This window comes from Haloechinothrix sp. LS1_15 (genome assembly GCF_033042135.1).
Classification (GTDB): domain Bacteria; phylum Actinomycetota; class Actinomycetes; order Mycobacteriales; family Pseudonocardiaceae; genus Haloechinothrix.
Map to the genome: position 1 here is coordinate 230,002 of NZ_WBXM01000006.1, position 57,671 is coordinate 287,672.

Sequence of the window (57,671 nt, forward strand, 5' to 3'; positions counted from 1 at the left end):
CGGCCGCGATCTCGTTCTCCAGCGTAGGCAGGTCGTTGTGCCGCAGCTCGGTGTTCACGCTGGTGATCACGTAGGCGGCGAAGTAGATGATCTTCTCGAGATCCTTGGGAGCGAGGTCGAGCAGGTAGCCGAGCCGCGACGGCACGCCCTTGAAGTACCAGATGTGGGTCACCGGTGCAGCGAGCTCGATGTGGCCCATCCGCTCGCGGCGCACCTTGGCACGGGTCACCTCGACACCGCACCGCTCGCAGATGATGCCTTTGAAGCGCACCCGCTTGTACTTACCGCAGTAGCACTCCCAGTCCCTGGTCGGGCCGAAGATCTTCTCGCAGAACAGCCCGTCCTTCTCCGGCTTGAGCGTACGGTAGTTGATCGTCTCCGGCTTCTTCACCTCGCCAAAGGACCACTGGCGGATGTCGTCAGCTGTGGCCAGGCCGATGCGGAGCTCATCGAAGAAATTGACGTCCAGCACGTCGGTTCTTCTCCCCTTGTAGGTCGTTCGGCTAAGTGGTGGGGCCGATCGGCTCGCTCGGACGGGCCCGGCGACGGCTGACGCGGTCGCACGGCCCGTCCGAGCGGGCGAGGTCAGTGCACGACGTCGTCCACGGAGGGCGACTCGTTGCGGGACAGGTTGATGCCGAGGTTGGCCGCAGCACGTTCCAGGTCCTCGTCATCCGAATCACGCATCTCGATCGCGGCGCCGTCGGTCGACAGCACCTCGACGTTGAGGCAGAGCGACTGCAGCTCTTTGAGCAGCACCTTGAACGACTCGGGGATCCCGGGTTCCGGGATGTTGTCCCCCTTGACGACGGCCTCGTACACCTTGACGCGGCCAACGACGTCGTCCGACTTGATCGTGAGCAGTTCCTGCAGCGTGTAGGCGGCGCCGTAGGCCTGCATCGCCCAGCACTCCATCTCGCCGAACCGCTGACCACCGAACTGTGCCTTACCGCCGAGCGGCTGCTGGGTGATCATGGAGTACGGCCCGGTGGACCGAGCGTGGATCTTGTCATCGATCATGTGGTGCAGCTTGAGGGTGTACATGTACCCCACAGCCACCGGGTACGGGAACGGCTCACCGGAGCGACCGTCGAACAGCGTGGCCTTGCCGTCGGGGCCGACCATCCGGTCCCCGTCCCGGTTGGGCTTGGCGCTCTCCAGTAGCCCGGTGAGCTCGTGCTCCTTGGCACCGTCGAACACCGGCGTCGCGGTATTGGTGCCCGGCTCCACGTCGTAGAGCTCCTCGGGCAAGTCCTTGGCCCATTCCGGATTGCCCTCGATCTGCCATCCCTGCGAGGCCAGCCAGCCGAGATGGAGTTCGAGGATCTGGCCGATGTTCATACGCCGCGGCACACCGTGCGTGTTGAGGACGACGTCGACCGGCGTGCCGTCCGCCATGAACGGCATGTCCTCCTCCGGCAGGATCTTGCCGATCACGCCCTTGTTGCCGTGACGCCCGGCGAGCTTGTCCCCGTCCTGGATCTTGCTCTTCTTCGCCACGTAGACCCGGACCAGCTCGTTCACGCCTGCGGGGAGCTCGTCGTCCTCGTCACGGGAGAACATCCGAATGCCGATGACCTTGCCGGTCTCGCCGTGCGGCACCTTCAGCGAGGTGTCACGCACCTCCCTGGCCTTCTCCCCGAAGATGGCCCGGAGCAACCGCTCCTCCGGGGTCAGCTCCGTCTCGCCCTTCGGCGTGACCTTCCCGACCAGGATGTCCCCGTCGCGGACCTCCGCTCCGATGCGCACGATGCCGCGCTCGTCGAGATCGGCCAGCACGTCCTCGGAGACGTTGGGGATGTCGCGGGTGATCTCCTCGGCGCCGAGCTTGGTGTCCCGCGCGTCGACCTCGTGTTCCTCGATGTGGATCGAGGTGAGCACGTCGTCCTGCACCAACCGCTGGGAGATGACGATCGCGTCCTCGTAGTTGTGACCCTCCCACGGCATGACCGCGCAGAGCAGGTTCTTTCCGAGGGCCATCTCGCCGTTCTCCGTGGCGGAACCATCGGCGATGACCTGCCCGACCTCGACCCGGTCGCCCTCGCGCACGATCGGCTTGTGGTTGATGCAGGTTCCCTGGTTCGACCGGCGGAACTTGTACAGCCCGTACGACTTGCGGCTGCCGTCGTCGTGCATCACCGTGATCAGGTCGGCGGAGACCTCCTCCACCACACCCGCGTGCTCGGCGAGCAGCACGTCACCGGCATCGACCGCGGCCCGCAGCTCGACCCCGGTTCCGACCAGCGGTGAGGTGTTGCGCAGCAGCGGCACCGCCTGGCGCTGCATGTTGGCACCCATCAGCGCGCGGTTGGCGTCGTCGTGCTCGAGGAACGGAATCATGCCGGTAGCCACCGACACCATCTGGCGCGGTGAGACGTCCATGTAGTCGACCGCCGAGGGGTCGACCAGCTCGACCTCGCCGCCCTTCTTCCTGACGAGCACGGAGTCGTCGGTGAAGTAACCGTCGTCGTCGATGGGCGTGTTGGCCTGCGCCTTGACGAAGCGGTCCTCCTCGTCGGCGGTGAGGTAGTCCACGTCGTCGGTGACCCGCCCGTCGACCACCTTCCGGTACGGGGTCTCGATGAACCCGAACGGATTGACCCGACCGTAAGAGCACAGCGAGCCGATCAGGCCGATGTTCGGGCCTTCCGGTGTCTCGATCGGGCACATCCGACCGTAGTGCGAGGGGTGGACATCGCGGACCTCCATGCCAGCCCGCTCACGGGACAGGCCGCCGGGGCCGAGCGCGGACAGCCGCCGCTTGTGGGTCAGCCCCGCGATGGGGTTGCCTTGGTCCATGAACTGCGACAGCTGCGAGGTGCCGAAGAACTCCTTGATCGCGGCGACGACCGGGCGGATGTTGATCAGCGTCTGCGGCGTGATCGCCTCGACGTCCTGCGTGGTCATCCGCTCGCGGACCACGCGCTCCATCCGGGAGAGCCCGACGCGGATCTGGTTCTGGATCAGCTCACCGACGGTACGCAGCCGCCGGTTGCCGAAGTGGTCGATGTCGTCGACATCGACGGGGACGGTCGCGCCCTCCTTGCCGCCGGTGACACCGCCCGCAGGCATCTCGTCCTCGCCAGCATGCAGCCGGACCAGGTACTCCACGGTGGCGACGATGTCGTCCTCGGTGAGTGTGCCGCCGGTGTACGGCAGGTTCAGGCCGAGCTTCTTGTTCAGCTTGTAGCGACCGACGCGTGCGAGATCGTAGCGCTTGTTCTTGAAGAACAGGTTCTCCAGCAGCGTCTGCGCGCTCTCCTTGGTCGGCGGCTCACCGGGACGCAGCTTGCGGTAGATGTCAAGCAGCGCCTCGTCGGTACCGGCGATGTGATCCTTCTCGAGGGTGGTCAGCACGGCTTCGGAGAAGGAGAACCGCTCGCGGATCGCCTCCGCGCTCCAGCCGAGGGCCTTGAGCAGCACGGTGACCGGCTGACGACGCTTGCGGTCGATACGTACACCGACGGTGTCACGCTTGTCGACGTCGAACTCCAGCCACGCCCCCCGGCTCGGAATGATTTTGACGCTGTGGACGTCCTTGTCCGACGCCTTGTCGATGGCCCGGTCGAAGTACACACCGGGGGAACGCACGAGCTGCGATACCACGACGCGCTCGGTGCCGTTGATGATGAACGACCCCTTGTCGGTCATCATCGGGAAGTCGCCCATAAAGACCGTCTGGGACTTGATCTCCCCGGTGTTGTTGTTGACGAACTCGGCGGTCACGAACAGCGGCGCCGAGTAGGTCATGTCCTTGTCCTTACACTCCTCGACGGAGGCTTTGACCTCGTCGAAGCGCGGATCGGCGAAGGACAGCGACATGGATCCGGAGAAGTCCTCGATCGGGGAGATCTCGCCGAGGACCTCCTCGAGACCGCCAACCGGGTCCTCCTCGCCCTCGTTGACGGCGCGCTCGTACCACGCCTCGTCGCCGGTGAACCACTCGAACGACCTCAGCTGCACGTCGAGTAGGTCAGGCGTGGCCAGCGGCTCACGAATCTTTGCGAAGGAGACCCGTCGGGGCGCTCCCGGGATTCCCGATGAAGTGACAGCAGATGTACTCGCAGTTGTAGCCTGGTTCGCGGGAGAGACTGCCAAGATGCGTCCTTCCGGGGACTGATGAGCGGTTGAACAGGCACGTCAGAGTGCCGCAGTCGGGAAGCAGTCGGCGCTGCGCCAGCACCGGCTGGCGGTTGACCTGCACCGGCCAGCCATGCCCAGCACCGACTACTGCCATTGACTGATGGCAACTCGTAACGCAATCTGTCACAGGGTGCGGTGATACCCGCTATCGTAACGCGTGCGTCAGCGCAGCATGAAAGCGGGCAGCGCAACAGGTCAGTCTAGCCGTCTACGCAGCGGCTGTCGAGGGGACGCGCCCGAGCCACCCAGCCCGGTGTCTCACATCTCGCGCCGCGCACGTCGCCTTCCGGCTGCCCCTTCCACTCTGGTCAACGCGACCGACGGCTCCGTTCGACCTTGCACCACCCAGCGTGACGCGCACACGCGCCAGAGTCAAGACGCATCTCGCCACACCGGCAGGCCGCCGCCATGCCCCTGGCCGGACGCCCTCGGGAGGACTACTCGCCGCCCTCCTCGGCGCCGCCGGTGCCGTCGTCACCGCCTTCACCACCGTCACCGCCGTCGCCGTCCGGCAGCGGCTGGCCGCCGTCCTCGGCCGGCTCCTCCGCGGGCGCCCCCGCTTCGTCGTCATCGGTGTAGGTGTCCAGGTCGGCGATCTTCCACCCCTCATCGTGGCGCTCGGCGACGATGGTGAGCTGGCTGCCCCCCACGTTGCTGTCCTCCTGGCCCTCCCTGGTCGCGGCCTGATCCACGAACACCAACAACCGGGCGTGGTCGTCGTCGAGCTCCATCACCCCGAGGCGGCTGACCCTGGTGGTCAGCACCATCTGTTGCTCGGGAGCGATGCGTTTCACCTCGCTGTACAGCTCGTTATAGTCCTGCCGCACCTCGTCGTTGACCAGCAGGTCCTCCGCGGCCTGCTCGGTTTCCTCGATGGCGTTGTAGTCGTAGGAGAGCACGCGCTCGACGGCCGCGCTGATGTCCTCCTTGACCTCCGCGGTCGCCGGGCCGTCCACCAACGCCTTGTTGTCCAGCGCGCCGCTGACCTGGCTGTACTGGTAGCCGAAGAAGCCGGCCGCGCCGGCCAGCAGTACCGCACCCGCCGCGAGACCGCTCGTGAGCATCACGGCCGACCGACCAGCGGGACGCTCCGACCGCTGCTCGCCGACGGGCTCCGGCTCGGCGTCACTCCCGGCGGCTGTCGCGTCGCTACCGGCCTGTCCAGCCGCGGGCTCTGCCTGGTCCGTAGCAGCCGAAACGCCCGCTGCCGCCGGTGCGGACTCGGCCTGCCCATCCGGGCGGGTGGCGACTTCGTGCTCCTCGAGCCGCTCGCCGGTTCCGGACTCCCTGGACTCCCCGGACTCCACAGGCTCACCGCTCGCTACGGCATCAGGTGCACCGGCTTCGTCGCTGCTCGCGCCCTCTGTGTCGCCTGTGCTAGCTGCATCCTCTGCGCCGTCTGTGCTTGTTGTGCCCGCTGTGTCTGCCGCGGCGTCGCCGGCCTCGCCTGCTCCCTCGCCGTGCTCGCCGACCTCGCCTGCGGTCTCCTCGGCTGGTTCATCCGCTGCGCCGCCTCCGGCCTGCTGCTCCTGCGGCTCGGGGCGCTCGTTGTCCCCGTCGCGGGCCGTCGGACTGGGGCGAGGGCGGGGCGAGGGCCGCGGCTTGGACTGGCCGTGCTGTTCCTCCGAGCCAGGGCGCGGGTGCCCGGCCACGCGCCTGCGGCGTCCCGACTGCCCGGAGGAACCCGGGCGGCGGTTAGATCGTGCCACGCCAACTCCGATCCATCACGACGACATCGTCACGTTCGCTGTCCTCCGGCATCACTCGCCCTCCCCCGGCGGGACCACCGGAACCTGGTCGATACCCGCCAGCTTCCATTCCTCCGCACCGTCCTCGGCGACACGCTCCATGTGCATCTGCACCCGGATGCGGCGCTCGGTGCTCTCCTCGCCGTGAGTGACGGTCACCCCGAGGGCGGCGAGCACTCCCGCGTTGCCGTCATGCGCGTCGAGCTCGTCGACCGCGATGTCGTAGACCGTGGTGCTCGCCGACTGCTCGCTTTCGGCGAGCACCTCCTGGAGCCCCTCCCAGCTGAGCTCGATCTGCTCCTGCATCTCCGCGGTAGACACGGCCATCTGGTTGTCCCGGAAGGCCTCCGGGTCCTCGTGGTCGAACTCCGTGTACGCGCGCACCGCCTGGTCGGCGGCTTCGGTCACGTCATCACGGGCGTGCGCGACGGCGGCATCCTCGCTGGCCGAGGCGTTCCACCACAGCACGCCGAAGACCACGGCGGCGATGAACGCGGCCGCGAAGAACCCGAGCGCGGCGAACAGGGCGTTGCGGGCCGTGAAAAGGCTCGTCTTATCAGTCATCGGTGGGGTTACTCACTCCTGTCGGTGCACTCCAGCGTACGAGCCCGATGTGATGTCTCCGTCAACGACTCCCCACTCAGTCCCCGAGCCCCAGCAGCTCGGCAAGGCTGTTCCGCTCGGAACCCTGCGCGCCTGCCAGTCCTGGGGCCGAGCCCGATTCGGCTTGCCTCCGTCGCTCCTCGGACATGGATTCCAGGCCACGCCCGCTGTGCGCGGCCACGTCGTCGTCGCTCGGCGGACGCGGTTCGCCCTCGAACGGCGAGTTCTGCGCGCCACGGACCGTGATGGGGCTGCCCGGCGGCTCGGCGCAGTAGGCATCGCGGTTGGGCTCGGCGGGTGAGTCGTCGGTGCCGGGCCTGCGCTCGGTGCCCTCGTAGCCTCGGGTACACGGCGGTGGGTTGAACAGGTTCAGCACCAGTCCCAACCGGGTCTTGCCCTCCTCGGTCAACACCGCGTCGGCGCCCACGGCGAGAATCGGGTAGCTCACCAGCACCTGCTCCAACCCGTCGATCCGGGGTTGCTGGATCTCGGCGACCGTGAGCAGGTTGGCCATGAGCGAGCTCAAGCCCGGCCCCGTCTCGTGGATCACCTCGCTGAGCTGCTGCGCCGCAGGGGGCGTCGCGTCGATGAGGTTCCGGATGTCGTCGTCGGACTCGACCAGCTGCTCGGAGAGCAGGTTGAGGTCCCGAGAGAAGGACTTGAAGTTGTCCGCCTGCTCGTTCTGCGTTTCCAGCACCGTGTTGCCGGAACGCAGCAACTGCACCGTGTGCGGCAGGTTCTCGCTGGAGGCCTCGACGAACTCCCGCGTGGTATCCATCAGACGTTGCAGGTCGTCCCCGGCCCCGGAGAACGCCAGGTAGGACTCGTCGACCAGGGTGCGCAGCTCATCGTGCGGCACCGAGCGGGCGAACCTGTCCAGGTCGGTGATCACAGTCTCCACGCCGAGCGGGGTGGAGGTGCGTTCGATCGGGATCACTTCACCGCCTTCGAGGTGCGGCGGTTCGTCGACGCGTGGGCGCAGATCGACGTACTGCTCCCCGATCGCCGAGCGGTTGCCCACGATCGCGTCGAGGTCGCTCGGGATCTCCGGGGCATCGTGCTCGATGTGCAGGTCGACCTCGACGCCCTCCTCGATGATCCGGAGGTCGCCGACCCTGCCGATGTTGAGACCGCGGTAGGTCACCTCGGCGTGGCTGAAGATCCCGCCGGATTCCTCCAGCTGCGCGGTGACGGTATAGCCCTCCTGGCCGAAGTACTGGCCCATGTCAGTGAACCGCACCAGCGCGTAGGCGACCGTGACCGAGGCCACGACCGCGAAGGCCAGCAGTTTGATGCGGATGGAGCGGCTCAGCATCAGAGATCACCCCCGGACAGCAGGTCCCCGATCAGGCCGTTGCCTTCGGCAGGCACCTCGGCCGGATCCGATCCGGTTTCACCGGAGTCCGGCGACGGTCCCGGCGAAGGACCTGCCGAGTCCGGCAGCGGCAGCACCAGGCTCGGGTCGAGGAGCTCGTCCTCCCCGATGGGAAGCTGCTCGAGGATCGGCAACCCGTCGAACGGATTACCCCGGTGCCTGCCGAAGGCCTCCAGGATGTCCGGAACGTCGATCTTGTAGGTCTTGTACAGGTTGGCGTAGTCCCCGAACATCCCGTCGGTGGCGCTGTCGGAGAACGGGAACGTCAGCAGGATCTCCAACGCCTTGGGCAGCTCCGCCCCGGTCTCGGCCAGATTGTGCAGGATGGGTTCCAGCGACTCGAGGTTGGCGACGAGGTCGTCCTGGCTGCGTTCCATGGTGTCGACCGCCACCTCGGACAGCTCGTCCAGCGCCACCAGCATGTCCACAAGGTCACCTCGCTGCTGCTCGAGCGATTCCAGCCCGGGCCCGAGGTCACCCAGCGCGCCGGTGATCAGGTCCTTCTGATCGTCCAGCTCGGCGGAGAGCCGGTTGATTCCGTCGAGCGCGTCGCTGATCTCGTTCGTCTGCGCGTCGAGGCCAGCCGCGAGACTTTCCGCGTTCCGCAGGAACGCCTTGATCTCGGCCTCGTTGCCGTAGGCCATCTCGTTGAGCTCCCGGGTGATGGTGTTGATCTGTTCCACACCACCGCCGTTGAGCAGCATCGACAGCGCGCCGAGCAGCTCCTCGACCTCAACGTTGCGCGTGGTTCGTGCCAGCGGGACGTGCGCCCCGTCGTCGAGGGAACCGTTGGCCTGGCCATCGGGCGGGTGTGCCAGCTCGACGTACTTCTCCCCGAACAAGCTGGTCTGCTTGATGTTGGCATCAGGATTGGCAGGCAGGTCGACATCCCGGTTGACCAGGATGGTGACCTCGGCATGCCAGCCGTCGTCGGCGAGATCGACGCTTTGCACCCTGCCGACGTCCACCTCATTGACCTTGACCGTGGCCTGCGGCACGAGATCGAGCACATCGGTGAACTCGACCGTCATCTCGATCGGGTCGGCACCGACATCGGCACCACCCGGCAGCGGCAGGTCGTAGATCCCGGAGAACTCCCCGCAAGCCGTCAGCGCCATCGCGGTGGCCGAGAGCATGGCAGCCAGAACCGTACGCGGCGACCGGTGCGTGCGCTGCCTGGTCATCACCGCTCACCCCCCTGCTGCAGGGCTCCCGAGAGCTCGTCCACGGTGGGTAGCGGCAAGTCGCCTTGCTGCAGCAGGCTGATCACCTCGCCGGGCGAGGGAATCTCACCCTGCATCGGTTCGGTGATCGCGTTGCAGACCTCGCCCAGCTCGCCGAGCGGGCTCGGCCCCGCCTCGCCCAGGTAGCAGAGCAGGGTGAGCGGCGACATCGTGAGCTCGTTGAAGTTCGGCCTGCTATCGAGCGTGCCCGCTGTCGCGTTGTAGGAGTTGATGACGTTGTTCAGCGCGGTGGGCGCGACGTCCATGAACTCGGCCAGCGCGGCCCGCTGATCCACCAGCACCCTGGTGATGTCGGCCAGCTTGTCGACGTTGCCCCGGATGTCCTCGTGGTTCTCCTCGAGGAACCGGTGCACCATGTCCAGCGCCACGCCGAGCTGCTGCACCATCGCGCCGAGGTTCTCGCGCTCGTCGGCGAGGAACTCGCTGACCTCGGCCAGCTGCCCCTGGAACTGCCGGACCTCGTCGTCGCTCTCGGCCAGTGTGGTGGTGAACTCCGACAGGTTGCGCACCGTGGAGAACAGCTCATCGGAACTGCCCGACATGGTCTCGGAGAACTGTCCGAGCTTGGTGATGGTCTCGTTCAGGTTCTCACCCTGCCCGTCCATGTTCTGGGCCAACGTGGTGATCAGATTCGACAGAGCCCCGTCCTCGTTCGCACCGTCGTCCGGCCCAAGGGCCTCGCTGATCCTGTTCATGCTCTCGTACAGCTCGTCTACTTCGAGGGGGACCGCGGTGCGTTCCTGCGGGATCACCGCGCCGTCCGGCAACGTCTCACCCTCGGTATGGGCGGGGGTGAACTGCACGTACCTGTCCGCGACAAGGGAGGGCGCCACGATGACCGCCTGGGCGTCGGCGGGCACCCGCACGTCGGCGTCATAGGTCATGGTCACCTTGACGCGGTCGCCCTCCGGCTCCACTCCGGTCACGTGGCCGATGTCGACACCGAGCACCCGCACCGTGTTGCCCTCGTACAAGCCGATGGTGGTCGGGAAGAACGCGGTCGCGGTCTTGTCGCCGTTCTCGTGCATCCACCACCAGGCTCCCCCGGCGATCACCAGGCCGAGCACGCAGGCGATCGCGACCCAGCGGGTGACACCGTGGGCGAGGTAGCTCCCGACCGACTTCAAGCTCATCGCGGATCACACCCCTGCTCGTTGTAGGGCCCCGCCTTCGGCGGGATCATTCCGCAGATGTAGTTGTCGAACCAGCGACCGCTACCGACCACGTTGGCGAACTTGCGGATGAAGGGTGCGTACTCCTCGATGCCGTCGCTGAGTGCCTGCTGGTTGCGATGCAGCATCGAGGTGAGCTGGTCCAGCTCCTGCAACACCGGGTTGAGCTGCTCCTGGTTGTCCTCCACGAGCCCTTGGAGTTGCACGGCCAGATCCTCAGTGCCCCGCAGCATGGCGCTGATCGCGTCCCTACGGTGGCGCAGTTCCTCGAGCAGCAAGTTGCCGTCCTCCATGAGCGTGACCAGCTCGGCGTCCCGGTCGCTGAGTGTCTGGCTCAGCTGCTCGGTGTTGCTCAGCAGCTCCTTGAGCTCGGCGTCGCGCTGCGAGATCGTGTCCGACAGGCGGGACAACCCGGTCAGCGCGCCTTCCACGTGTTCGGGAGTGTCCTCGAAGGTCTCGGACATCACCTCGAAGCTCTGCGCGAGCTGGTCGGTGTCGATCTCGTTCGTGGTCTCCGACAGGTCGCGGAACGCTTCCAGCACGTCGTACGGTGAGCTGGTGCGTTCCAGCGGGATGGGCTCGCCCGGATCCATCAGTTCCTCGCCCCCGGGGTCCAGCGACATGTACTTCTGGCCGAGGAGGTTCTTCAGCTCGATACCCGCACTGGTGCCCTCGCCCATCCAGGTGTCGCGGACGCGGAAGTCGACCACCACCCGGTCGCCGTTGAGGCTGACGTCGTCGACCTCACCCACCTTGATGCCCGCGACCCGGACCTCGTTGCCGCTTTCCAGGCCTGCCGCTTCGGCGAACTCCGCGGAGTACAGCGTGCCTGCTCCGATGATCGGGAGCTTCTCGGAGTTCATCGCTGCCACCATCCCGAGCACCAGTGCCACGATGCCGACCAGTGCGATCGGGATGGGGTTGTACTGCTGGAACGACTTCATGACAGGCCGCACCTTTCGGCTTCGGACTCACCGAGCGGCACCGTGAACGGCTCGGAGCCCTCTGTCAGCTTCACCTCGGCCTCGGTCAGGCAGTCGAAGAAGTTGAACCACGATCCGTAACTGCCGGTGCGGCTGATCTGTTGGAGTTTCTCCGGCATGAACTGGACGAACTCCTCCACAGTGCCCTCGTGCTCGTTGAGTAGCTCGGACAGAGCCCCGAGCTCCTCGATGTCCTTGCGCAGTGGCTCCCTGACCTCACCGAGGAATCCCGCCGTGGTCTCGGACAGGTCGCCGATGGCCGTCACCGCCTCGCCGATGTGTTCGCGGTCCTCCGCGAGCCCGGACACGAGCTGCTGCATCCGGATGATCGTCTCGTTCAGCTCCGGGGTGTGCTCGTTCATCGCGGCCAGCACCTCGGTGAGGTTGTCGATCACCTCGCCGATCACCTCGTCCTTGTCCGCGATCGACTCGGTCAGCGAGGCCGTGTGGGCGAGCAGGCTCTCCACCGTGCCCGCCTCGCCCTGCATCACCTGGATGATCTGGTAGGAGAGCTTGTTCACGTCGTCGGGGGACAGCGCCTGGAACAGCGGCCGGAACCCGTTGAACAGCTCGGTGAGGTTCAGCGCGGGTCGGGTACGTTCCAGCGGGATGTTGCCGCCAGCGGGCAACAGCTCGCCCGGGTTGCCCGCAGCCGGGTCCAGCGAGATGTAGCGCTGTCCCGCGATGTTGCGGTACTTGATGGTGGCCGTGGTCTCGGCGGGCAGCTCGAGCGAGGAATCCACGGCGAACTCCACCTCGGCCTGCCGCCGGTCCACCACCCGCAGGTCCTCGACCTGCCCCACGCGCACGCCCGCGACCCGCACGTCGTCGTTCTCCAGCAGCAGCGTCGCATCGGAGAACCGCGCGGTGTAGGTTTCGGTGCTGGTCAGGTTCACGTTGGCGATGCTGATACCGAGCACGGCCGTGGTCAGCACGGTGATCACGATGAAGATGATCAGCTTGACCAGCGAGGAGGTCATGGCGAGTGCGTTGCTCACTCGATCGTCACCTCCGCCCCGCGATACAGCGGCCCAACCAGCAGGCCGGTCCAACCTGGCACGTCGGCGGTTTCCATGCCGGTCTGCATGCCGATCAGTTCGGAGAGCACCGCATGCTCGGCCCGCGTATTGGCTGGCGAGCTAGCAGGGTCACTCCCGGAGGCGGCACCACCGCCACCCCGTTCCTCTGGGCGGGTTCCCGGCGCGCACTCCAGCCCGTCGGGAATCGGGTGACCGAAGGTCTCGATGGCATCACAGGGGAATGGCCTGCCGTCCAGCTCGGACCGTGCCGGTGGCGGGTGCTCGCTGCCGTCGTCCAGCGCGAACGGCGGGTACGGGTACGGCAACGGTTCAGGCAGCCTCTCCGGGTTGATGCAGTACGGCCCGCGGTAGCCGAGTTCCTCGGACCACTGGTTGTACTCCGGCTCGTCCCTGCCTGCCTCGTACTTCCCGCGGTTCGGTGTGATGACGACCTCCGCCTGCAGGCCAGGGGTTTCGGTGCCCTTGCCGAAGGTCTCGTCGATCCGGTCGAGATTGTCGGCCATCTGACCGATCACACACGGGAACGACGGCGAGTACAGCGCCACGGTCTCCAGCGCCTCCCTCGAGGTTTCGTTCAACGCGATGATGTTGTCCCGGTTGGCTTCCAGGAACGCATCCATGTCCATCGAGGACGCGGTCACGCTGCGATACAGGTCGAACAGCCCCTCCTGCTTCTCCACGACGGTGCGCGCGTTGGCCGCGAAGTTGTCCAGCATCTCCGCGACATCCGGGGTGGCATCGGCGAAGTGGTGGGAGAACTCGGCCAGGTTCGCGAAGTTCTCCTGCAGCTCCGGCAAGTGCGGCTCCAGCTCGGCGAAGTGCTCGCTCATCTGCATCATCGTGTCGCCCAGCTCGCCACCCCGACCTTCCAGGGCGTTGGCCATCACGGTGAGCGTGGCGTTGAGCTTCTGCGGCTGCACCGCCTGCAGCGTCGGTAGCAGGTTCTCGAAGGACTCGTACAGCTCCATCGCAGTGCGGGTGCGGTCCTGCTCGATGACGTCCCCGTCGGCCAGCCGCGGCTCGGTGCCGGTGCCCTCGAACTGCAACGACACGAACCGTTCCCCGAACAGCGTCTTCTGCGTCAGCAAGGCCGAGGCGTCGGCGGGAACCAGGTCGATCTTGTCCGGGTCCAGCGCCAGTTCGAGCGTGGCCCCTTCCTCGGTGGGTGTGATCTCATCGACGTGCCCGATGATCACGCCACGCGCCTTGACGTCGGAACGCTCGGCGAGCTGGTTGCCGACCTCGTCCGTCTTCAGCTGCACCGTGGCCACCGGGGTGAAGGCATCGTTGAAGTTCGCCACGCTGAACGCCACGCCCGCGAAGACGATGCCGATGAAGGCCACCCCGAGCAGCCTGCGCCGCAACGTCGACACTGCACCCCGCGCACTCATCCTGCGATCCTCACCGTCGTCTCCAGGCCCCAGATGGCAAAGCCGATGAAGAAGTTCACGATCGCCACCACCACGATGGTCAGCCGCACCGAACGTCCGACCGCGACACCGACCCCTGCCGGGCCACCTGAAGCGGTGTAGCCGTAGTAGCAGTGCGACATAATGATGATCACCGCGAAAACGAGCACCTTGAAGAACGAGATGAACACGTCCTCCGGCGGCAGGAACAACTCGAAATAGTGGTCATACGTCCCAGGGGACTGACCGTAGAAGTACACCACGATCGCCCGGGACCCCGCGTACGAGGCGAGCAACCCGATGATGTACAGCGGGATGATCGCGATGAAGCCGGCGATCACCCTGGTGGTGACCAGGAACGGCAGGCTGGGCACCCCCATGACCTCGACCGCGTCGATCTCCTCCGAGATCCGCATGGCGCCCAGCTGTGCCGTGAACCCGGCGCCGACGGTCGCGGTCAACGCCAGCCCGGCCACCAGCGGTGCGACCTCTCGGGTGTTGACGTATGCCGAGGCGAATCCCGACAGCGCCGCGGTACCGAGCTGGTCGAGCCCGGCGTAGGCCTGTAGCCCGACCACGGTGCCGACGAACAATGTCATGCCGAGCATCACGCCGACGGTGCCTGCGATCATCGCCAGCGCGCCGCTGCCGAAGCTGACCTCGGCCAGGATGCGCAGGACCTCCTTGGTGTACCGGCGCAGCGTCCGCGGCACCCACGCCAGTGCCCTGACGTAGAAGGAGAGCTGGTCACCGAGGTCGTCGAGGACCGACAGCGGCTTGTCGACGGTGTTGCGGGCCGTCTTGCTCAGGGTGTTGCGCATCGTCATCGGCGATCAACTCCCCGGCGGCGGGACGACCTGCAGGTACACGGCGGTCAGGATGAAGTTCATGAAGAACAGCAGCAGGAAGGTGATGACCACCGACTGGTTGACCGCATCCCCCACACCCTTGGGGCCGCCGGAGGGGTTCAGCCCACGGTAGGAGGCGACCACCCCGGCGATGAAGCCGAAGATGAGCGCCTTGATCGTGCTGATCCACAGGTCGGGCAGCTGCGCGAGCAGCGTGAAGCTCGCCAGGTAAGCACCCGGCGTGCCGCCGCCGAGGATCACGTTGAAGAAGTACCCCCCGAGCACACCCACCACGCTGACCACGCCGTTGAGCAGCACGGCCACGAGCATGCACGCCAGCACCCTCGGCACGATCAGCCGCTGCACGGCCGAGACGCCGAGGACCTCCATCGCGTCGATCTCCTCCCGGATGGTCCGGGAGCCGATATCGGCGCAGACCGCGGAACCACCGGCGCCCGCGACGATCAGCGCCGTCACCACCGGAGCCGCCTGCTGTACGACGGCGAGCACGCTCACCGCACCGGTGAACGACTCGGCGCCGAGCTGTCTGGTCAGCGTGCCGAGATGCAGCGCGATCACAGCGCCGAACGGCACCGAGACCAGGATCGTCGGCAGGATGCTGACGTTGGCGATGAACCAGGATTGCTGGATAAACTCCCGTAGCTGGAAGGGTCGCCGGAAGAACCCGCGCGCGACGTCCAGCCCGAGAGCGAAGAGCTTCCCGGTCTCGCGCAACATCCCCAGTCCGGGGACTTTGCGAGCAGGTGCTGCAGCGGTCACTACTGGTTACTCCACCTACGCGCGTCATCGGGCTGCTCGCCATAGCCGCCTGCCTGTCCCCTGCCTGGGAGGTTCGCGACGTCGTCCGGCGGCAACTCTCCATGGTGTTCGGTCGGGAGCGGCATGGTGGCCCCGCCACTACCCACACCCTGTGCGGCGCCGACCAGCCGGTGCGGCCGGACGCCGTAGCGTTGCTGGTCTTCCGGCGATAGCGACTCGATGATCCCCTCCTGCGCCGCGGGCGGCAGCGTGTGCAGCATCCGCATGACACGGTCGAGCCTGCGCCTGGCGCCCTGCCGCTCCGGCAACCCCGGGGTGGGTTGGATCTGCGGCACCACGCCACGCACGTCTTCGGTGCCGCCGTCGTGATGGCCGGCCTCCGCGTCCGCCTGCTCGGCGGCCATGGTCGCGCTGTCCTTCTCCTCGCTCATCCCGATCGGGCCGAGCCGCCTGCCGTTGAGGAACTGCTCCACCACCGGCTCGTCGCTGGTCAGCAGCACCTCCCGCGGGCCGAACATCACCAGCTCCTTGCGGAACAGCATGCCGAGGTTGTCCGGCACGGTACGGGCCACGTTGATGTTGTGCGTCACGATCAGGATCGTCGCGTCGATCTGCGCATTCAGGTCGATCAGCAGCTGCGACAGGTAGGCGGTTCGCACCGGATCCAGACCCGAATCGGGCTCGTCGCACAGGATGATCTCGGGGTCCAGCACCAGCGCCCGCGCCAGCCCAGCACGTTTACGCATCCCGCCGGAAATCTCGCCGGGTAGCTTGTCCTCCGCGCCGGACAGCCCGGTCATCGTCAGCTTCTCCAGCACGATGCGCTTGATCTCGGACTCGCTCTTCTTGGTGTGTTCCCGCAGCGGGAAGGCCACATTGTCGTAGAGGTTCATCGAGCCGAACAACGCACCGTCCTGGAACAGCACGCCGAACAGCTTGCGGGTCTCGTACAGCTTGTGCTCCGAGCACCGCACGATGTCCGTTCCGTTGACCACACACTTGCCGGTGTCGGGCTTGAGCAACCCGATCATCGACTTCAAAAAGACCGACTTGCCGGTGCCCGAGGGGCCCAGCATCACCGAGACCTCACCGGGCGGCAGCGTCAACGACACGTCCCGCCAGATGGGTTGACTGCCGAACGACTTCGACAACCCCTCGATCTCGACCTCGGCACCCATCGGACCTCCTGAAACTCATCCGCCGACAGCCCTACAGGCAAGCACCACTCGCGCGCCCTACCTCGACCTCGCGCACGCGGATGAACGACACAGTTCCCCGTCCATCTCGTTCAACGAGTGCTTGTAGCGTAGGTTACTCGTCGGTCATAACTTTCCGGTACCCGTGTTCGCACTCACACCATCAGAGTAAGGCGCGACGGTACCGTGATTGTGCCCCAGGTCATAATCGCCGTTATTATCTCGTGCCCGTAGATACACGTCAGGGGTGGGCATCCGATCGGATGCCCACCCCTGACGTTCGCGCGAAAACGTTACTTGATGGTGATGCTCGCGCCTGCTTCCTCGAGCTTGGCCTTAGCGGCCTCGGCGGCCTCCTTGTCGACCTTCTCCAGGATGGGCTTCGGAGTCTCCTCCACCAGCTCCTTGGCCTCCTTGAGGCCGAGACCGGAGATCACCTCTCGGATGACCTTGATGACCTGGATCTTCTTGTCGCCTGCGCCCTCAAGGACGACGTCGAACTCGTCCTGCTCCTCGACTTCCTCGGCCGGGGCGGCGCCCGCGGCGGGCGCGGCGGCCGCGGCCACCGGAGCAGCGGCGGTAACGTCAAAGGTCTCCTCGAACTGCTTGACGAAGTCAGACAGCTCGAGCAGCGTCATCTCCTTGAAGACCTCGAGGAGTTCCTCGGTGCTCATCTTGGCCATGGTGGCCCTTCCTCTCTATCTCAGCAGGTTGTTGACGGGGAACGATGGTCAGCTCTTGGCTTCAGGCTGCCGCCGAGTCCTCACCGGAGGACGAACGCTTGCCCTCCAGCGCACCGGCGAGGCGGGCAACCTGCGAAGCAGGCTCGGCGAACAAGGTCGCGGCCTGCGACAACTTGGCCTTGAAGGCACCGGCCGCCTTGCTGAGCAGCACATCACGGCTCTCGAGCTCAGCGAGCTGGTCGATCTCCTTCACGGTGAGCGGGCGACCGTCCATGTAGCCGCCCTTGATCACCAGGGCCTTGTTGTCCTTGGCGAAGTTCTTCAGCGCCTTGGCGGCCTCGACCGGCTCGTCATCCACGAAGGCAATCGCCGTCGGTCCGACGAACAGGTCGTCGAGCCCCTCGACGCCCGCCTCGCGCACGGCGCGCTTGACGAGGGTGTTCTTCGCGATTCGGTACTTGGCGCCAGAGCCGAGAGCGCGACGCAGCTCGTTGAGCTGGGCCACGGAAAGGCCTGTGTACTCGGTGACGACAGCAGCCGAGCTCGTACGGAAACGATCCGCGATCTCGGCGACGGCCTCCACCTTGTCAGGCGTCGCCATGGTCGCCTCCTCTCTTGGCGATAACTGATCCGCGGTGTCGGCGAACAACAAGCGGACAGTCAGCGAAGAATCCGGCGACAGCACGGGCGGCGCAGCACACGAAAAACGCCCCGGCGCAGGAAGGCGCGGGGCGTCGACATCACAGGCGAGATCGCCAATCAGCCTCGTTCCTCCTGCGCTGGCCGTCCACGTATCCGCGGATCCTTCGTTGACGTACGCCGGAGCGCACCTCACGACCAACGGTCTTCGGTAGAACCAGAAGTCAGCATACGGTACGGCACCGCGTCGCTGGTAAGCGGGGTATCCACCAGCGGGCAGCCTGGCCGATGCACCACGCACCGTCGCGTGTCGGGCATGATGGGTGACGTGGTACAGCAACCGCCAGGAGACCACCCGCACGAGCCCGAGCGCTTCCCCGAACCGCTCGACGGCGGCCACGGCACAGGTGGCCACGACAAGGGCGAGGACGCCCCCGCCCAGCCAGGCGAGCTCGCGCACCCGACCGAGGCGAGTACCGGTTCGCCGCCGACGGTGGCCGGGCAACCCGCGATCGATCCCGAGCAACTGCGGCAGTTCCAGCAGTTCCAGCAATTCCAACAGTTCCAGCAGCTGCAGCGCCAACACGGGATCGACCCGTCCCAGGCCGGCATACCGCCGGGATTCGCCCCACGGCCGCCGTTGTGGCGGCGGCTGCTGAACAAGTTCGTGCGCCGCCTGGCCTACGTCGCTGTCACATTGATCGCGCTCGCGATGGCCTACAACTACGTCTTCGGCACCGGCGACGGCGACCGCCCCGCCGAGGAGACCGGTGGCGGGACCTACGTGACCAACCAGATCCTGTCTTCTTCCCCGAGTGAGGCGGTCCGCAGGGTGTATCAGAACATCGGCGAAGGGCGAGCCGACCTGGCCTGCGGCAGGTTCGCCGAGGATGTCCAGCAGCGCTTCGCGCGCAACATGGGTGCGGCCGACTGCGCCGAGGCCGTCGAGGCGTTACACCAGGACGTGACCAGCAAGAGCAGCTACGCGGAGCCGAGCTTCCCCAGGGACGTCCATGTCACAGGGGACGTCGAGACCCTCCGGATCAGTTCCTGCGAGATGGGGGTCAGCGAAGGACCGCGGCTCGGCGCGTTCACGCTGAGCATGGTGGAGCACGGACAGTGGCTGATCACCGACCACGAGCGGGAGCCGCAACCGTGCCCGGAGCAGGCTGAAGGCGACGGCAACTGACGGTCGCGCCGGCGCCGTCCCCGGCGCCGCAGTGCCGGCCCCGTCCCGACGCGCGGTCCCGACGCGCGTGAGGGGAGGCCCCGCCCCGGGGCCTCCCCTCACGCGAGCTTCGAGCGTTCCGGTGACGCGCCTCAGGCAGCTTCCTCGCTGAGCAGGTTCCGGGTGCGGGTGTGATCGACCGGGATGCCGGGCCCCATCGTGGTGCTGATGGTGACCTTCTTCAGGTACCGGCCCTTGGCCGCGGCGGGCTTGGCGCGTAGGACCTCGTCCAGCGCGGCGGCATAGTTCTCCACCAGCTGCTCCGGGGTGAAGGACGTCTTGCCGATCATCATGTGCAGGTTCGCCTGCTTGTCGACGCGGAAGCTGACCTTACCGCCCTTGATGTCGGCGATGGCCTTGCTCACCTCGGGCGTCACGGTTCCGGTCTTCGGGTTGGGCATCAGACCCCGTGGGCCGAGCACCCGGGCGATCTTGCCGACCTTGGCCATCTGGTCAGGGGTCGCGATCGCGGCGTCGAAGTCGAGCCAGCCACCCTGGATTCGCTCGATCAACTCGTCGGATCCGACCACATCGGCACCCGCGGCTTCGGCTTCCGCCGCCTTGTCCCCGGTGGCGAACACCACCACGCGTGCCGTCTTCCCCGTGCCGTGCGGCAGGATCACGGTGCCGCGGACCATCTGGTCGGCCTTGCGGGGATCCACGCCGAGTCGCATCGCGACCTCGACCGTGGCGTCCATCTTGGTTGGCGATGTCTGCTTGGCGAGCTTGACCGCCGAAAGCGGCGAGTACAGCCGGTCCCGGTCGATCTGCTCCGCTGCCTGGCGATACGCCTTGCTGCGCTTGGGCATGGTGTCGTCCCTTGCTGTCCTGTGTTGTCGTGGATCAGTTGTGGTACGGGCCAGCGCCGGGCCCTGCCACGGGCACCCGCGTGATACGAGCAGCGGGTACGTGTGGGCTCACTCGATCGTCAGCCCCATGGAGCGCGCGGTGCCCGCGACGATCTTCGCGGCCTGCTCCGTGTCTTCGACGTTGAGGTCGGGCTTCTTCGTCTCCGCGATCTCCCGCACCTGGTCCCAGGTCACCTTGGCGACCTTGTTGCGGTGTGGCTCGCTGCTGCCCTTGTCCACACCCGCGGCCTTCAGCAGCAGCTTCGCCGCTGGCGGGGTCTTGAGCTTGAAGTCGAACGAGCGATCCTCGTACACGGAGATCTCGACCGGCACCACGTTGCCGCGTTGTGATTCGGTGGCGGCGTTGTAGGCCTTGCAGAACTCCATGATGTTCACGCCGTGCTGACCAAGCGCGGGGCCGACCGGCGGCGCCGGGTTGGCCGCCCCGGCCTCGATCTGCAGCTTGATAATCGCTGCGAGCTTCTTTTTCTTCTTGGGTGGCATTGTTGTGCTTCCTGTTTCGCTCCGTCGTGCTCGCGCGACGCCGGGACGGCGCCGCACATGATCCCGACCCGATCGAAGCTGCGTATCGGGGGGAAGCCTGGGCTGTGGTGCCGGGGCGAGGTGTGCTATCAGATCTTGGAGACCTGGTTGAACGACAGCTCAACCGGGGTCTCCCGACCGAAGATCGACACCAGCACCTTGAGCTTCTGCGCGCCCGCGTCGACCTCGGAGATGGTAGCGGGCAGCGTGGCGAACGGCCCGTCCATGACCGTCACCGACTCGCCGACCTCGAAGTCGACCTCGACGACCTCCCCGCTCGGCTGCTCCGCCGCTGCCTCGGCACCCTTGCTCTCCTTGGCAGCCGGGGCCTGCTCCTTCTGTGGGAGCAGGAACTTCATCACCTCGTCCAGGCTCAACGGCGAGGGGTGCGAGGTTGCGCCGACGAACCCGGTGACCCCCGGGGTATTGCGCACCGCGCTCCACGACGCGTCGTTGAGTTCCATCCGGACCAGGATGTAACCGGGAAGCACCTTACGCTTGACCTGCTTACGCTGGCCGTTCTTGATCTCGGTGACTTCCTCGGTCGGAACCTCGACCTGGAAGATGTAGTCCTCCACGTCGAGTGTCTGGCGGCGGGTCTCGAGGTTGGTCTTCACCTTGTTCTCGTAGCCCGCGTAGGAATGCACCACATACCAGCGACCGGGCGCGCTGCGGAGCTCGGCACGCAGCTTGGCGGCCTCGTCGGGCTCGGCGGCCTCTTCAGGCTCGGCGGGCGCTGCCGTCTCGGGCGTCGCCGCATCGCTATCGGTCACGCCGTCGCTGTCGGTGTCCTCGGCGGTCTGCCCGTCCGGTGTTGCCGCAGCCCGCTGGTCCTCGGTGGCCTCCGTCGCGGCGTCGGCGACACCGGCCGTGACCTCGGCCTCGCCGGCCTCGTCCTCTCCCGAGGCTGCCGCCGTGGCCTGCGCGTCTGGCTGCTCGCTCTCGGCAGTGGTCGAGGCATCGGCAGTAGCCGTCTCCACGTGCTCCTCGGCTGCTGCCGTGCCGTTGTCGGACGTCACTGTGATGTCCCTTCTCTGTCTCGTGTGCAAGGCATCCGGCGGCACCTGCTCGCGCGCACTCAGCCGAATATCGTGAACACGACCTCGGCGAACAGCAGGTCGAGCGCCCAGACGAGCGCGATCATGAATGCCATGAAAGCCAACACCACGATGGTGTAGGTGCTCATCTGCTTCCGTGTCGGCCAAACCACCTTGCGGAGTTCGCCCAGCACCTCGCGGCTGAACCGCGCGACCCGCTGGTGGATCGGTGGCTGCTCCTCGATGGTGCCCGGTTTCGCCGAGGAGTCCTCCCGGTTCCCCGAGGAGCCCGCGCCGGACGAGCTGCGGCGGGAGTTCGCCCGGCCGCGATCACCCGACCCAGCGGAGGCACGGCGCTCCCGCCGCGCCGCGGCGTTATCCGGACGGGAAGGGCGCTTCTCGCCACCCTCCTTGTCCTTATCGCCGTCGTCGCTCACGAGCCTCTCCTCCGCTGCGCCTCGTCGTTCACCGTGCAGGGGTGACAGGACTTGAACCCGCAACCTGCGGTTTTGGAGACCGCTGCTCTGCCAGTTGAGCTACACCCCTTCGTCCGGACAGCTCTGGACACCGCCGTGCCAGGCCGCCGCACTGCTGGACCAGCGTCACATCACCGTCCCGGCCGCCGTGTCGGACTCCCGCGAAGGTGATGTCAACGTTCCAATTCTGGCAGTGTACGGCAACGCGCTTCGCGCACGACAACCGCGTCCCCATGCGCGCCCGCCGCGTGCCAATCCGGGCTCCTGCCCGGACATCTACTATGAGGGTACGCGATCACATCTGGCGACGCGATTTCTCGGTAGGTCTACCAGCGTGGAACGATGGTGTCCATGGTCTCATCGGACGCTGCACGTACCACCGGCCCGACGCCGAGCCCTTCCCCGACCCGGCGTGTCTCCACCCGTATCGGCGCCATCACGCCGTCCGCGACGCTCGCGGTCGACGCGAAGGCCGCCGAACTCAAGGCGCAGGGACGCCCCGTGATCGGTTTCGGCTCCGGCCAGCCGGACTTCCCGACTCCCGACTACATCCTGACCGCCGCGGCCGACGCCGTGCACCAGCGCGTCAACCACGGATATACCGCTGCCGCGGGCCTGCCGGAGCTGCGCAGCGCGATCGCCGACAAGACCAGGCGTGATTCCGGTATCACCATCGATGCCTCCCAGGTCCTGGTCACCAACGGTGGCAAGCAGGCGGTGTACTCGGCGATGGCCACGCTGTGCGATCCCGGCGACGAGGTGCTGCTCCCGGCTCCTTACTGGACCACGTACCCCGAATCGATCAAGCTCGCTGGCGGGGTGCCGGTACCGGTGACCGCCGACGAATCCACCGGCTACCGCGTCACCGTGGCGCAACTGGAGCAAGCGCGGACCGACCGCACCAAAGCGCTGCTGTTCAACTCGCCGTCGAACCCGACCGGCACCGTCTACCCGCGCGACGAGGTCGAAGCCATCGGCAGGTGGGCACTCGAGCACGGCATCTGGGTCATCACCGACGAGATCTACGAACACCTCGTCTACGACGGCGCGCGCGCCGAACCCATCTCGGCGGTGGTCCCCGAGCTCGCGGACACCACGCTCATCCTCAACGGGGTGGCCAAGACCTACTCGATGACCGGGTGGCGGGTCGGTTGGATGGCCGGACCGCAGGACGTCATCAAGGCCGCCGTCTCGTACCAGTCGCACCTGTGCGGCAATGTCGCCAACGTGTCGCAGCGCGCTGCGCTGGCGGCCGTCGCGGGCCCGCTCGACGCGGTCGCCGAGATGCGCGACGCCTTCGACGCCCGGCGGCGTCGGATCGTCGAGCTACTCAACGCCATTCCCGGAGTGGAGTGCCCCACACCGCAAGGGGCCTTCTACGCCTATCCCTCGGTCAAGGCGCTGCTCGGCAAGCCCCTCCGCGGCGCGACGCCGACCGACACGGTGGAGCTGGCCGACCTCATCCTCGAACACGCCGAGGTCGCTGTGGTTCCCGGTGAAGCATTCGGCACGCCGGGGTACTTCCGGTTCTCCTACGCGCTGTCCACCGATGCCCTCACCGAAGGAGTGCGGCGCGTCGGGGAGCTGCTTTCCGAGATCAACTGATCGGGATGTGGGGCCGAACGTGACATTCAGCGCCCGCCGCGCAACCGATCCCACGTTCGGCCCCACCACCCCGGCGATCAGGCGATCAGTCGACGCGGACGGTGGCTCTCGCCTTGCCGAGTACCGGCTTGCCTTCGCACTTCGCGGTGATGGACACGGTCGCCACACCATCGTCCACGGCGGTGACCGTGCCGGAGAACTCGATCACGGCGCCGTGATCGTCGTCGGGGACGACCACGGGCCGGGTGAACCGGCTGGTGCAGGACAGCACCCTGCCCGCGTCACCGATCCACTCGGACACCACGCGACCGGCAAGGCCCATCGTGAGCATCCCGTGTGCGATCACCCCGGGCAGTCCGACCTCGGTGGCGATGCGATCGCTGTAGTGGATGGGGTTGAAATCCAGTGAAGCACCCGCATAGCGCACCAGGTCGGCGCGTGTCACCCGCGCCCGCAGCGGCGGTAGCTCATCGCCGGTTGCGACCTCGCTCACGCTTCCCCCCGGATCACCAGCTGTGCGGTACCGGTACACACCAGCTCGCCTCCTTCTGCGTGGATCTCGGCTCGCAACGTCAGGAAGTCGTTACCCGCGCGGGAGGAGATGTCGTCCACGTGTGTGGTGACGCGGAGCCGATCGCCAGCATGCACGGGACGCCGGTGTGTGAAGCTCTGGTCGCCATGCACCATCCTGCTGTAGTCCAACCCCAGCTCAGGGTCGGCGGCAAGTGCGTCGATCGCGCCGAGGTTGACGATGGTCAAAAAGGTCGGCGGTGCGATGACATCGGGGTACCCCGCTTCGCGGGCGGCCTCCGGATCCCGCGACAGCGGGCTGACGTCGCCGAGGGCATCGGCGAACTCGACGATCTTGGCTCGGCTGACCTCGTAGACCGCGGACGGTGGGTACGAGCGCCCAATGAGTGACTGGTCCAATCCCACGCGGCCAGCCTATCGATCCTCAACCGCCCGACGGTGCGCCGGGCGGGAGGCGTGGCTCAGCGCGTCTCCTTGTGCACCCGGTGCGTACCGCAGTTGGTGCAGAACTTCTTGATCTCAAGCCGGTCGGGATCGTTGCGCCGGTTCTTCTTCGTGATGTAGTTGCGGTGCTTGCACTCCTCGCACGCCAGGGTGATCTTGGGTCGCACCTCGGTTGTCGCCACGGCAGGCACCTTTCTTTGGTCACTCAGCGGCGCACCCGAACGGCACGGTGGAGCGAGGCCCCACCGTGCGGGCACGCTTCACGGGGTCGGGCTAGTAGCGGGAGCGGGACTCGAACCCGCGACACCACGATTATGAGCCGTGTGCTCTAACCACCTGAGCTATCCCGCCATACGTTTTCGCGGCACTACCAGCATACCGTCGGTGCGGCCCGCCGCCTTCCCACGCTCCGGCGCACCGTGAACCACGGCACATCCGGAGGGTCCCGAACGGCACGTTCAACCGAGCCCCAATACGGATTCGAACCGTAGACCTTCTCCTTACCATGGAGATGCTCTGCCACTGAGCTATTGGGGCAGCAGCGCCCTATCACCGAGCGCGTGAAAAACTGTACACAGTGCCCGAGCGGGCCGTGCAACCGGGGGGCGTCGCGGGACCGTATGCGGCCCCACCCCCTGCGACGGAATCTAGCTCAACAGCGTCAACACCGTCGTCTGCCGGTCGACGGCCCGTGTGGTGCGGGCATGCAACCACGCCTCCAGCCGCCGTTCCGACAGCGGGCGCGAGATCAGGTAACCCTGCGCCACATCGCACCCCATCGCTTCGAGCTGGTCCCGTGCCACGTCCTCCTCGACTCCCTCGGCGACCACGGCCAACCCGAGCGAGTGCCCGAGCTCGACGATCGACCGGACCACCGCGAGATCGCCGAGGTCGGTTCCCATGCCGAGCACGAAGCTCTTGTCTATCTTGACCTCGTCCACCGGGAGCTGCCGCAGGTACGCCAGCGAGGAGTAGCCGGTACCGAAGTCGTCCATCGCCAGCACGATGCCGAGCGCGTGCAGGTCCCGCAGCACCGGAAGGGCGCGCTGCGGGTTCGACATCACGGCTGACTCGGTCAGCTCCAGTGTGAGCAACTCCGGCGGGACGTCGAACCGTTCCAGCGCGTCAGCGACCTGCTCGGGGAACTCCGCGTCCAGCAGTATCCGGACCGACAAGTTGACCGCCGCGGAGATCCGCAGACCCTCGTCGAGCCACTTGCGCACCCTGGCCAACGCCTCGTCGAGCACGAACGAAGTCAGCGCCCCGATCAGCCCAGCGGCCTCGATGGCGGGCACGAACTCGTCCGGATGGAGCTTGCCGAACTCGGGGTGCTCCCAGCGCACCAGCGCCTCTACGCCACGTACCTGCCTGCTCGGCAACGCGACCTTGGGCTGGTAGTGCACCGACACCTGGCCGCTTTCCAGCGCGTGCCGCAGCTGCGTCACCAGCTGGAACCGGCGCATGAAGATCTGCCCCATGCTCGGCACGTAGCCGCGGACTTCCTCACCGCCACGAGTCGCCCGCACCGCCACGTCGGCACGTTGCAGCAACCCGTTGATGTCGACCTGGGCGGGCGCCTCCTCCACGTCGATGCTGGCGTAACCGATCGCGGCGTTGGCCTCCACGGTCAGCTTGTCGACGGCGTACGGCGCGGACAGCTCGGTGTGCAACCGCTCGGCGATCTCCCGCGCCCTCGGCTGCGCGCATTCGGTCAGCAGCGCGGCAAACGACGCCCCCTCCAGCCGCGCGACCGGCACGTCGGCGCCGAGCACGTCCCGCATCCGCCTACCGGCGACCACCAGCATCCTGTCGGCCCACGCGTAGCCGAGAGCATCCGACACGGTGGAGAAGACATCAAGATCGACCCGGACGACGACCGTTCCCGCCCGCTCCTCGAGGGTGCCGCGTGCGGCCTGACAGAAGCCCGGCCGGTTCAGCAGCCCGGTGAGCGGGTCGTGGTACGCGTCGTGCCGCAACGTAGCCATGAGCCTGCGGTTATCGAGCGCGGTCGACAGGTGCGCGGCCATGGTGCCGATGAGCTGGACGTCCGAGGAACCGAAGCCGCGCCACCTGGAAAGGCGATCGTGCGCCTCGAGCACCCCGAGCAGCTGGTTGGCGCTGCGCAATGGCACCACCAACACCTCGTCCGCGCCGCGGGCGCGTAGCGCTGCTCTGACATCCGCAGTCCCTTCCGCGGCACGGAACAGCCTCGCGTGCGTGCCAGGCAGTCGCGCGATGCCGTCCTCGAGGTGCTCGGCAGCGCCCGGCGGCACCGGGTCCCCGGCGATCACCGTGTGGGTGCCGCGCGAACCGTCCAGCCGTAGCCGGAGCACCACTCGGCGCGCAGCGAGCTGATCCTTGATCCGCTCCGCGAGGGTCGACCACTCGGTCGCGGCGTACTCGTGCGCGAGATCGTCGTGCTCACCCGCGGGTTTGGCGGCCGCCTGGCGCCCTGACCGGGCGACCATCAGACTGACGTCGGTAAGCGCCTCCAGGTCGCGCTGCTCGCGCAACAGGTCGGAGTAGGCCCAGTAGAGGGCGGTCAGGCCGAGGATGACCGCGATCACCAGCGGCCACGCGTGCTGCACATCGGTCACAATGAGGTACCCGCTCAACCCGACGGCCGCGTTGACGAAGCCCATCACCAGGATCCGCGCCATCAGCCGTAGCCCGGTGCTCGCCCGCATCCGCCTGCGTAGCACCCACACCGCGCACAGCGCGAGCAGCGTGCTGGCCACCGGCGCGCTGACGGTACCGGCGAACGCGGCGAGCCAGGGCACGCCGCCGGGCCGGACCAGCGCGTTCACCAGGCCTGCCACCGCGAACGCCACCGTGATCTCGATGGTCATCACGCCCGCGTTGTAGAGCACCCGGCCGGTGACCTTGCGGGCCAGCAGGGTGCCCACCCCTGCGGCGAGGTGCGCTGCCAGCACCACTTCGAACGGTCCGACGACCAAGCCGATGACAAGCGGGATCTCGGTGAACGAGACGGTCCAGGAGATCCCGCTGCGCACGTCGACGTTGATAGCCAGCTGCTCAGCGACGAAGAAACCCGCGGCCAGCGCGAGACCGATCCAGAGCAGCTCCGGCGAGTACTCGAACGGCAACCACAACGACACCGCGATCGCGCCGATGACTGCCAGTGTGACCACGACCAGCGTGAAACGCCGGAACCGGCGCTCGTCGACAGGTCGTCCACCGTCGCTGTCACGGCGCTGTTCCACCGAAGGATCGGAGCTCAGGCCGCCGCGGTCCGTATCGTCGCCCGCGTCGTCCGCCATACACCCTCCTCCCGGCCACCCGCTGCGGCCGAGTACATCGATCGATCGATAGGGCAGTCGATCGTGATGGCCCGGCGTTAGTAGCGTGCCTTGCCCGGCCCCATTACGCCAAGACACATTTGGGCAGACACTCTACCTCGAACAGGGGAACATCACCCGACTTACGGGTTGCTCCCCGGTCTGACAACGGTCACTGTCTGATGACAGTTGTACCGGTGAACAGCTGTTTCGGGGGTTCCGCACGCTTGATCATCCGGGAGGCCTTACCTCGGCGACACCTCGGCAACGCCTCGCCCGACGCGCCCAGACGAGAGCACCGTCACGTCGGCGAGCAGGCCGCCCGCGACAAGTTCACGCACGCTCTCCAAGCCTGGTGAGCTGTGAGCACACATTGGGCACACACCCCCGGCTATAGCCGCACCGAACCGCCACGGCCGGACATAGCAAAGCGCCCCGCTGCCTGCTTACTCGCAGGTCAGCGGGGCGCGTGTGCTGGTGGCGGGTGAGGGATTCGAACCCCCGAAGGCTTACGCCAGCTGATTTACAGTCAGATCCCTTTGGCCGCTTGGGTAACCCGCCATCGGGCCGGATCAGCCCGGCGAGAACCAGGGTACAGACCGGCTCGCGGCCGACCGTGACGGGGTGACGATCTCCGGCGGAAGGCCTCGACCTGCCCTGTGTGACCCGCGGTCCCGGTCGAACGCGCTACAGTGCGGGACTGACCCCAGACCGGATGCCGACATCCGGCCCGCGAGCATCCTGATGTTGTGGAGAACCCGTGGCTGATCCTTCCTTCGACATTGTCAGCAAGGTCGACAAGCAAGAAGTCGACAATGCCGTGAACCAGGCGAGCAAGGAGCTGTCGACCCGGTTCGACTTCCGTGGCACCGGTGCCTCGGTGAGCTGGGCTGGAGAGGACGCCATCGCGATCGAGGCCGAGACCGAGGAGCGTGCCAAGGCCGCGCTGGAGGTCTTCAAGGAGAAGCTCGTCAAGCGGGGGGTGTCGCTCAAGTCCTTCGATCCGGGCGAGCCGGTCTCCTCCGGAAAGCGGTACAAGATCTCCGGGGCGATCGTGCAAGGTATCTCCTCGGAGAAAGCCAAGCAGATCGCCAAAGTGATCCGTGATGAGGGCCCCAAGGGGGTGCAGGCACAGATCCAGGGCGACCAGCTCCGCGTCAGCGGCAAGAAGAAGGACCACCTGCAGGACGTGATCACCCTGCTCAAGGGGAAGGACTTCGATATAGCCCTGCAGTTCACCAACTACCGGTGAGCCACTCGACACACCATTGGGGGGACATGAAAGGGATCGTGCTCGCCGGGGGCAGTGGCACGCGGCTGCATCCCATCACGCAGGCGGTGTCCAAGCAGCTGCTCCCGGTCTACGACAAGCCGATGGTGTATTACCCCCTCTCGGTGTTGATGCTGGCCGGTATCCGGGAGATCCTGATCATCTCCAGCCCCGCGGACCTACCGAACTTTCGCAAGCTGCTCGGTGACGGTGAGCAGCTCGGGGTCAGTTTCAGCTATGCCGAGCAACCCACCCCCAACGGCCTGGCTGAGGCGTTCCTGATCGGCGAGCGGTTCATCGCGGGCGAGCCGGTGGCGCTGGTTCTCGGCGACAACATCTTCTACGGGCAGGGGTTCTCGCGGCAGCTGCAACGCGAGGTCGGCGAGGTGACCGGGTGCACCCTGTTCGGCTATCCGGTGAACGACCCCGGCCGGTACGGCGTCGGCGAGACGGATCCGGACGGGCGCTTGGTCTCGCTCGAGGAGAAGCCCGCCGAACCCAGGTCCAACAAGGCCATCACCGGTCTCTACCTCTATGACAGCTCCGTTGTGGACATCGCCCGATCGCTGGCGCCCTCGGCGCGCGGTGAGCTCGAGATCACCGATGTCAACCTGACCTACCTGCGGCAGGGTCGCGCGAAGCTTGTGGATCTGGGACGCGGCTTCGCCTGGCTGGACACCGGCACGCACGACTCGCTGCTGGACGCTGCCCAGTTCGTGCAGGTCCTCGAACGCCGGACCGGCGTGCGGATCGCGTGCCTCGAGGAGATCGCGCTACGTATGGGTTTCATCGACGCCGACCAGTGCCACGCGCTCGGCCGCAAGTTGGCCAACACCGGGTACGGCGATTATGTGATGAACATCGCCAGCCAGCATGCCGGCTGAAACCGGCTTGCACAGACTGGCACGGCTGGCACGGGCGCTGCCCGTCACGCCTTCCGGCGATCACCGCCTGCCGCGGCGCGCCATCCCTTCCAGCCTGCGCACCCGATCGCTGATCGGCGGGTGCGTGCTGAACAGCTGGGTCAGCGACTGCCCGGATCGGAACGGGTTGGCGATCATCAGGTGTGACTGCGAAACCAGGTTCGGCTCGGCGGCCAGCGGTGCGGCCTTGGTCCCGAGCTCCAGCTTGCGCAGCGCAGCGGCCAGCGCCAGCGGGTCGCCGGTCAGCTCCGCGCCCGATGCGTCGGCCTGGTACTCCCGGGAACGGCTCACGGCCATCTTGACGATGCCAGCCGCGATCGGCCCCACCAGTACGAGCAGCAGGCCAACCAGCGGGTTGCCGCCGTTGCGGCCACCCGCGAACATCGCGATGTAAGACAGATAGCTCACCACGCTGGCCAGCACCCCGGCGATACTCGAGATGAGTATGTCCCTGTTGTAGACGTGGGAGAGCTCGTGCCCGAGCACGGCACGTAACTCCCGCTCGTTGAGCAGCTCGAGAATGCCCTGGGTGCAGCACACCGCCGAGTTGCGGGGATTGCGACCGGTGGCGAAAGCGTTCGGCGAGCGTGTCGGGCTGACGTACAGCCTCGGCATCGGCTGCCGTGCCGTGCTGGACAGTTCCCGGACGATCCGGTACATCGCGGGTTGCTCGGCCTCCGAGACCGGCCGCGCGCGCATCGCACGCAACGCCAGCTTGTCCGAGTTGTAGTAGGCGTAGCCGTTCATGGCCAGGGCGAGCAGCAGGCCGAAGAACAACGCTCCCTGGCCGCCAATCAACCAGCTGATTCCGATGATCAAGGCGCTCAGCAGCCCGAGCAGCATCGCGGTCCGGAACCCGTTTCGATGCGCGTGCACCTGCTCGCCTCCCCACTGCAGCTTCGTTGCGCTCAACGAATGCCTGTCGCCAGTCCAACGACCGAGTGTGCCCTGCGAGTTCCGTATACCAGGACACCGAGGCGAGGAGGGTCACATCAGGGGCGGGAACGAGGGACGCTACCCGTCCCGCAGCTCGAGGGTGCAGCACTTCGGCCCGCCGCCCGCCTTACGTAGCTCGGACACATCGACCCCGATCGGCTCGTAGCCCCGCTCGGCGACCGCCGCTATCAGGTGTTCGGCCTGCTCCGGAAGGATCACCCTCCGGCCGTCCGACAGCGCGTTCAGCCCGAAGGCCTCGGCATCGGCGCGGGTCGCGCGGATCGCGTCCGGGAACATCCGCTCGAGCACCCTCCGTGATCCGGGTGAGAACGCCTCGGGGAAGTAGGCGATGACGGCACCGGAACCGGCCGCCTCATCCGGGGACCGCCCGCCTTCTTCGGAGAGCACGAACAGCGCCGTGTCCAGGTGGTAGAAGTGGGGGTCCACCAGCTGAAGGGACACCACGGGCACGCCGAACACCTCTTGCGCCTCGTCGTGGGCACGCGGGTCGGTGCGGAACCCGGTACCGGCCAGCAGCACCCGCCCGGTCCACACGAGATCCCCCTCGGCCTCGTTGATCTCGGTCGGCATGACGACCTCGGAGTACCCATTGGCGAGGAACCACCTGCGGTAGTGCTCGGCCTCCGGGGCTCGTTCGGCGTTGCGAAAGCGGGAGCCGAGCACGGTGCCCCCGATCACGGTCGCCGCGTTCGCGGCGAACACCATGTCGGGCAGTCCGGGCTGGGGCTCGATCTCCTCGACCGTGTGTCCCAGCTCGCGGTAGATATCGCGCAGTCGTGACCACTGCGCCATGGCGAGCTCGGTGTCCACCGGCAATCGCGGGTTCATCCACGGGTTGATGACATAGCGCACCGTGAAGTAGCGCGGCGGGCACATCAGGTAGCGCCGGCGTGTGGCCACCGGCTCGCGCGTCATCCGGGCAGGTTCCGCAACAGCTGTCATATTTCCCAATCTAGATCGCCCGAAGTCGGCGATCAATTGACAAGTATTGCGGGTACTCGGGCAGAATATTGCGCATGAACGAGCTTGACAAGCGAATCGTTTCATGCCTGCTGAGCAACGCTCGCGCCAGCTACGCCGAGATCGGCCAGACCGTCGGGCTGTCGGCGCCTGCCGTCAAGCGCCGCGTCGACCGGCTCCTGGACACCGGCGTGCTGCGCGGCTTCACTGCCGTCGTGGACCCGGAAGCGCTGGGCAGAGGGACGGAAGCGTTCGTCGAGATGCACTGCAAGGGCAACGTCTCGCCCAACCGCATCCGGGCTGCGGTCGAGGCACTTCCCGAGGTCGCGGGCGCGTACACGGTCTCCGGTGCCGCCGACGCGATCGTTCACCTGAAGGCCGCGAACATCCACCACCTCGAATCCGCCCTCGAACGCCTGCGCGATCTCGAGATCGTGGACACCACCGTCTCCACCGTCGTGCTGTCCACACTGCTCGAACGCGCCCCGGTACCGTCGGAGCCGGCACAGTGAGCACGGCAAGCAGCGCCACCGCTCCCGGCAGGACGCTGCGGCACGAGACAGCGGAGGAAACGGCATGAACGGACAGATCACCGCAGAACACCGCGACAGTGTGGCTGTGATCACCGTGTCCGATCCCGAGCGGCGCAATGCGCTGACGCTCGACCTCTCGGCGCAGCTGGCTGCCGCGGTCGCCGATGCGGAGCGGGATCAGAACGTGCACGCCGTTGTCGTGACCGGGGCACCACCCGCGTTCTGCGCGGGCGCGGATCTCTCCGCGCTGGGCACGGCACGCGAGGACGGTCTCCGCGAGCTCTACGCGGGATTCCTCGCCGTCGCCCACTGCTCACTGCCGACGGTGGCCGCGGTGAACGGCGCCGCGGTCGGTGCGGGACTGAACCTGGCACTCGCGGCCGACGTCCGGCTCGCCGGGCCACGTGCGCGGTTCGACACGCGGTTCCTGCGCCTCGGCATCCACCCCGGCGGCGGTATGACCTGGATGCTACAGCGCGTCGTAGGGCCGCAGCAGGCCGCGGCGATGGCGCTGTTCGGTGAGGTGCTCGACGCCGCTGCCGCGAAGGAGGCCGGGCTGGTGCACCGCGTGGTCGACGGCGAGCCCGACGACCTCGTGGCGGCTGCAACCACCTTCGCAGCCGGAGCGGCCGACGCTCCCCGAGAGCTGCTCGATGTGACCAAGCGCACCATGCGCGCCACCCGCTCGCTCGCCGAGCACGATCAGGCGGTGGACCTGGAGATCGCCCCGCAGCTCGAATCGATCGACTCACCGGAGTTCGCCGCACGACTGGCGGCGAGCAAGCAACGGATCAGCGGCAAGAACGGCTGATCGCGGGCGGCAGACCCACCCCGGGAGTCGCGCCCGCACCGGACCGGGCCACGTGCACTGTGCGGTCGGTCACCCCGCCCTGGGAAAACCCGTTACCACAGGTAACCTTAGGGGTCATGACCTGGCGGAATAAGGTTCCGTCCACCCAGTGGAAACTCGGCTCACTCGTTCGTCATCACGACACAATCCGAGCTAACCTCGAATTACGGCCGATGCGCACATGGGCGTGGCGCGACCTCGCACGTCGCCGTAGCGATCGGTCGCGAAGCTGACCGCCACACGCACACGAGACACGAGGCCGCCCACGCCGCGCCTGCCGGGAAAGAAGGATTCCTGCACCGATGACCACCGACGAAACCACGGCACTGAAGGCAAACCGGCCCACCGAAGTGACCCGTCTCGAGCGGGTGGTCGTCCGGTTCGCCGGTGATTCCGGTGATGGTATGCAGCTCACGGGGGATCGTTTCACCTCGGAGGCGGCGGCGTTCGGTAACGACCTGGCCACCCTGCCGAACTTCCCGGCGGAGATCCGCGCCCCGCAAGGCACCCTCCCAGGCGTGTCGTCGTTCCAGCTGCACTTCGCCGACTACGACATCCTGACCCCGGGCGATCGCCCTGACGTACTGGTGGTGATGAACCCGGCTGCGCTGATGGCCAACATCGGTGACCTGCCCCGGGGTGGCACCGTCATCATCAACACCGACGAGTTCACCCAGCGGAACCTGACCAAGGTCGGTTACGAGCAGAGTCCCCTCGAGGACGGTTCGCTCGAGCCCTACGTGGTGCATCAGGTGGCGATGTCCACGTTGACCAAGGGGGCTCTCGAGGAGACCGGCCTTGGCAAGAAGGACGCCGAGCGCTGCAAGAACATGTTCGCCCTCGGGTTGCTGTCGTGGATGTACCACCGACCTACCGAGGGCACCGAACGGTTCTTGCGGGACAAGTTCGCGGGTAAGCCCACACTTGCCGAGGCCAACATCCTGGCGTTCCGTGCAGGCTGGAACTACGGCGAGACCACCGAGTCGTTCGCCACTACCTACGAGGTCGCTCCCGCGTCGCTGCCGAAGGGAACCTACCGACAGATCACCGGCAACCAAGCGCTGGCTTACGGGATTGTTGCCGCGGGTCAGCAATCCGAGCTACCGGTCATGTTCGGTTCGTACCCGATCACTCCGGCCAGTGATGTGCTGCACGAGATCAGCAAGCACAAGAACTTCGGCGTGACGACCTTCCAGGCCGAGGACGAGATCGCCAGCATCGGCGCCGCGCTCGGCGCTTCCTACGGCGGGGCGCTCGGTGTCACCTCGACCTCGGGTCCCGGCGTGGCGCTCAAGAGCGAGACCATCGGTTTCGGAGTGATGACCGAGCTGCCGTTGATCGTCATCGACGTGCAGCGTGGCGGCCCCTCGACGGGTCTGCCCACCAAGACCGAGCAGGCCGACCTGTTGCAGGCGATGTACGGACGCAACAGCGAATCCCCTGTGCCGATCATCGCCCCGCAATCGCCCGGAGATTGCTTCGACGCCGCGCTGGAGGCCGCCAGGATCGCACTGACCTACCGCACCCCGGTGTTCCTGCTCTCCGATGGGGCCATCGCCAACGGCTCCGAACCGTGGCTGGTCCCCAGTGTGGACAGCTTGCCCGACCTGCGGGTGACCTTCGCCACCGAGCCCAACGCCGCCGACGGGTCCGGCGAGTTCTGGCCGTACGTGCGCGACCCGGAGACACTGGCCCGCGCGTGGGCCGTGCCCGGCACCGCAGGCCTGCAGCACCGCATCGGTGGGCTGGAGAAGGCCGACGGCATCGGTCACATTTCCTACGACCCCGACAACCACGACCGGATGGTGCGGCTACGCCAAGCCAAGATCGACAACATTCCCCTCCCGGACGTGACCGTCGACGATCCGGGCGGCCAGGCCGAGGTACTGGCGCTGGGCTGGGGTTCGACCTTCGGGCCGATCGGGGCGGCCTGCCGGCGCGTACGCGCCAACGGCATGTCCATCGCCCAGGCCCACCTGCGCCACCTCAACCCGCTGCCCGCCAACCTCGGCGAGGTTCTCGCGCGCTACCGGCGGGTCATCGTCCCCGAGATGAACCTCGGCCAGCTCGCACAACTCATTCGCGCCCGCTACCTGGTCGACGCCATCAGCCACACCAAGGTCGCCGGGCTGCCGTTCAAGGCGGAGGATCTCGAGGCCACCTTCACCGATCTCGTCATCAGCTCCAACGGCAAGGAGGGTCACCAGTGACCGCCATCGATCTCGGGCTGCCCGCGCTGGGTGGGTTGGACGATGTGCCGACCTCCGAAGAGGCGCAGAAGGCCAAGGACTACAAGTCCGATCAGGAAGTCCGCTGGTGCCCGGGCTGCGGCGACTACATCGTGCTGAACACGGTGCAGTCGTTCCTGCCGAGTCTGGGGCTCAAGCGCGAGAACATCGTGTTCGTCTCCGGTATCGGGTGCTCGTCGCGGTTCCCGTACTACATGAACACCTACGGGATCCACTCCATCCACGGCCGCGCACCCGCGATCGCGACCGGCCTGGCCTCCAGCCGCCCCGATCTCTCGGTCTGGGTGGTAACCGGGGACGGGGACGCGCTGTCCATCGGCGGCAACCACCTCATCCACACGCTGCGCCGCAACGTCAACCTGACCATCCTGCTGTTCAACAACCGCATCTACGGGCTCACCAAGGGGCAGTACTCACCCACCAGCGATCAGGGGATGGTCACCAAGTCCACCCCGATGGGTTCGGTCGACACCCCGTTCAACCCGATCTCGCTCGCGCTCGGCGCCGAGGCCACCTTCGTCGCGCGCGCCCTCGATTCCGACAAGAAGGGCCTGTCGGAGGTGCTGCAGGCCGCCGCATCGCACCGCGGGTCGGCACTGGTCGAGATCTACCAGAACTGCCCGATCTTCAACGACGGCGCCTTCGACGTGCTCAAGGACAAGGATGAAGCCGCCAGCAGGCTCATCCCGCTACAGCCCGGTGAGCCGGTCACCTTCGGCACCGACGGCGACTACGCGGTGGTCCGTTCCGGCTTCGGCGGCCTCCGGGTCGCCAGGACCAGCGACGTCGACCCCGGCGACATCGTCGTCCACGACCCCACCATCGACGATCCCGCCTACGCCTTCGCGCTCTCGCGGCTGGATGACCAGACACTGACCCACACCCCTACCGGCATCTTCCGGCAGGTCGCCCGGCCGACCTATGACGACCTCGCCCGCGAGCAGGTCACCAAGGCTGTCCAGAACAACCCCGGCGACCTGCAAGCCCTGCTGACCGGCAACGACACCTGGACCGTCAGCTGAACCCTTGGGCGGGCCGGATTCACGGCCCGCCCAAGGCCGCTCAACGCGGAGCCTCGGGGGCGACTGTCTGCGGCCTTCGAGCCGTTCGGGGCCGTTCGGGTCAGTTCAACGGCCGGAAACCGACCCGCTCGGCGTCGGCGGCGCTGGCGAACCACACCTCGGCGACCATGCGGGGGTACTGCGGCGAGTCCGCCGTGCAGTAGCGCAGCGCCGTCACGCTCGCCTTCACCGGGAAGTCGGGCGAGGGTTGCCCGCCGCCGGGCAACGGCATCGCCGATCCCGGCCCGAACGGCCCCGCAGCGTGCCCTTCCTGCTGGTTCGCGTAGCCGACCTGCGTGCCGCCAGCTTCCTGCTGATCCGCAGGGGTGAACAGATCGTCCTTGGCGGATTCGGACTGGTGTTGGGTGGGCTCGAACAGTGAACCGCTGGTGGCGTGTTCCGATTCGGAGTACGGCTTCCTCCTGGCCACCGGGCGCATCGAGGGCTGGATCGGCTTCGGCGGTTCGAAGCCACCCCGGATACCGCGAGTCGCACCCCGCGTGCGCTTCGGCAACTCGCCGCCCCCGGTGCCCGCGTCGGCCCGTGGCAGGTCATCGTCGGCGAAGGGGTCCGACAGTCCCGATGTCCCGGCGGGCTCCCCGGCGACCGGGGTGTCGTCGTGCGATGAGTCGGACTCCGACTCCGCCATCGACGGGGCCTCCCACCCGGCGCTCTGGTGGTCCGTCCCGGCTCCTATGACGGTCTCCGCGACAGCCTCACCCGCGCCGTCCGTGCCCGCGGGCTCAGCCGGGTCGGCCGCGGCGACCGCAGGGGAATCGGCCGATCCGGTTCCCTGCGGGGCGAACAGCTCGGATCCGGTCGCCTCCTGTTCCAGGGAACCGTCGCCGACGGGCCGTTCCTCACCGGTCGTTTCCCCGCTGCGGCGCTCGGTGTCCCACGGCTTCTCGGTGTCCCACGGCTGCTCGGCCGTGAACCGACCGGTTTCCGCGCGATCCGCATCCGTTGTCCACGACGGACGGTGCTCGCTCGGGGCGACCGGGTTCCGCCCGGCGTGGTCCCGGTGGCCTTCGTGTGGGTGCGGTCCGGTGTCGTACTGTGCCGGGTACTGCCGCTCGGGCCACGGTGGCTGCTGGCCGCCCGTGCGCTCGCCACCCGCCGGCGGGTGCTGTGGCGTGACCGGGTTGGTGAACCTGGTCTGCGGGTCGGCGTGAGGCGGCTCCTGTCGCGGCCGCTGCTGTGCCTGGCGCTCCTGCTGTTGCGGCGATTGTGGCTGCGGGCGCCCGCTGAAGCTGTCGGACTCCATCCACGGCGGGCGCACCTGGCGGGTCAGCTGGTCCGAACCGCCACCGGGTGGGGCTTCTGCGTCCGGCCACCGCTCCGCCTGCGCGGATCCGGCGGCCTGTTCGGGGGCCTGCTCGTCGCGTTCTTCCCACCGGCCTCGCACGGTACCGGGCTCCTGGGAGGTGTGCCGCTCTTGTTCGGCTGACAATCGCCGCTCGAGCTGCCGGATACGCTGATGCGCGGGTCGTACCAGCAGGACCCAGGTAAGAAGGGCGCCTACGAGGAAGGCAACGAGTGCCCACAACCAGACTTGCGCAAAGACGGACATGTCTTCGAGTGTCTCCCAACGGCTAGTGGGTGCGCGAGGCGAGATACTCCGCGATCGATTCACAGGCTGTACGAGCCGAGGATTCCGGCAGGACGGCCAGCTCGGACCGCGCTCGCTGCGCGTACTCCGCGAGCGTCGCTCGCGCGCGTTCCAGCCCGTGCGAACGACGCAGCAGCGTCACCGCCTCACCGACGAGATCGTCGTCGTCCAGCGGCGAGGACAGTAGCTCCACGAGCCTGTCATTCTCCCTGTCGTCGGAGAGCGCGTACAGCATCGGTAGGGTCCGGATCCCTTCCCGTAGATCGGTGCCCTGTGCCTTGCCGAGCTCGTCCGAGGGCGAAGCGATATCGATGATGTCGTCGGAGATCTGAAACGCCACCCCGATGATCTCACCGAACCGGCGCAGGGCGTCCACCTGCTCCGTGGGAGCTCCCGACAGCATCGCCCCGAAATGACCTGCGGTCGCGATCAGCGAGCCCGTTTTCTGGCCGATCGCCGTCAGGTAATGTTGGACGGGGTCCTCACCGTCACTCGCACCGACGGTCTCGCGCATCTGCCCGGTGACCAGCTCACCGAATGTCTCGGCGATGATGCGGGATGCCTCGGCGCCGAGGGCCGCGACCAGCCGTGAGGCGTGAGCGAAGAGGAAGTCGCCGGTCAGGATCGCGAGGGTGTTGTCCCACCGCGCGTTCGCGCTCTGCGTCCCCCTGCGCATCGCCGCCTCGTCCATCACGTCGTCGTGATAGAGCGTGGCCAGGTGCACCAGCTCGACCGCGGCGGCAGCGGTCACCACCGCGTCCCTGTCCGCCTCGCCGAACCGGCTGGCCAGCAGCGTGAACAGCGGCCGGAACCGCTTGCCGCCTGCCTGCACCAGGTGCAGCGCGGCCTCGTTGACGAACGGTACGTCGCTGCGCACCACTGAACGCAGCCGCCACTCCACCCGGTCGAGACCGGCGGCCAGCTCTGCGAGCAAGCCGTCGTCGTCCACCTCAAGGCCGATGGCTGCCTTCAGCTCCGTGACGGCACCGTTTCCCGGGGCCCGGTTCCGAGGCTCGGCCTCGCCCACCGAGCCGCTCACGGCCTCATCGAACTCCGACACGACGGCTACGCCCTCTCCAGCAGCGGATCACGATCGCTGCCCAGCCTAGCGGTTGGTCCGGCTGCCTATCCGTCGGGCGGGGCCCCGTCAGGGGCTGCGACCGGCGGATGTTCCCACCGGCAGCCGGACCAGAGCCCGGGATGACACAGCGGTTGGTCCGGCTGCCTATCCGTCGGGCGGGGCCCCGTCAGGGGCTGCGACCGGCGGATGTTCCCACCGGCAGCCGGACCAGAGCTCGCGATGACACAGCGGTTGGTCCGCTCGCCATCCGACGGACGGCACCCCGGAGGGGGTGGCGGCCGTCGGATGGCGAGCCGAAGGACTCCTTCGGTACATGATGTGCACCCGAGGTCCCCTTCGGCTCGCCCCACCGGTCGGCTCTAGAACGCGAAGGTGCCCGCGCTGGCCCAGTCCAACGCGAAGCCGGGGTAGACGCCGAGCACCAGGGTGGCGATGGTGCCGATGGCGATGGTTGCGGTGGTGAACGCTCCTGGGACGCTGACGGTCGGGCCGCCTGGTGAGGGTTCGGAGAAGTACATCACCACCACCACCCGCAGGTAGTAGAACGCCGCCACCGCGCTGAACACCAGGGCCAGCACGACAAGCGCGACGAGCCCTTCGGACAGTGCCGCGGCGAACACCACGAACTTGCCGACGAATCCGCTGGTCAACGGGATACCGGCCAGGGCGAGCAGCAGGAAGGTGAACACCGCGGCCAGCAGTGGCGAGCGCTTGGCCAGGCCTGCCCATGCCGAGAGGTCGGTGGCCTCCCCCGACGCGTCGCGTACCAGGCTGACGACGGCGAACGCGGCGATCGTGGTGAAGCCGTAGGCGAGCAGGTAGAACATCGTCGCCGCCAGACCGTCCTCGCTCAGCGTCATGACACCGATCACCAGGAACCCGGCGTGCGCGATCGAGGAGTAGGCGATCATCCGTTTGATGTCGCGCTGCGTCAACCCGAGGATCGCGCCGATGGCCATCGACACCACGGCCACGCCCCACAGCACGCCACGCCACTCCCAGCTGGCGCCCTCGAAGGCCACGTAGAGCACACGCAGCATGGCGCCGAAGGCAGCCACCTTGGTGCAGGCGGCCATGAAGCCGGTCACCGAGGTGGGTGCGCCCTGGTACACATCGGGGGTCCAGGTGTGGAACGGCCCGACCGATCCCTTGAACAGCAGGCCGACAACCAGCAGCCCGAGCCCGGTGAACAGCAGGGTGTCCGAGCGGGCGGTGCCCGCGGCGGCCTCGGCGATGTCGGCCAGCTTCACCGAGCTCGCGTAGCCGTACAGCAGCGCGAGCCCGTACAGGAAGAAGGCGCTGGCGAAAGCGCCGAGCAGGAAGTACTTCACCGCAGCTTCCTGCGACAGCAACCGCCTACGGCGCGCGAGCCCGCACAGCAGGTACAGCGGCAGGCTCAGCACCTCGAGCGCGATGAACATGGTCAGCAGGTCGTTGGCGGCGACGAAGGTCATCATGCCGCCGAGCGCGAACAGCGTCAGCGGGAAGACCTCGGTCTGCATCTGGTATGGCTCGGCGGCACCGGCACCGGCATCGTCACCGCCTGCCCGCGAGCCCGAGGTCACCGTGGTGGGGCCCGAGCCGCCACCGCTGCCACCCGCGACTCCCCGCAGCGCCGCCTGCGAGGCGAACGCGCCGCCGGGTTCCACGGACCGTTCCGCGATGAACAGCAACGCACCGAAGCCCAGCACCAGCAACGTGCCCCAGAGGAACAGCGCGGGCCGGTCGATGGCGAGCGTCTCGGCCATCGTGGTGATGCCCGCCTCGGGCGCGCCCGGGATGTAGACGCCGAGCGCGATCGCCGCCCCCGCGAGCGCCGCGACGCTGACCACTACCTGGACCGACCACCGATGCTGTTTCGGCACGAAGGCCTCGAGCAGCACGCCGACGGCCGCGGCGCCCAGGATGATCACGATAGGCAGAATCGCCCCGTAGTCGATGGAGGGCGGAGTCATCGCGTCCACCTGCGCTGGGAACATCTCGAGCCTCACCTTTCGTCACCGCCCTGCACGGCACTCATCGTCGCCTCCACCGACGGCGTGACCACGTCGACGACCGGCTTAGGGTAGATCCCGAGTCCGATGATCAGCACGACCAGCGGGGCAAGCACCGCCAGCTCACGGCGGGAGGTGTCCCGCACCACCTTCGGTGCCGCGACCTCGGGTGCCTGCACCGCACCCGGACCACCTGCCGCACCGACCAGCGCGTTGCCGCGTACCGGCCCCTGCATCACCCGCTGGTACAGCCACAGCACGTAGACCGCGGCGAGCACCATGCCGATCGCGGCGAACACAGTGAACACCGGCCGGGTCTCGAAGGCGCCGAGCAGCACGAGGAACTCGCTGATGAAGGTGTTCGTGCCCGGCAGGGCCAGCGTGGCCAGCCCGGCCACGAGCATCAGCCCGGCGAGCACCGGTGTCACCTTGGCCATGCCCCCGTAATCGGAGATCACGCTGGAACCGCCACGCGCGATCACCATGCCGATGACCAGGATCAGCATGCCGGTGGCCAGGCTGTGGTTGAGCATGTAGGTGACCGCGCCGACCTGGGACTGCATGCTGAACGCGAAGATGCCCAGCGTGATGAACCCGAAGTGGGCGATCGACACATAGGCCACGAACCGCTTCATGTCCTGCTGGCCCGCCGCCAGCACCGAGGCGTACAGCACACCGGCCACTGCCAGCGTCAGCACCCACGGCGCCAGTTCCTGGCTCGCCGCGGGGAACATCGGGATGCAGTACCGCAGGAAACCGAACGTGCCAACCTTGTCCAGTACACCGACCAGTACCACGGCCACCCCGATCGGCGCCTGGCCCGCGGCATCCGGCAGCCAGGTGTGCAGCGGCACGAGCGGCGCCTTGATCGCGAACGCCAGGAAGAACCCGAGGAACAGCCAGATCTGGGTGGACAGCGGGGCATCGGAGACCACCGCGGTCAGTGTGGCCCAGTCGAAGGTGCCCTCGGTGAGCTCCTCGGAGGCGATCACGTATGCCCCGATCACCGAGGCCAGCATGATCAGCCCGCCGAGGAAGGAATACAGGAAGAACTTGACCGCTGCGTACTGCCGGTTCGGGCCGCCGTAGGCACCGATGAGGAAGTACATCGGCACCAGCATGACCTCGAACAGCACGTAGAACAGGAAGACGTCGGTGGCCGAGAAAACGCCGATCGTCAGCCCCTGCTGCACCAGGATCAGCGACAGGTACCCGCCCGCGCTGCGGCCTGCAGGCAGCCGGTCGGTCACCCCGAGCACCGTGATCACCAGCGGGACCAGCAGGGCGATGACCGCGATCATCACCAGCGCGATGCCGTCGATGCCGAAGGCGAAGTGGATGCCGAACCGGGGGATCCACTCGACCGAGCTGGTCTGCTGCATCCGGTCGCCGCCTGGCTCGTAGCTGTTCCACAGCGGGATGACCAATGCCAGCGTGGCCAGCGAGAAGCCGAGCGCGGTGCGGAACGCGAGCCGGTCGTTGTCCCGCAGCCACGCGACGACGACGGCGCCGGCGATGGGCAGCAGGATCAGCGCGAGCAACCAGGTCATAGGAACCTCACCATCAACAACAGACCGACGAGCACGCCGGCGCCGGCGAGCATGGACAGCGCGTAGGACCGCACGAAGCCGGTTTGCAGCCTGCGCAGCCGGCCGGAGCCACCGCCGAGCCCTGCCGCCAGGCCGTTGACGATCCCGTCGACGCCCCGGTTATCCACGTAGACCAGCGCCCGCGACAGCCAGATCCCCGGGCGGGCGACCAGCGCCTCGTTGATCGCGTTGCCGTACAGATCCTTACGCGCGGCCGTTACGACGGCGCTCACGTGCTGCGGCCGCTCCACCTCCGGCTGGACCCTGCCGACCAGCAGCCAGGCCACCAGGATGCCCAGACCGACGGCGGTCAACGTGGCTGCCACGACCGTGCCGTGCCCCAGCACCGGGTCGGGCCCCGGTTGCAGCGCACCCAGCGACGGCGTCAGCCAGCTCGCCAGCCGGTCGTCCTGCGCGAAGAAGTAGCCGGACCCGACCGAGCCGATGGCCAGCAGGATCATCGGCCAGGCCATCACCGGCCCCGACTCGTGCGGGTGGAACTCGCGGCCGTCGGTGGATCGCAGGTTCTCCCACCGCGGCTTGCCGAAGAACGTCAGCAGCATCAACCTGGTCATGTAGAAGGCGGTGATACCGGCACCGAGCAGCGCGGCACCGCCGAACACCCAGCCTTCGATGCCGCCTTGCCCGAAGGCCGCGTCGATGATCGCGTCCTTGGAGTAGAAGCCGGACAGGAACGGGAAACCGATCAGCGCGAGATAGCCGAGCCCGAAGGTGGCGAAGGTGATCGGCATCTTGCGGTACAACCCGCCGAACTTCCGGATGTCGACTTCGTCGTTCATGCCGTGCATGACCGAGCCTGCACCGAGGAACAGCCCCGCCTTGAAGAACCCGTGGGTCAGCAGGTGCATGATCGCCAACGCGTAGCCGAACGGCCCGAGCCCGACGGCGAGCATCATGTACCCGATCTGGCTCACCGTGGAGTAGGCGAGCACCTTCTTGATGTCGTCGTAGGCGCAGGCGATGACGGCGCCGAGCAACAGCGTCAGGGCGCCGATGATGGTCACGGCGAGCTGGCCTGCCGGGGTGACGTTGAAGATCGGCCCGGCCCGTGCGATGAGGTAGACGCCCGCGGTGACCATGGTCGCCGCGTGGATCAGCGCGGACACCGGGGTGGGACCTTCCATCGCGTCCGGGAGCCAGGCCTGCAGCGGGAACTGGCCCGACTTGCCGCAGGCACCCAGCAGCAGCAACAACGCGATCGCCAGCGTCACGCTGGTTGGCACCTCGCCGATACCGGCGAATACCTCGGAGTAGGAGGTGCTGCCGATGTGACGCCACATCAAGAAGATCGCCAGTGCGAGGCCGACGTCGCCGACCCGGTTCATGATGAACGCCTTCTTGGCTGCGGTGGCCGCGCTCGGCTTGTGCTGCCAGAACCCGATCAGCAGGTACGAGGCCAGGCCGACGCCCTCCCAGCCGAGGTAGAGCGTCACGAAGCCGTTACCGAGCACCAGCACCAGCATCGCGGCGACGAACAGGTTCATGTACGCGAAGAACTTGCGTCGGTCCTGGTCGTGCGCCATGTAGCCGACCGAGTACACGTGGATGACCGAGCCGACACCGGTGATCAGCAACGCGAACGTCACCGCCAGCGGGTCGATCAGCAGCGCGAAATCCACCTGGAGCTGCTCGACCGGGATCCAGGAGAACAGGTGTACCTCGGCAGAGCGGTCCGCGGCCTGCCTGCCGAGCAGGGTGACGAACAGCGCTACCGCGTAGGCGAAGGATGCGACGACCGTCGCGCAGCCCAGCAGGTGCCCCCATCCGTTGGTGCGCTTACCACCGATGAGGAGGATGAGGGCGCCGAGGGCGGGAAAGGCCACCAGCAGCCACGATGATGCGATCACTGTCTAACCCCTACAAGTCTTCCCGTTCGCATTCCGGCAACTCCCGGCGTCAGTACTTCAACAGGTTGGTGTCGTCGATGGACGCCGAGCGTCGTGCCCGGAAGATGGACGTGATGATGGCCAGTCCCACGACGACCTCGGCCGCGGCCACGACCATCACGAAGAACGCCATCACCTGACCGTCGAGGCTCCCGTCGATCCTCGCGAATGTGATCAAGCTGAGGTTCACCGAGTTGAGCATCAGCTCGATGCACATGAACACCACGATCGCGTTCCGGCGCACCAGAACGCCGACAGCACCGATCGAGAACAGCAGCGCGGACAGCAGCAGGTAGTACTCCGGGGTCACGCCTTACCCCCTTCGCTGTCGCCGCCTGCGTCGTGATCGCCGCTGTCGTCGGGCTCACTGTGCTCGGTATGTTCCCCAAGCTCGAGTGTCCTGAGCTGGCCCGGTGGTGAGACCCGGCGTGCGGTGGGGGTCGACTCGATCAGCTCGGAGAGTGACTCCTCGGCCACCGAGCCGTCCGGCAGCAGGGCGGGCGTGGCCACCGAGTTGCCGGTCGCGAACACCCCGGGCCCCGGCCGCCCTGTCGGCCGCTCGGATCCATCGCGGAAGCGGGCTTCGACCTGCTCCCGCTGGCTACGCTTGGCGCCTTCGTCCCGCCGGTCCCGCTGCGCCAGCACGATCCCCGCCAACCCCGCGATGATCAGCAGCACCGCGGTGAGCTCGAACGGGAACAGGTAGTCGGAGAAGATCAGCCTGCCGAGGCCGCCTGCTCCGCCGCCTTCCGGCGTCGTGGGATCCAGCGGCGGCGCGGCCGTAACGTCGGTGAGCGAGCGGGCGAGCGCCAGCGACAGCAGTCCCGCGAAGCCCACGCCGAACACCGCCGCGGCCAGCCGCTGGCCACGCAGCACCTCGACCAGCGCATCGGAGCTGTCCTTGCCCGCCATCATCAGCACGAACAGGAACAGCATCATCACCGCGCCGGTGTAAACGATGATCTGGGTGAAGCCAAGGAAAGCAGCGTTTTGGATCAGGAAGAAGACGCCCAGCGTCAACATGGTGACGACCAGCCACAGGGCCGAGTGCACCGCGTTGCGCATGAACACCGTGCCGAGCGCCCCGGCGACAGCGAGCGGGCCGAGAATCCAGAACGCGACGGCCTCCCCGGTCGTCACCACGTCCTCGGCGGGCTGCTGCGCCAGCACCATTCCCGCTTGCGCCAACGACGTCACTGGAGCGCCTCCTCATCCTGCACGGCACCCTGCTTACGGTCGAGCTCGGGGCCGTAGACGTAGTAGTCCTGCTCGTCGTCGCCCAGCCGCATCGGGTGAGGAGGCTCCTCCATCCCGGGCAACAGCGGGGCCATCAGGTCCTCCTTGGTGTAGATGAGCTTCCGCCGGTCGTCGTCGGCGAGCTCATAGAAATTGATCATCGTCAGCGAGCGGGTCGGGCAGGCCTCGACGCACAGCCCGCAGCCGATGCAGCGGAGGTAGTTGATCTGGTAGTCCTTGCCGTAACGCTCGCCGGGCGAGTACCGCTCCTCCTCGGTGTTCGTACCGCCCTCGACGAAGATCGCGTCCGCGGGGCACGCCCAAGCGCACAGCTCGCAGCCGACGCACTTCTCCAGCCCGTCAGGGTGCCGATTGAGCTGGTGCCGTGCCCGGTAGCGCGGGGCAGGCTGGTGGTACTCCTCCGGGTACTGCTCGGTGACCACCTTCTTGAACATCGTGGAGAAGGTGACCCCGAACCCTTTCAGCCCGTCAAACATTCCCATCGTTGTCGGCCTCCTTCCGGCCTTCGGCTCCGATGGCGCGGGTGTCGCCGCGTTCCTGGCCTGCGCGCCTGCCACCGACCGCGGTGCGCCGCTTGGGCCGCTTCGGGACTTCCAGATCCAACGGCGGTACCGGGTACCCGCTGCCGGTGACCGGGACCCGGTCGGTGTGCTGCTCCGCCTGCTTCTCCGGGATCAGCAGGCTCAACAGCACGATCACCGCGATCACCGCACCGCCGAAGACCAGGATCTGGGTAGTGGTGACCTCCGCGTCGGTGCGCAGCGCCCGGATACCGGCGATCAGCACGATCCAAGCCAGGTTGACCGGGATCAGCACCTTCCAGCCCAGCCGCATGAACTGGTCGTAGCGGAACCGTGGCAGCGTCCCGCGCAACCAGATGAACAGGAACATGATGACCAGGCACTTGAGCACGAACCACAGGACCGGCCACCAGCCCTCGTTCAGCATGCCGTCGCCGATCGCCGACAGCGGCCACGGTGCCATGTAACCGCCGAGGAACAGCGTCACCGCGAACGCCGACATCACGAAGATCATCACGTACTCGGCGAGAAAGAACAGCGCGAACTTCAACGAGCTGTACTCGGTGTGGAAGCCACCGACCAGCTCGGACTCCGCCTCCGGGAGGTCGAACGGCGCCCGGTTGGTCTCCCCGACGATGGAGATCAGGAAGATGATGAAGCTCGGCAGCAGCAGTACCGCGAACCAGCCGTCGACCTGCGCGTCCACGATATCCCCTGTGGACAACGACTGGGCGTACAGGATCACGGCAACCAGCGACAGCCCCATCGCGATCTCATAGGAGATCACCTGAGCGGCCGAGCGCAACGAACCGAGCAGCGGGTACGGCGAGCCCGACGCCCAGCCCCCGAGCACGATGCCGTACACGCCGATGGCCGAGGCGGCCAGCACCACTAGCACACCGACCGGGATATCGATCAGCTGCAGGTACGTGGTGTGCCCGAAGATCTCCACCTGCGGCCCGATGGGGATCACCGCGAGCGCGGCGAACGCGGTGGCGGTGGAGATCACCGGAGCGAGGAAGTACACCTTCTTGTCCGCCTTCTCCGGCACGATCTCCTCGGCGAAGGCGAGCTTGATGCCGTCGGCGAGGGACTGCAGCCAGCCACCCGGCCCCACACGGTTGGGGCCGCTGCGGTGCTGCATCCTCGCCACGACCTTGCGCTCCCAGACGATCATGAACAGCGTCATGACCACCCCGAAGCCGAACAGCATCACGACCTTGAGCAGCACCAGCCACAACGGGTCGTTGGCCAGCACCTCCGCCCGTGTCATCTCCTCGGGCGCCTGGGCGAGAAAGGCGGTCATGCGCGGTCTCCCTCCCCACGTGCCGCGGGCTGTGCCTCTCCCGGCGGCGAGCCCGCTGTGAGCGTAACCGCGCCACCGTGCCCGACGCCGAGCGCGCTGCGCACCGACACCGGGGAGCGGGCAGGAACCCACACGACATCATCGGGCATATCCGTGATCTCGGCTGGCAACGTCAGCTCACCTCGGCCGGTACGGACCGTGGTCTGGCCGCCCTGCTCGATGCCGTGCCGATGCGCGGTCGCCGCCGACATCCGCATCACCGCGCGGCGTGCCGTACCCGCCAGGTGCGGCTCGTCCACCTGGAGCGAGCCGTTGTCGAGCAGCTGATGCCAGGTGGCGAGCACCACCCCGCCACCCGAGCTGGCACCGTCGGCGCCACGCACTTCCGCAGGTGCCTGCCTCTGCTGCCCGGTACCGCCCGCCTCCGGCGTGCCGTACCGCCGCGCGATCTCGGTGGCCCTGGCCAGCTCTGCCCCCGTGGCGCTGGGGGTCTGCGTGAACAGGTCCACGTCCATCTCCACAGCCAGCGTGTCCAGGATCCGGCAATCCGGCAGCGCCCCAGTGCCCTCCAAGGTCACCTCGAACTCGCGCTTGCGACCCTCCCAGTTGAGGTAGCTACCGGACTTCTCGTCGACGGGCGCGATCGGCAGCACCACATCGGCGTGCTCTGTCACCGGGCTGGGACGCATCTCGATACTGAGCACGAATCCAGCGGTGCGCAGCGCCTCGCGCGCGGCAGCTGGATCCGGCAGGTCGTCCGGGTCCACCCCGGCGACGACCAGCGCATCCAGCTCGCCCTTGGCGGCGGCGGCGATGATCTCGCCGGTGTCCCTTCCCCGGTTCGCGGGCAACGCGCTCACGTCGGTGCCCCACAACGAGGCGAGCTCCGCGCGGGCACCGGCGTCGCTTACCGGCGCGCCGCCGGGCAGCAGCACGGGCACCGCTCCTGCTTCGAGCGCGCCGCGCTCCCCGGCACGTCGCGGGATCCAGGCGACGCGCGCCCCGGTGCGTCGCGACAACTCGTCCACCGCGGCGAACAGCCCGGGCACCTCGGCCGCCCGCTCGCCGAGCAGGACCACCGCGCCGGGGGTCCGTAGCGCCTCGTCCAGGTCTGCGGCGTGCCCGGCGATACCTGCCACGGCGGCGGCCTCCCCGCCTGGCGGGCAGGTCAGCAGCTCACCAAAGGTCTTGCGCACCGACGGCGTGGCCCACTGGCCAATGTGGAACACCCGGGTACCGCGATCCCGCGCGGCCTTGCGCAGCCGCAGGAACACGATGGGCGATTCCTCTTCCGGCTCGAAAGCCACACACAGCACGGCCGGTGCCTGCTCCAAGTCGGCGTAGGTCACACCGGACTCCGACCCGACACCGGTACCGAGCACCCTGCTGGTCAGGAAGTCGAGCTCGGCAGCGGAGTGGGCGCGCGCACGGAAGTCGATGTCGTTGGTGCGCAGCGCCATCCTGGCGAACTTGGCGTAGGCGTAGGCGTCCTCGACGGTGAGCCTGCCTCCTGCCAGGACGGCACCGCCGCCGCGCTCGCGCGCGTCGAGCAGTGCCTGCGAGGCCCGGCGCAGCGCCTCCGTCCACGCTGCCTCGCGGAGCTCACCGGTGCCTGCGTCGCGCACCAGCGGCTTACGGATCCGGTCGCGGGAGGTGGCGTAGCGGAACGCGAACCGGCCCTTGTCGCAGTCCCATTCCTCGTTCACCTCGGGGTCCTCCCCGGCGAGCCTGCGCATCACCTTGCCGCGCCGGAAGTCGCTGCGCAGCGAGCATCCCGCCGAACAGTGCTCGCACACGCTCGGCGAGGACACCAGGTCGAACGGCCGCGACCGGAACCGGTACTCGGCAGAGGTCAGCGCGCCGACCGGGCAGATCTGGATGGTGTTGCCGGAGAAGTAGCTCTGGAACGGATCCCCGGCCGAGGTGCGGGATGCGGAGTCGATCACATCGCTGGTCTCGGCGGTTCCCACCTGCTGGTTGGGACCGCGCTCCAGCATCTCGATGAACGGATCACCCGCGATCTGCTCGGAGAACCGGGTGCAACGCTGGCACAGCACGCAGCGCTCCCGATCGAGCAGCACCTGCGAGGAGATCGCCAACGGCTTGGGGAAGGTGCGCTTTTTGTCGACGAACCGCGATGTCGCTCTGCCGTGGGCCATCGCCTGGTTCTGCAGCGGGCACTCGCCGCCCTTGTCGCAGATCGGGCAGTCCAGCGGGTGGTTGATGAGCAGCAGCTCCATCACACCCTCCTGGGCCTTCTCGGCGACCCGGGAGGTGTACTGGGTCTTGACCACCATGCCTTCGGCCACCGTGATGGTGCAGGAGGCCTGTGGCTTCGGCATGGGCCTACCGTTGACCTCGACCTCGACCAGGCACTGGCGACAGGCGCCAGCCGGGTCGAGCAGCGGGTGATCGCAGAACCGCGGGATCACCGTGCCGATCCGTTCGGCGGTGCGGATCACCAGCTCGCCTTCCGGGGCGATGACCTCCTGGCCGTCGATCGTCAGCCGGACGTGCCCCTCGGGTACCTCGGTCTGCTGCTCCTCCGGCGCGATCGTCATGCGGACGCTCCTACCAACGCGGATTCGGTCTGCTCGGTGTCACCGGTCTGCCCTGCCTTGTTCCGCTCGCACAACGCGAGGAACTCGTCCCGGAAGTACTGGATGCCGCTGGTGATCGGGCTGACAGCACCGTCACCGAGCGCGCAGAACGAGCGGCCGAGCACGTTGTCGCAGACGTCGAGGAGCGTATCGATGTCCTCCTCGGTTCCCCTGCCTTCGACCATCCGCTCCAGGATCTGGGCCAGCCAGAACGTTCCCTCCCGGCAAGGAGTGCACTTACCACAGGACTCGTGTTCGTAGAACTGCGTCCACTTCATCACCGCCCACGGCACCGACACCGTCTCGTTGAAGATCATCAGGGCGGTGGTGCCGAGCATGGATCCCGCTTCGGCCGCGCCCTCGAAGTCCAGCGGCACGTCGAGGTGGTCGGCGGTGAACAACGGCGTGGACGAGCCGCCTGGCGTCCAGAACTTCAGCGGGATGCCGTCTTTCATGCCGCCCGCCATGTCGAGCAGCTCGCGCAGCGTGATGCCGAGCGGAGCCTCGTACTGCCCTGGCCGCTCCACGTGGCCGGAGATCGAGTAGATCTTGGGTCCAGGGGACTTCTCGGTGCCCATCTCGCGGAACCAGTCCACCCCGCCGTTGACGATGAACGGCACGGTCGCGATGGTCTCCACGTTGTTCACCGTCGTCGGCTTGCCGTACAGCCCGGAGGCCGCGGGAAACGGTGGTTTCAGCCGCGGCTGACCCCTGCGCCCCTCCAGCGAGTCCAGCAGCGCCGTCTCCTCGCCGCAGATGTAGGCGCCCGCGCCCGCGTGCACCGTGATGTCCAGGTCGAAACCGGAGCCGAGGATGTTGGTGCCGAGGTAGCCTGCCTCGTACGCCTCCGCCACCGCCGCGTGCAGCCTGCGGAGGCAGTGCAGCACCTCGCCGCGCACGTAGATGAAGCAGCGGTTCGCGCGCATGGCATAGGCCGAGATGATGCAGCCCTCGATCAGCGAGTGCGGGTCGGCCATCATCAGCGGGATGTCCTTGCACGTGCCCGGCTCGCCCTCATCGGCGTTGATGACCAGGTAGTGCGGCCTGTCCTGGCGCACGTTCTCGCCGGTCGGCATGAACCCCCACTTCACACCGGCGGGAAAGCCCGCACCACCACGGCCTCGCAACCCCGCGTCCTTGATCAGCTTCACCAGCTGTTCCGGGGTGCCGCGCAGCGCCTTGCGTACCGCGGTGTAGCCCTCCAGCTGCTCGTAAGTCGACAGCCGCCACGATTTCGGCGAGAGCCACCGCTTCGTCAGTACCGGGGTGATCGGATCGGTCACTGCTTGTCCACCTCCGGGAGTGCGACGTCATCAGGCATCGCGGGAGCCGTCCAGCCCTGGTCCTCGGCCATCCGTGCGCCCCGCGTGGTCTCCTCCGCCGCGGTCGGCACATCCACATCGGCCTCGAACCGGTCCCCCTCCGGGAAGAACCCGGCGAGCTGCAGCTCGGCCGACCGGAAATCGGTCAGCGGGGCTCCCCGCGTCGGTTCGGGCCGCTCGCCCCGCCGCAGCGCGTCGACCAGCTCGACTGCGCTCTCCGGGGATTGCTTGTCGAAGTACTCGTAGTTGACCTGCACCACCGGCGCCAAGTCGCACGCGGCGAGACACTCGGCGTGCTCCAGGGTGATCGACCCCGGCTCGCCCGGCGAGCCCGCGGTCTCCTCGTGGCCAAGCCGGCCACCGCCGCCTCCGGAATCGCCGCCGAGATACTCCTGCAGCGTGCGGTAGACGTCGTCGCCACCCATGGCCGCGCACAGCGTGTTGGTGCACACGCTGACCAGGTGCTCGCCACAGGGCTTGCGCTTGTACATGGTGTAGAAGGTGGCGACCCCGCTGACCTCGGCCTCGCTGAGGTCCAGGTGCTCGGCGCAGAAAGTGATGCCCTCCTGGCTGACGTAGCCCTGCACCGACTGCACCAGGTGCAGCAGCGGGAGCAGCGCCGAGCGCGACTCCGGGTACCGGGCGATGATCTCGCGCGCCCTGGTGTGAGTGTCGGCGTCGAAGACCTCGGCGGCACCGCCGCCCGAGACGGCTCCCGCCGGTGTGGACTGTCCGTGCGGCTGGCTCACCGGTCACACCCTCCCATCACGGGATCCAGCGAGGCGATGGCCGCGATGACGTCGGCGACCATGCCTCCTTCCGACATCGCCGGCGTGGATTGCAGATTCACGAAGCTGGGGTCGCGCACGTGCACGCGCGCCGGCCGGGTACCCCCGTCGGAGACCATGTGGTAGCCGAGCTCGCCCCGAGGCGATTCCACTGCCGCGTACACCTGGCCGGGCGGCACGCTGAAACCCTCGGTCACCAGCTTGAAGTGATGGATCAGTGCCTCCATCGACTGGCCCATGATGTTGCGCACGTGCTCCAGCGAGTTCCCGATACCGTCCGAGGCCACCGACAGCTGCGCCGGCCAGGCGATCTTGGCGTCGTCCACCATGATCGGGCCGGGCTCCAGCTTCTGTACCGCCTGCTTGATGATGCGCAGCGACTGGTGGATCTCCTCGACGCGGAGCAGGTAACGCGCGTAGGCATCGGCCTCGTTGGCCACCGGCACCTCGAAGTCGTACTCCTCGTAACCGAGGTACGGCTCGGTCTTGCGCAGGTCCCACGGCAGCCCGGCCGAGCGCAGCACCGGCCCGCTGACCCCGAGCGCGAGGCAGGCGTCGACCGGCAGGTAGGCGATGCCCTTCAGGCGGTTCTGCCAGATGGGCTGGCCGGTGAGCATCTTGTCGTAGTTGGGAAGGCGCTCGTCCATCACCTTGATGAACTCGTCGACCTTTTCCGCGGTGTCCTCCGGGACGTCCTGGGCCACCCCGCCGGGCCGGATGAAGGCGTGGTTCATCCGCAGGCCGGTGAGGTACTCGAGCAGGTGCAGCACCTCCTCACGCTCCCGGAAGCCCGAGGTCATCGCGGTGAGCGCACCCAGCTCCATCCCCCCGGTGGCCAGCGCGACCATGTGGGAGCTGATCCGGTTGAGCTCCAGCAACAGCACCCGGATCACCTGGGCGCGCCATGGGACCTCGATACCGAGGAGCTTCTCCACACCCATGCAGTACGCCGCCTCGTTGGACAGCGGCGCGAGGTAATCCATGCGGGTGACGAAGGTGACGCCTTGCGTCCAGTTCCGGAACTCCGTGTTCTTCTCGATCCCGGTGTGCAGGTAGCCGACCACCGAGCGGAGGTTGGTGACGGTCTCGCCTTCGATCTCCACCACCAGCCGCAGCACCCCGTGGGTGGACGGGTGCTGCGGGCCGAGGTTCATCACGATCCGGTCATCGCTGCCGATATCGGAGGTGACCTCGTCCCAGTCGCCGCCGGTAACGGTGAACACTCGCCCCTCGGTGGTGTCCCGGTACTCCGCGTAGGGGTCGGTGCCCGAACCGGTCATGTCGTTGTCGGTGTAATCGCCGGATGTCATGTATACGCCCTCCGCTGATCCGGGGGAGGTACCTCGGTGCCCTTGTACTCGACCGGGATGCCACCGAGCGGGTAGTCCTTGCGCTGCGGGTGTCCTTCCCAGTCGTCGGGCATCAGGATGCGGGTCAGGCCGGGGTGGCCGTCGTAGATGATGCCGAACATGTCCCAGGCTTCCCGCTCCTGCCAGTCGGCGGTGGGGTACACGTCGACGACCGAGGGCACGTGCGGATCATCGACGTCGAGGCAGACCTCGAGCCGGATGCGCCTGCGGTAGGTCATCGACAGCAGGTGGTAGACGGAGTGCAGCCGCTGCGGCACGTCCACCCCGTAGTCCACACCGGAGACCGAGCTGCAGAACTCGAACCGCAGCGCCTGGTCGTCGCGTAGCGTGCGGCAGATCCCGACGAGGTGCTCCCGCTGCACATAGAAGGTGATCTCACCGCGGTCGATGGTGATCTGCTGGATGGCGCTGCGCGGGATCTCGTTGGCGTCCAGCGCGGCGAGGAAGTCGTCGACGAAATCGTCGAACCAGTCGCCGTACGGCCGCTCGGCGGCGGGCGGGGTGTATGCGGGTAACCGCAGCCCGCCGTACCCGGAGGTGTCACCGGTCCCCGAGACGCCGAACATGCCCTTACGCTCGCGCCCGGCGACCACCGGTTGCGCGGGACGTGGACCGTACGGCTCGAGTGCGTCCTCACCGTTGTCGCCGCCGCGCTCGGCACTGGACTGGTCCTCGCCCGGCTGTGGCTTACTGTCGGCGATCTCGTCGGGCCGCGAAGCCTCGCCGGGTGTTTCCTGCTCGGTGGTGGGTTCGTCAGGTTCGGTCACGCTGGCCTCATCGCTCCTCAAGCAGCTCGAGCGGGATCGTCGTGCGGCGCTTGCCCTCCACCTCGTTGGCGGGGACGTCGGCGAGCCGGGCGTCGCGGGTGGACTTGGGGGCGAAGCGCACCGAGGAGGGCGGCAGTGCCCGCACGGCCTCGTCCTCGCCGAGCTCCGCCTCGCGCTCGGCCTTCTCCGCGGCGCGGCGCGGGCCGAGCGGTTCCTCGCTGATCTTCGCGTGCAGCTTCAAGATGGCATCCATCAACATCTCCGGCCGCGGCGGGCAGCCGGGCAGGTACATGTCCACGGGGACGACGTGATCGACGCCCTGCACGATCGCGTAGTTGTTGAACATGCCGCCGGAAGAGGCACACACACCCATCGAGAGCACCCACTTCGGCTCCGACATCTGGTCGTAGATCTGCCGCAGCACCGGGGCCATCTTCTGGCTCACCCGACCGGCCACGATCATCAGGTCGGCCTGCCTCGGCGAGGCGCGGAACACCTCCATGCCGAACCTGGACAGGTCGTAGCGCGGCCCCCCGGTGGTCATCATCTCGATGGCGCAGCAGGCGAGGCCGAAGGTCGCGGGCCACAGCGAGGATTTGCGGGACCAGTTCGCCAGCTTCTCGACGCTGGCGAGCATGATCCCGCTCGGTAGCTTCTCCTCAAGACCCATGGTGGATCCCTCCCGTATTGGCCGCGGTGCTCATCGAGCCGCGGGCGGTACTCACCGGACCGCTCACCGCGCGTGCCGCGCGGACCGGTCGCGTGCGGCTCAGTCCCATTCCAGACCCCCTCGGGCCCACTCATACACGTACGGGATCGTGATCGCGACGATGAAGATCGTCACCGCGACGAAGCCGAACAGCCCGACGGCGTCCGCGGCGACCGCGTAGGGGTACAGGAAGACCATCTCGATGTCGAACAGGATGAACAGCATCCCGGTCAGGTAGAACTTCACCGGGATCCGGCCGCCGCCGACCACCGGATCGGGGGACGCTTCGATGCCGCACTCGTAGTACTCGACCTTCGCCCTGTTGTACCGCTTCGGACCGATCAACGGAGCGAGGATGACCGAGAACAGCGCGAACCCGGTGGACAGCGCGATCAACAACACCAGGGGGAGGTAGGTCTCCACCGCGCTGGCGGCAGGCTCGCCTTGCGCGAGGGTCAACTCGGCGGCTGCTGCAGCAGGCGCGACTGGTGAGCTTCCGAGCATGGGCACCGCTGTCCTTTCTCGCCCCGTATCACAGCCGGTGCGGGCTGGCCGGGTCCTACGGTCCTCGCAACTCCCTTCCGGGCGCTGCCGTCCGGGCTCTGCGGGCACCCTAAGGACCCGGGGTGGTGGCCGGATCGTTCGGGTCACTGCTTGTGAACACATTCACAAGGTCGCTCGCCGTGTTGTGAATGCATTCACAAGTTCTGGCCGTAGTCTAGGACGCGTTTCGCGCGTCGGTGACGTGGCCCCCCAACCGAGCAATGCTCACGTTTTCCGGACCATCCAGGTACCGATCGCTGCCGGGGGTATGCCCGCTACCAGCGACAACTTCGGCGGTATACGCTCGCCCGCGCGCGGTCGCGGGCTCGCAGGCCGCGTGACCGTACCAACCCGAGGCCGGTAGCGAGAAAGATCACACCCTCACGCGCTCGGTGTGAGCCGGGAAGCGATCGAGATCAGCCGGTCAACCGCATCCCCGCCGCGCTCGTCGTAACAGCCGGACATGCCCTTGTAGATCAGCGGGAGCAGCTGCCTGATCCGCAGGCCGTACTTGGTCGACGCGCGCATCACCGAAGGCTTCCCGATGGCCTTCGCGAACAGGTTGCCCAGCCGGTAATAGCCACCCATGTGGTCAGCCAGCGCACGCGGATAGCCCTCGAGCGCCCGTTCCCGCGACCTGCCCTCCGGCCGGGCCAGTGCCTGCACCACGCACTCGGTGGCGAGCTGGGCCGACTCCATCGCCGCGGAGATCCCCTCGCCGTTGAACGGGCTGACCATGCCGCCCGCGTCGCCGAGCAGCAGCAGCCCGTCACGGTAGTGCGGTTTCCGGTTGAACCCCATCGGCAGTCCCGCGCCACCGATCCGGCCGGTGGCGTTGCCCTCGCGGAAGCCCCACTCCTCCGGCGTGGAGTCGAGCCACGACCGCATCAGCGCCCGGTAATCGGTGTTGCGGAACGCCTTGCTCGTGGACAGCATGCCGAGCCCGACGTTGACGGTGCCGTCGCCGAGCGGGAACGCCCACCCGTAGCCGGGCAGCAACCTCGGGTTGGCCGGATCCCTTCGATCCCACAGTTCCAGATGCCCCTCGATCATCTCGTCGTCGTGCTTAGGGCTCACGTAGTAGCGGCGTACGGCCACCCCCATCGGCCTGCTGTCGAGCTTGTCGATACCCACTGACAGCGCCAACCTGCCCGACACACCGTCACAGGCCAGCACCAGCGGGGCCCGGTAACTCACCGGCTCCTTCTCCTGGCCCATCTTGCCTCGGACGCCGACCACCCGGCCGGTGCGCTCGTTGACGATGGCCTCCGTCACCGTCGTCCGTTCCACCAGCCGCGCCCCTGCCTTCTGTGCGGTGCGCGCCAGCAAGTCGTCGAAGTCGTGCCGAGTGCGCGACACCCCGTAGGGCGGGTAACTGGTCAGCTCTGGCCAGTCCAGCTCGATGGTGTGCTCGCCTGCCAGGATGCGCAGTCCCCTGCTATGCACCCAGCCTGCCTCCTGGCTGGTGTCGATGCCCAGGTCGATCAGCTGCTTGACGCCACGCGGGGTCAGGCCATCACCGCAGACCTTGTCACGGGGGAAGCTGGTCTTCTCCAGCAGCAACACGTCCACCCCCGCACGCGCGAGGTAGGTCGCCACCGTCGATCCCGCAGGGCCTGCCCCGACGACGA

General features: G+C 67.4%; 50 protein-coding genes and 4 tRNA genes (2 of these 54 only partly in view). 8 read left to right on the forward strand and 46 right to left on the reverse strand.

What is annotated here, in order from left to right; all coding sequences use genetic code 11:
• The 15 genes from F8178_RS11770 to rplJ all read right to left on the reverse strand — a co-directional run.
• Positions 1 to 472: the 5' portion of a DNA-directed RNA polymerase subunit beta' gene (locus tag F8178_RS11770; protein ID WP_317494795.1), read on the reverse strand. It extends 3,440 nt beyond the left edge of the window; the window shows 472 of its 3,912 coding nt (coding positions 1-472); the start codon lies at positions 470 to 472; the stop codon falls past the left edge of the window.
• Positions 473 to 585: 113 nt separating this feature from the next.
• Positions 586 to 4,098 (reverse strand): DNA-directed RNA polymerase subunit beta, encoded by a 3,513-nt coding sequence (gene rpoB, locus F8178_RS11775; protein ID WP_317494796.1) that lies wholly within the window; start codon positions 4,096 to 4,098, stop codon positions 586 to 588.
• A gap of 482 nt (positions 4,099 to 4,580) precedes the next feature.
• Positions 4,581 to 5,852 (reverse strand): hypothetical protein, encoded by a 1,272-nt coding sequence (locus F8178_RS11780; RefSeq protein ID WP_317494797.1) that lies wholly within the window; start codon positions 5,850 to 5,852, stop codon positions 4,581 to 4,583.
• 51 nt (positions 5,853 to 5,903) lie between these two features.
• Positions 5,904 to 6,455 (reverse strand): hypothetical protein, encoded by a 552-nt coding sequence (locus tag F8178_RS11785; protein WP_317494798.1) that lies wholly within the window; start codon positions 6,453 to 6,455, stop codon positions 5,904 to 5,906.
• 76 nt (positions 6,456 to 6,531) lie between these two features.
• Positions 6,532 to 7,809 (reverse strand): MlaD family protein, encoded by a 1,278-nt coding sequence (locus F8178_RS11790; RefSeq protein ID WP_317494799.1) that lies wholly within the window; start codon positions 7,807 to 7,809, stop codon positions 6,532 to 6,534.
• Positions 7,809 to 9,053, reverse strand: a complete 1,245-nt coding sequence (locus F8178_RS11795; RefSeq protein ID WP_317494800.1) for an MCE family protein — start codon at positions 9,051 to 9,053, stop codon at positions 7,809 to 7,811. Before F8178_RS11795 ends, F8178_RS11790 begins: the two co-directional genes overlap by 1 nt.
• Positions 9,053 to 10,246, reverse strand: coding sequence for an MCE family protein (locus F8178_RS11800; RefSeq protein ID WP_317494801.1), 1,194 nt, complete (start codon positions 10,244 to 10,246; stop codon positions 9,053 to 9,055). The genes F8178_RS11795 and F8178_RS11800 overlap by 1 nt, the downstream gene beginning before the upstream one ends.
• On the reverse strand, positions 10,243 to 11,229 hold the full coding sequence (locus tag F8178_RS11805) for an MCE family protein (protein WP_317494802.1): 987 nt from the start codon (positions 11,227 to 11,229) through the stop codon (positions 10,243 to 10,245). The genes F8178_RS11800 and F8178_RS11805 overlap by 4 nt, the downstream gene beginning before the upstream one ends.
• Entirely contained in the window at positions 11,226 to 12,248 is a 1,023-nt protein-coding gene (locus F8178_RS11810; protein WP_317494846.1) for an MCE family protein, read from the reverse strand. The genes F8178_RS11805 and F8178_RS11810 overlap by 4 nt, the downstream gene beginning before the upstream one ends.
• Before the next feature lie 14 nt (positions 12,249 to 12,262).
• The gene (locus F8178_RS11815; RefSeq protein WP_317494803.1) at positions 12,263 to 13,699 is read right to left on the reverse strand and encodes an MCE family protein; all 1,437 of its coding nucleotides are present in this window, start codon (positions 13,697 to 13,699) and stop codon (positions 12,263 to 12,265) included.
• Complete coding sequence (locus F8178_RS11820) at positions 13,696 to 14,538, reverse strand: ABC transporter permease (RefSeq protein WP_317494847.1); 843 nt, start codon at positions 14,536 to 14,538, stop codon at positions 13,696 to 13,698. Before F8178_RS11820 ends, F8178_RS11815 begins: the two co-directional genes overlap by 4 nt.
• 12 nt (positions 14,539 to 14,550) lie before the next feature.
• Positions 14,551 to 15,303, reverse strand: coding sequence for an ABC transporter permease (locus tag F8178_RS11825; RefSeq protein WP_317494848.1), 753 nt, complete (start codon positions 15,301 to 15,303; stop codon positions 14,551 to 14,553).
• 41 nt (positions 15,304 to 15,344) lie between these two features.
• Positions 15,345 to 16,523 carry an ABC transporter ATP-binding protein gene (locus F8178_RS11830; protein WP_317494804.1) on the reverse strand — a complete coding sequence of 393 codons (1,179 nt, stop codon included), beginning with the start codon at positions 16,521 to 16,523 and terminating at the stop codon, positions 15,345 to 15,347.
• A 311-nt stretch (positions 16,524 to 16,834) separates the two neighbouring features.
• Entirely contained in the window at positions 16,835 to 17,224 is a 390-nt protein-coding gene (gene rplL / locus F8178_RS11835; RefSeq protein WP_317494805.1) for a 50S ribosomal protein L7/L12, read from the reverse strand.
• Between the two features lie 61 nt (positions 17,225 to 17,285).
• Positions 17,286 to 17,825, reverse strand: coding sequence for a 50S ribosomal protein L10 (gene rplJ, locus F8178_RS11840; protein WP_317494849.1), 540 nt, complete (start codon positions 17,823 to 17,825; stop codon positions 17,286 to 17,288).
• A 354-nt stretch (positions 17,826 to 18,179) separates the two neighbouring features.
• Here rplJ and F8178_RS11845 point away from each other — a divergent pair, with 354 nt between their 5' ends.
• Complete coding sequence (locus tag F8178_RS11845; protein ID WP_317494806.1) at positions 18,180 to 19,052, forward strand: hypothetical protein; 873 nt, start codon at positions 18,180 to 18,182, stop codon at positions 19,050 to 19,052.
• A gap of 131 nt (positions 19,053 to 19,183) precedes the next feature.
• Here F8178_RS11845 and rplA read toward each other — a convergent pair whose 3' ends face one another.
• The 5 genes from rplA to F8178_RS11870 form a co-directional block, all read right to left on the reverse strand.
• Entirely contained in the window at positions 19,184 to 19,900 is a 717-nt protein-coding gene (rplA, locus tag F8178_RS11850) for a 50S ribosomal protein L1 (RefSeq protein ID WP_317494807.1), read from the reverse strand.
• Between the two features lie 108 nt (positions 19,901 to 20,008).
• A complete protein-coding gene (gene rplK / locus F8178_RS11855; protein WP_317494808.1) occupies positions 20,009 to 20,443 on the reverse strand; it encodes a 50S ribosomal protein L11 in 435 nt (144 codons plus the stop codon).
• A 128-nt stretch (positions 20,444 to 20,571) separates the two neighbouring features.
• Positions 20,572 to 21,501 carry a transcription termination/antitermination protein NusG gene (gene nusG / locus F8178_RS11860; protein ID WP_317494809.1) on the reverse strand — a complete coding sequence of 310 codons (930 nt, stop codon included), beginning with the start codon at positions 21,499 to 21,501 and terminating at the stop codon, positions 20,572 to 20,574.
• Between the two features lie 59 nt (positions 21,502 to 21,560).
• Positions 21,561 to 21,956: a preprotein translocase subunit SecE gene (gene secE / locus F8178_RS11865; protein ID WP_317494810.1), complete on the reverse strand. Its 396-nt coding sequence runs from the start codon at positions 21,954 to 21,956 to the stop codon at positions 21,561 to 21,563.
• Positions 21,957 to 21,992: 36 nt separating this feature from the next.
• Positions 21,993 to 22,065: transfer RNA gene (locus tag F8178_RS11870), tRNA-Trp, on the reverse strand.
• 281 nt (positions 22,066 to 22,346) lie between these two features.
• On the opposite strand from F8178_RS11870, the gene F8178_RS11875 reads away from it, so the two are divergent.
• Entirely contained in the window at positions 22,347 to 23,600 is a 1,254-nt protein-coding gene (locus F8178_RS11875) for a pyridoxal phosphate-dependent aminotransferase (protein WP_317494811.1), read from the forward strand.
• An 85-nt stretch (positions 23,601 to 23,685) separates the two neighbouring features.
• On the opposite strand, the gene F8178_RS11880 is transcribed toward F8178_RS11875, so the two are convergent.
• From F8178_RS11880 to F8178_RS11910, 7 genes are all read right to left on the reverse strand, one after another.
• Positions 23,686 to 24,093: a MaoC/PaaZ C-terminal domain-containing protein gene (locus tag F8178_RS11880; protein WP_317494812.1), complete on the reverse strand. Its 408-nt coding sequence runs from the start codon at positions 24,091 to 24,093 to the stop codon at positions 23,686 to 23,688.
• Positions 24,090 to 24,536 (reverse strand): MaoC family dehydratase N-terminal domain-containing protein, encoded by a 447-nt coding sequence (locus tag F8178_RS11885; protein ID WP_317494813.1) that lies wholly within the window; start codon positions 24,534 to 24,536, stop codon positions 24,090 to 24,092. The genes F8178_RS11880 and F8178_RS11885 overlap by 4 nt, the downstream gene beginning before the upstream one ends.
• Before the next feature lie 56 nt (positions 24,537 to 24,592).
• Positions 24,593 to 24,757 carry a 50S ribosomal protein L33 gene (gene rpmG / locus F8178_RS11890; protein ID WP_317494814.1) on the reverse strand — a complete coding sequence of 55 codons (165 nt, stop codon included), beginning with the start codon at positions 24,755 to 24,757 and terminating at the stop codon, positions 24,593 to 24,595.
• A 95-nt stretch (positions 24,758 to 24,852) separates the two neighbouring features.
• Positions 24,853 to 24,926 (reverse strand) — tRNA-Met (locus tag F8178_RS11895).
• 114 nt (positions 24,927 to 25,040) lie between these two features.
• Positions 25,041 to 25,112 (reverse strand) — tRNA-Thr (locus F8178_RS11900).
• A gap of 110 nt (positions 25,113 to 25,222) precedes the next feature.
• On the reverse strand, positions 25,223 to 27,856 hold the full coding sequence (locus tag F8178_RS11905) for an EAL domain-containing protein (RefSeq protein ID WP_317494815.1): 2,634 nt from the start codon (positions 27,854 to 27,856) through the stop codon (positions 25,223 to 25,225).
• A 493-nt stretch (positions 27,857 to 28,349) separates the two neighbouring features.
• Positions 28,350 to 28,435 (reverse strand) — tRNA-Tyr (locus tag F8178_RS11910).
• 199 nt (positions 28,436 to 28,634) lie between these two features.
• Here F8178_RS11910 and F8178_RS11915 point away from each other — a divergent pair.
• Positions 28,635 to 29,126: a YajQ family cyclic di-GMP-binding protein gene (locus tag F8178_RS11915; RefSeq protein WP_317494816.1), complete on the forward strand. Its 492-nt coding sequence runs from the start codon at positions 28,635 to 28,637 to the stop codon at positions 29,124 to 29,126.
• A gap of 26 nt (positions 29,127 to 29,152) precedes the next feature.
• On the forward strand, positions 29,153 to 30,028 hold the full coding sequence (rfbA, locus tag F8178_RS11920; protein ID WP_317494817.1) for a glucose-1-phosphate thymidylyltransferase RfbA: 876 nt from the start codon (positions 29,153 to 29,155) through the stop codon (positions 30,026 to 30,028).
• A gap of 60 nt (positions 30,029 to 30,088) precedes the next feature.
• Here the strand turns inward: rfbA and htpX are convergent, their stop codons facing one another.
• Together htpX and ddaH are read right to left on the reverse strand one after the other, a co-directional pair.
• A complete protein-coding gene (gene htpX / locus F8178_RS11925) occupies positions 30,089 to 30,943 on the reverse strand; it encodes a zinc metalloprotease HtpX (protein WP_317494850.1) in 855 nt (284 codons plus the stop codon).
• Between the two features lie 138 nt (positions 30,944 to 31,081).
• Positions 31,082 to 31,966, reverse strand: coding sequence for a dimethylargininase (gene ddaH, locus F8178_RS11930; RefSeq protein WP_396345373.1), 885 nt, complete (start codon positions 31,964 to 31,966; stop codon positions 31,082 to 31,084).
• 74 nt (positions 31,967 to 32,040) lie between these two features.
• On the opposite strand from ddaH, the gene F8178_RS11935 reads away from it, so the two are divergent.
• The 4 genes from F8178_RS11935 (at position 32,041) to F8178_RS11950 (ending at position 36,638) form a co-directional block, all read left to right on the forward strand.
• Positions 32,041 to 32,496, forward strand: a complete 456-nt coding sequence (locus F8178_RS11935) for an Lrp/AsnC family transcriptional regulator (RefSeq protein ID WP_317494818.1) — start codon at positions 32,041 to 32,043, stop codon at positions 32,494 to 32,496.
• Between the two features lie 64 nt (positions 32,497 to 32,560).
• Positions 32,561 to 33,328, forward strand: a complete 768-nt coding sequence (locus F8178_RS11940) for an enoyl-CoA hydratase (RefSeq protein ID WP_317494819.1) — start codon at positions 32,561 to 32,563, stop codon at positions 33,326 to 33,328.
• A gap of 341 nt (positions 33,329 to 33,669) precedes the next feature.
• On the forward strand, positions 33,670 to 35,577 hold the full coding sequence (locus tag F8178_RS11945) for a 2-oxoacid:acceptor oxidoreductase subunit alpha (RefSeq protein WP_317494820.1): 1,908 nt from the start codon (positions 33,670 to 33,672) through the stop codon (positions 35,575 to 35,577).
• Positions 35,574 to 36,638: a 2-oxoacid:ferredoxin oxidoreductase subunit beta gene (locus F8178_RS11950; protein WP_317494821.1), complete on the forward strand. Its 1,065-nt coding sequence runs from the start codon at positions 35,574 to 35,576 to the stop codon at positions 36,636 to 36,638. Before F8178_RS11945 ends, F8178_RS11950 begins: the two co-directional genes overlap by 4 nt.
• Before the next feature lie 100 nt (positions 36,639 to 36,738).
• On the opposite strand, the gene F8178_RS11955 is transcribed toward F8178_RS11950, so the two are convergent.
• The 17 genes from F8178_RS11955 to F8178_RS12035 form a co-directional block, all read right to left on the reverse strand.
• Positions 36,739 to 38,247, reverse strand: a complete 1,509-nt coding sequence (locus F8178_RS11955; RefSeq protein ID WP_317494822.1) for a hypothetical protein — start codon at positions 38,245 to 38,247, stop codon at positions 36,739 to 36,741.
• Positions 38,248 to 38,269: 22 nt separating this feature from the next.
• Positions 38,270 to 39,313: a polyprenyl synthetase family protein gene (locus F8178_RS11960; RefSeq protein WP_317494852.1), complete on the reverse strand. Its 1,044-nt coding sequence runs from the start codon at positions 39,311 to 39,313 to the stop codon at positions 38,270 to 38,272.
• 413 nt (positions 39,314 to 39,726) lie between these two features.
• Positions 39,727 to 41,346 carry an NADH-quinone oxidoreductase subunit NuoN gene (gene nuoN, locus F8178_RS11965; RefSeq protein ID WP_317494823.1) on the reverse strand — a complete coding sequence of 540 codons (1,620 nt, stop codon included), beginning with the start codon at positions 41,344 to 41,346 and terminating at the stop codon, positions 39,727 to 39,729.
• Between the two features lie 8 nt (positions 41,347 to 41,354).
• Positions 41,355 to 42,911, reverse strand: a complete 1,557-nt coding sequence (locus tag F8178_RS11970; protein ID WP_317494824.1) for an NADH-quinone oxidoreductase subunit M — start codon at positions 42,909 to 42,911, stop codon at positions 41,355 to 41,357.
• On the reverse strand, positions 42,908 to 44,818 hold the full coding sequence (nuoL, locus tag F8178_RS11975) for an NADH-quinone oxidoreductase subunit L (RefSeq protein ID WP_317494825.1): 1,911 nt from the start codon (positions 44,816 to 44,818) through the stop codon (positions 42,908 to 42,910). The genes F8178_RS11970 and nuoL overlap by 4 nt, the downstream gene beginning before the upstream one ends.
• A 49-nt stretch (positions 44,819 to 44,867) precedes the next feature.
• Positions 44,868 to 45,167 carry an NADH-quinone oxidoreductase subunit NuoK gene (nuoK, locus tag F8178_RS11980; RefSeq protein WP_317494826.1) on the reverse strand — a complete coding sequence of 100 codons (300 nt, stop codon included), beginning with the start codon at positions 45,165 to 45,167 and terminating at the stop codon, positions 44,868 to 44,870.
• Entirely contained in the window at positions 45,164 to 46,030 is an 867-nt protein-coding gene (locus F8178_RS11985) for an NADH-quinone oxidoreductase subunit J (protein WP_317494853.1), read from the reverse strand. The genes nuoK and F8178_RS11985 overlap by 4 nt, the downstream gene beginning before the upstream one ends.
• A gap of 20 nt (positions 46,031 to 46,050) precedes the next feature.
• Positions 46,051 to 46,596: an NADH-quinone oxidoreductase subunit NuoI gene (gene nuoI / locus F8178_RS11990; RefSeq protein WP_317494827.1), complete on the reverse strand. Its 546-nt coding sequence runs from the start codon at positions 46,594 to 46,596 to the stop codon at positions 46,051 to 46,053.
• Positions 46,583 to 47,941 (reverse strand): NADH-quinone oxidoreductase subunit NuoH, encoded by a 1,359-nt coding sequence (nuoH, locus tag F8178_RS11995; RefSeq protein ID WP_317494828.1) that lies wholly within the window; start codon positions 47,939 to 47,941, stop codon positions 46,583 to 46,585. The genes nuoI and nuoH overlap by 14 nt, the downstream gene beginning before the upstream one ends.
• Positions 47,938 to 50,502, reverse strand: coding sequence for an NADH-quinone oxidoreductase subunit G (locus tag F8178_RS12000; protein WP_317494829.1), 2,565 nt, complete (start codon positions 50,500 to 50,502; stop codon positions 47,938 to 47,940). Before F8178_RS12000 ends, nuoH begins: the two co-directional genes overlap by 4 nt.
• Entirely contained in the window at positions 50,499 to 51,824 is a 1,326-nt protein-coding gene (nuoF, locus tag F8178_RS12005) for an NADH-quinone oxidoreductase subunit NuoF (RefSeq protein WP_317494830.1), read from the reverse strand. The genes F8178_RS12000 and nuoF overlap by 4 nt, the downstream gene beginning before the upstream one ends.
• The gene (gene nuoE, locus F8178_RS12010) at positions 51,821 to 52,612 is read right to left on the reverse strand and encodes an NADH-quinone oxidoreductase subunit NuoE (protein ID WP_317494831.1); all 792 of its coding nucleotides are present in this window, start codon (positions 52,610 to 52,612) and stop codon (positions 51,821 to 51,823) included. The genes nuoF and nuoE overlap by 4 nt, the downstream gene beginning before the upstream one ends.
• A complete protein-coding gene (locus tag F8178_RS12015) occupies positions 52,609 to 53,961 on the reverse strand; it encodes an NADH-quinone oxidoreductase subunit D (protein WP_317494832.1) in 1,353 nt (450 codons plus the stop codon). Before F8178_RS12015 ends, nuoE begins: the two co-directional genes overlap by 4 nt.
• Positions 53,958 to 54,722 carry an NADH-quinone oxidoreductase subunit C gene (locus F8178_RS12020; RefSeq protein ID WP_317494854.1) on the reverse strand — a complete coding sequence of 255 codons (765 nt, stop codon included), beginning with the start codon at positions 54,720 to 54,722 and terminating at the stop codon, positions 53,958 to 53,960. Before F8178_RS12020 ends, F8178_RS12015 begins: the two co-directional genes overlap by 4 nt.
• Positions 54,723 to 54,795: 73 nt before the next feature.
• Positions 54,796 to 55,458, reverse strand: coding sequence for a NuoB/complex I 20 kDa subunit family protein (locus F8178_RS12025; RefSeq protein ID WP_396345381.1), 663 nt, complete (start codon positions 55,456 to 55,458; stop codon positions 54,796 to 54,798).
• Positions 55,459 to 55,557: 99 nt separating this feature from the next.
• Positions 55,558 to 56,001, reverse strand: coding sequence for an NADH-quinone oxidoreductase subunit A (locus F8178_RS12030; protein ID WP_317494855.1), 444 nt, complete (start codon positions 55,999 to 56,001; stop codon positions 55,558 to 55,560).
• A 420-nt stretch (positions 56,002 to 56,421) separates the two neighbouring features.
• Positions 56,422 to 57,671, reverse strand: the 3' portion of a protein-coding gene (locus tag F8178_RS12035; RefSeq protein WP_317494833.1) for a geranylgeranyl reductase family protein. The gene runs 61 nt beyond the window's last position; only the last 1,250 of its 1,311 coding nucleotides appear in the window; its start codon lies off the right edge, out of view; it ends in the stop codon at positions 56,422 to 56,424.

Excerpts from the sequence above, each read along its gene's own strand:
- F8178_RS11785 (WP_317494798.1), bottom strand. The coding sequence starts at position 6,455 with ATGACTGATAAGACGAGCCTTTTCACGGCCCGCAACGCCCTGTTCGCC.
- F8178_RS11790 (WP_317494799.1), bottom strand. The coding sequence starts at position 7,809 with ATGCTGAGCCGCTCCATCCGCATCAAACTGCTGGCCTTCGCGGTCGTG.
- F8178_RS11795 (WP_317494800.1), bottom strand. The coding sequence starts at position 9,053 with ATGACCAGGCAGCGCACGCACCGGTCGCCGCGTACGGTTCTGGCTGCC.
- F8178_RS11800 (WP_317494801.1), bottom strand. The coding sequence starts at position 10,246 with ATGAGCTTGAAGTCGGTCGGGAGCTACCTCGCCCACGGTGTCACCCGC.
- F8178_RS11805 (WP_317494802.1), bottom strand. The coding sequence starts at position 11,229 with ATGAAGTCGTTCCAGCAGTACAACCCCATCCCGATCGCACTGGTCGGC.
- F8178_RS11810 (WP_317494846.1), bottom strand. The coding sequence starts at position 12,248 with ATGACCTCCTCGCTGGTCAAGCTGATCATCTTCATCGTGATCACCGTG.
- F8178_RS11815 (WP_317494803.1), bottom strand. The coding sequence starts at position 13,699 with ATGAGTGCGCGGGGTGCAGTGTCGACGTTGCGGCGCAGGCTGCTCGGG.
- F8178_RS11820 (WP_317494847.1), bottom strand. The coding sequence starts at position 14,538 with ATGCGCAACACCCTGAGCAAGACGGCCCGCAACACCGTCGACAAGCCG.
- F8178_RS11825 (WP_317494848.1), bottom strand. The coding sequence starts at position 15,303 with ATGTTGCGCGAGACCGGGAAGCTCTTCGCTCTCGGGCTGGACGTCGCG.
- F8178_RS11830 (WP_317494804.1), bottom strand. The coding sequence starts at position 16,523 with ATGGGTGCCGAGGTCGAGATCGAGGGGTTGTCGAAGTCGTTCGGCAGT.
- rplL (WP_317494805.1), bottom strand. The coding sequence starts at position 17,224 with ATGGCCAAGATGAGCACCGAGGAACTCCTCGAGGTCTTCAAGGAGATG.
- rplJ (WP_317494849.1), bottom strand. The coding sequence starts at position 17,825 with ATGGCGACGCCTGACAAGGTGGAGGCCGTCGCCGAGATCGCGGATCGT.
- F8178_RS11845 (WP_317494806.1), top strand. The coding sequence starts at position 18,180 with ATGATGGGTGACGTGGTACAGCAACCGCCAGGAGACCACCCGCACGAG.
- rplA (WP_317494807.1), bottom strand. The coding sequence starts at position 19,900 with ATGCCCAAGCGCAGCAAGGCGTATCGCCAGGCAGCGGAGCAGATCGAC.
- rplK (WP_317494808.1), bottom strand. The coding sequence starts at position 20,443 with ATGCCACCCAAGAAGAAAAAGAAGCTCGCAGCGATTATCAAGCTGCAG.
- F8178_RS11875 (WP_317494811.1), top strand. The coding sequence starts at position 22,347 with ATGGTCTCATCGGACGCTGCACGTACCACCGGCCCGACGCCGAGCCCT.
- F8178_RS11905 (WP_317494815.1), bottom strand. The coding sequence starts at position 27,856 with ATGGCGGACGACGCGGGCGACGATACGGACCGCGGCGGCCTGAGCTCC.
- rfbA (WP_317494817.1), top strand. The coding sequence starts at position 29,153 with ATGAAAGGGATCGTGCTCGCCGGGGGCAGTGGCACGCGGCTGCATCCC.
- ddaH (WP_396345373.1), bottom strand. The coding sequence starts at position 31,966 with ATGACAGCTGTTGCGGAACCTGCCCGGATGACGCGCGAGCCGGTGGCC.
- F8178_RS11935 (WP_317494818.1), top strand. The coding sequence starts at position 32,041 with ATGAACGAGCTTGACAAGCGAATCGTTTCATGCCTGCTGAGCAACGCT.
- F8178_RS11940 (WP_317494819.1), top strand. The coding sequence starts at position 32,561 with ATGAACGGACAGATCACCGCAGAACACCGCGACAGTGTGGCTGTGATC.
- F8178_RS11945 (WP_317494820.1), top strand. The coding sequence starts at position 33,670 with ATGACCACCGACGAAACCACGGCACTGAAGGCAAACCGGCCCACCGAA.
- F8178_RS11955 (WP_317494822.1), bottom strand. The coding sequence starts at position 38,247 with ATGTCCGTCTTTGCGCAAGTCTGGTTGTGGGCACTCGTTGCCTTCCTC.
- nuoN (WP_317494823.1), bottom strand. The coding sequence starts at position 41,346 with ATGTTCCCAGCGCAGGTGGACGCGATGACTCCGCCCTCCATCGACTAC.
- F8178_RS11970 (WP_317494824.1), bottom strand. The coding sequence starts at position 42,911 with ATGACCTGGTTGCTCGCGCTGATCCTGCTGCCCATCGCCGGCGCCGTC.
- F8178_RS11985 (WP_317494853.1), bottom strand. The coding sequence starts at position 46,030 with ATGGTGCTGGCGCAGCAGCCCGCCGAGGACGTGGTGACGACCGGGGAG.
- nuoI (WP_317494827.1), bottom strand. The coding sequence starts at position 46,596 with ATGGGAATGTTTGACGGGCTGAAAGGGTTCGGGGTCACCTTCTCCACG.
- nuoH (WP_317494828.1), bottom strand. The coding sequence starts at position 47,941 with ATGACCGCCTTTCTCGCCCAGGCGCCCGAGGAGATGACACGGGCGGAG.
- F8178_RS12000 (WP_317494829.1), bottom strand. The coding sequence starts at position 50,502 with ATGACGATCGCGCCGGAGGAGCAGCAGACCGAGGTACCCGAGGGGCAC.
- F8178_RS12015 (WP_317494832.1), bottom strand. The coding sequence starts at position 53,961 with ATGACATCCGGCGATTACACCGACAACGACATGACCGGTTCGGGCACC.
- F8178_RS12025 (WP_396345381.1), bottom strand. The coding sequence starts at position 55,458 with ATGGGTCTTGAGGAGAAGCTACCGAGCGGGATCATGCTCGCCAGCGTC.
- F8178_RS12030 (WP_317494855.1), bottom strand. The coding sequence starts at position 56,001 with ATGCTCGGAAGCTCACCAGTCGCGCCTGCTGCAGCAGCCGCCGAGTTG.